Annotated in this window: 62 protein-coding genes (2 of these 62 only partly in view); 25 read left to right on the top strand and 37 right to left on the bottom strand. The window is 38.0% G+C overall.

All coding sequences use genetic code 11. The features are described 5' to 3' along the window. On the top strand, nt 1-516 hold the 3' portion of the coding sequence (locus tag C9J29_RS16750; protein ID WP_008178169.1) for an MgtC/SapB family protein. 207 nt of this gene lie to the left of the window's left edge; the window shows 516 of its 723 coding nt (coding positions 208-723); its start codon lies beyond the left edge, outside the window; the stop codon is at nt 514-516. Between the two features lie 13 nt (nt 517-529). Further along, nucleotides 530-1,513 carry a cation diffusion facilitator family transporter gene (locus tag C9J29_RS16745; RefSeq protein WP_008178167.1) on the top strand — a complete coding sequence of 328 codons (984 nt, stop codon included), beginning with the start codon at nt 530-532 and terminating at the stop codon, nt 1,511-1,513. A gap of 98 nt (nt 1,514-1,611) precedes the next feature. Here the strand turns inward: C9J29_RS16745 and C9J29_RS16740 are convergent, their stop codons facing one another. From C9J29_RS16740 to pruA, 5 genes are all read right to left on the bottom strand, one after another. Further along, nucleotides 1,612-2,343 carry a hypothetical protein gene (locus C9J29_RS16740; RefSeq protein ID WP_008178166.1) on the bottom strand — a complete coding sequence of 244 codons (732 nt, stop codon included), beginning with the start codon at nt 2,341-2,343 and terminating at the stop codon, nt 1,612-1,614. Between the two features lie 355 nt (nt 2,344-2,698). Next, the gene (locus C9J29_RS16735; protein ID WP_089986785.1) at nt 2,699-3,862 is read right to left on the bottom strand and encodes an iron-containing alcohol dehydrogenase; all 1,164 of its coding nucleotides are present in this window, start codon (nt 3,860-3,862) and stop codon (nt 2,699-2,701) included. A 218-nt stretch (nt 3,863-4,080) separates the two neighbouring features. Continuing rightward, nucleotides 4,081-5,325 carry a Glu/Leu/Phe/Val family dehydrogenase gene (locus C9J29_RS16730; protein ID WP_107922475.1) on the bottom strand — a complete coding sequence of 415 codons (1,245 nt, stop codon included), beginning with the start codon at nt 5,323-5,325 and terminating at the stop codon, nt 4,081-4,083. Nucleotides 5,326-5,409: 84 nt separating this feature from the next. Continuing rightward, nucleotides 5,410-6,603, bottom strand: a complete 1,194-nt coding sequence (locus C9J29_RS16725; protein WP_008178160.1) for an ornithine--oxo-acid transaminase — start codon at nt 6,601-6,603, stop codon at nt 5,410-5,412. 245 nt (nt 6,604-6,848) lie between these two features. After that, a complete protein-coding gene (pruA, locus tag C9J29_RS16720) occupies nt 6,849-8,393 on the bottom strand; it encodes an L-glutamate gamma-semialdehyde dehydrogenase (protein ID WP_036119850.1) in 1,545 nt (514 codons plus the stop codon). Nucleotides 8,394-8,538: 145 nt separating this feature from the next. On the opposite strand from pruA, the gene C9J29_RS16715 reads away from it, so the two are divergent. Beyond that, entirely contained in the window at nt 8,539-9,846 is a 1,308-nt protein-coding gene (locus C9J29_RS16715) for a sigma-54-dependent Fis family transcriptional regulator (RefSeq protein ID WP_008178156.1), read from the top strand. 43 nt (nt 9,847-9,889) lie between these two features. Here C9J29_RS16715 and yugI read toward each other — a convergent pair whose 3' ends face one another. The 3 genes from yugI to C9J29_RS16700 all read right to left on the bottom strand — a co-directional run bounded on the left by yugI (nt 9,890) and on the right by C9J29_RS16700 (nt 12,530). Then, nucleotides 9,890-10,267, bottom strand: coding sequence for a S1 domain-containing post-transcriptional regulator GSP13 (yugI, locus tag C9J29_RS16710; RefSeq protein ID WP_008178152.1), 378 nt, complete (start codon nt 10,265-10,267; stop codon nt 9,890-9,892). Between the two features lie 84 nt (nt 10,268-10,351). Further along, nucleotides 10,352-11,989 (bottom strand): hypothetical protein, encoded by a 1,638-nt coding sequence (locus C9J29_RS16705; RefSeq protein ID WP_107922474.1) that lies wholly within the window; start codon nt 11,987-11,989, stop codon nt 10,352-10,354. Next, complete coding sequence (locus C9J29_RS16700; RefSeq protein WP_008178147.1) at nt 11,982-12,530, bottom strand: RNA polymerase sigma factor; 549 nt, start codon at nt 12,528-12,530, stop codon at nt 11,982-11,984. Before C9J29_RS16700 ends, C9J29_RS16705 begins: the two co-directional genes overlap by 8 nt. Before the next feature lie 222 nt (nt 12,531-12,752). Between C9J29_RS16700 and C9J29_RS16695 the strand changes: the two genes are divergently transcribed. After that, entirely contained in the window at nt 12,753-14,093 is a 1,341-nt protein-coding gene (locus C9J29_RS16695) for a sodium-dependent transporter (protein WP_008178145.1), read from the top strand. Between the two features lie 83 nt (nt 14,094-14,176). Here C9J29_RS16695 and C9J29_RS16690 read toward each other — a convergent pair whose 3' ends face one another. Then, nucleotides 14,177-14,437: a DUF1871 family protein gene (locus tag C9J29_RS16690; protein ID WP_008178143.1), complete on the bottom strand. Its 261-nt coding sequence runs from the start codon at nt 14,435-14,437 to the stop codon at nt 14,177-14,179. Nucleotides 14,438-14,509: 72 nt separating this feature from the next. On the opposite strand from C9J29_RS16690, the gene C9J29_RS16685 reads away from it, so the two are divergent. Both C9J29_RS16685 and C9J29_RS16680 read left to right on the top strand, forming a co-directional pair. Beyond that, nucleotides 14,510-15,685, top strand: a complete 1,176-nt coding sequence (locus tag C9J29_RS16685) for a MalY/PatB family protein (protein WP_008178141.1) — start codon at nt 14,510-14,512, stop codon at nt 15,683-15,685. Nucleotides 15,686-15,795: 110 nt separating this feature from the next. Then, nucleotides 15,796-17,217, top strand: coding sequence for a magnesium transporter CorA family protein (locus tag C9J29_RS16680; protein WP_089986173.1), 1,422 nt, complete (start codon nt 15,796-15,798; stop codon nt 17,215-17,217). A gap of 40 nt (nt 17,218-17,257) precedes the next feature. Here C9J29_RS16680 and C9J29_RS16675 read toward each other — a convergent pair whose 3' ends face one another. Beyond that, entirely contained in the window at nt 17,258-17,470 is a 213-nt protein-coding gene (locus C9J29_RS16675; protein ID WP_008178137.1) for a hypothetical protein, read from the bottom strand. 22 nt (nt 17,471-17,492) lie between these two features. After that, nucleotides 17,493-18,080, bottom strand: a complete 588-nt coding sequence (locus C9J29_RS16670; RefSeq protein WP_012292385.1) for a peptidylprolyl isomerase — start codon at nt 18,078-18,080, stop codon at nt 17,493-17,495. A gap of 237 nt (nt 18,081-18,317) precedes the next feature. On the opposite strand from C9J29_RS16670, the gene C9J29_RS16665 reads away from it, so the two are divergent. Then, nucleotides 18,318-20,168: a transglycosylase domain-containing protein gene (locus C9J29_RS16665; RefSeq protein WP_107922473.1), complete on the top strand. Its 1,851-nt coding sequence runs from the start codon at nt 18,318-18,320 to the stop codon at nt 20,166-20,168. 413 nt (nt 20,169-20,581) lie between these two features. Here the strand turns inward: C9J29_RS16665 and C9J29_RS16660 are convergent, their stop codons facing one another. Continuing rightward, nucleotides 20,582-21,145, bottom strand: coding sequence for a DUF5366 family protein (locus C9J29_RS16660; protein WP_008178131.1), 564 nt, complete (start codon nt 21,143-21,145; stop codon nt 20,582-20,584). Nucleotides 21,146-21,299: 154 nt separating this feature from the next. On the opposite strand from C9J29_RS16660, the gene C9J29_RS16655 reads away from it, so the two are divergent. From C9J29_RS16655 to mnhG, 7 genes are read left to right on the top strand one after another with little or no spacing between them, the layout of a single operon-like run. Then, a complete protein-coding gene (locus C9J29_RS16655) occupies nt 21,300-23,711 on the top strand; it encodes a Na+/H+ antiporter subunit A (RefSeq protein ID WP_107922472.1) in 2,412 nt (803 codons plus the stop codon). Next, on the top strand, nt 23,698-24,120 hold the full coding sequence (locus C9J29_RS16650) for a Na(+)/H(+) antiporter subunit B (RefSeq protein WP_008178127.1): 423 nt from the start codon (nt 23,698-23,700) through the stop codon (nt 24,118-24,120). Before C9J29_RS16655 ends, C9J29_RS16650 begins: the two co-directional genes overlap by 14 nt. Beyond that, nucleotides 24,120-24,461, top strand: coding sequence for a Na(+)/H(+) antiporter subunit C (locus C9J29_RS16645; RefSeq protein ID WP_008178124.1), 342 nt, complete (start codon nt 24,120-24,122; stop codon nt 24,459-24,461). The genes C9J29_RS16650 and C9J29_RS16645 overlap by 1 nt, the downstream gene beginning before the upstream one ends. Next, nucleotides 24,454-25,941 carry a Na+/H+ antiporter subunit D gene (locus tag C9J29_RS16640; protein ID WP_008178123.1) on the top strand — a complete coding sequence of 496 codons (1,488 nt, stop codon included), beginning with the start codon at nt 24,454-24,456 and terminating at the stop codon, nt 25,939-25,941. The genes C9J29_RS16645 and C9J29_RS16640 overlap by 8 nt, the downstream gene beginning before the upstream one ends. 4 nt (nt 25,942-25,945) lie before the next feature. Continuing rightward, nucleotides 25,946-26,425, top strand: a complete 480-nt coding sequence (locus C9J29_RS16635; RefSeq protein ID WP_008178121.1) for a Na+/H+ antiporter subunit E — start codon at nt 25,946-25,948, stop codon at nt 26,423-26,425. Next, a complete protein-coding gene (locus tag C9J29_RS16630; RefSeq protein WP_008178119.1) occupies nt 26,422-26,703 on the top strand; it encodes a Na(+)/H(+) antiporter subunit F1 in 282 nt (93 codons plus the stop codon). Before C9J29_RS16635 ends, C9J29_RS16630 begins: the two co-directional genes overlap by 4 nt. Then, nucleotides 26,687-27,055, top strand: a complete 369-nt coding sequence (gene mnhG / locus C9J29_RS16625) for a monovalent cation/H(+) antiporter subunit G (RefSeq protein WP_008178118.1) — start codon at nt 26,687-26,689, stop codon at nt 27,053-27,055. The genes C9J29_RS16630 and mnhG overlap by 17 nt, the downstream gene beginning before the upstream one ends. A 56-nt stretch (nt 27,056-27,111) precedes the next feature. On the opposite strand, the gene cysC is transcribed toward mnhG, so the two are convergent. The 4 genes from cysC to C9J29_RS16605 all read right to left on the bottom strand — a co-directional run bounded on the left by cysC (nt 27,112) and on the right by C9J29_RS16605 (nt 30,704). Then, nucleotides 27,112-27,705 carry an adenylyl-sulfate kinase gene (gene cysC, locus C9J29_RS16620; protein ID WP_008178117.1) on the bottom strand — a complete coding sequence of 198 codons (594 nt, stop codon included), beginning with the start codon at nt 27,703-27,705 and terminating at the stop codon, nt 27,112-27,114. Then, on the bottom strand, nt 27,702-28,841 hold the full coding sequence (gene sat, locus C9J29_RS16615) for a sulfate adenylyltransferase (RefSeq protein ID WP_008178115.1): 1,140 nt from the start codon (nt 28,839-28,841) through the stop codon (nt 27,702-27,704). The genes cysC and sat overlap by 4 nt, the downstream gene beginning before the upstream one ends. Before the next feature lie 84 nt (nt 28,842-28,925). Next, nucleotides 28,926-29,990, bottom strand: a complete 1,065-nt coding sequence (locus C9J29_RS16610; protein ID WP_089986177.1) for an inorganic phosphate transporter — start codon at nt 29,988-29,990, stop codon at nt 28,926-28,928. 12 nt (nt 29,991-30,002) lie between these two features. Beyond that, on the bottom strand, nt 30,003-30,704 hold the full coding sequence (locus C9J29_RS16605) for a phosphoadenylyl-sulfate reductase (protein WP_008178112.1): 702 nt from the start codon (nt 30,702-30,704) through the stop codon (nt 30,003-30,005). 444 nt (nt 30,705-31,148) lie between these two features. Here C9J29_RS16605 and C9J29_RS16600 point away from each other — a divergent pair, with 444 nt between their 5' ends. From C9J29_RS16600 to C9J29_RS16585, 4 genes are read left to right on the top strand one after another with little or no spacing between them, the layout of a single operon-like run. Further along, nucleotides 31,149-32,192 carry a sulfate ABC transporter substrate-binding protein gene (locus C9J29_RS16600; protein ID WP_107922471.1) on the top strand — a complete coding sequence of 348 codons (1,044 nt, stop codon included), beginning with the start codon at nt 31,149-31,151 and terminating at the stop codon, nt 32,190-32,192. 11 nt (nt 32,193-32,203) lie between these two features. Then, nucleotides 32,204-33,037 carry a sulfate ABC transporter permease subunit CysT gene (cysT, locus tag C9J29_RS16595; protein WP_107922470.1) on the top strand — a complete coding sequence of 278 codons (834 nt, stop codon included), beginning with the start codon at nt 32,204-32,206 and terminating at the stop codon, nt 33,035-33,037. Nucleotides 33,038-33,047: 10 nt separating this feature from the next. Further along, nucleotides 33,048-33,920, top strand: coding sequence for a sulfate ABC transporter permease subunit CysW (gene cysW, locus C9J29_RS16590; protein WP_089986179.1), 873 nt, complete (start codon nt 33,048-33,050; stop codon nt 33,918-33,920). 15 nt (nt 33,921-33,935) lie between these two features. Then, entirely contained in the window at nt 33,936-35,006 is a 1,071-nt protein-coding gene (locus C9J29_RS16585; RefSeq protein WP_090003344.1) for a sulfate/molybdate ABC transporter ATP-binding protein, read from the top strand. Nucleotides 35,007-35,050: 44 nt separating this feature from the next. Here the strand turns inward: C9J29_RS16585 and cysI are convergent, their stop codons facing one another. The 7 genes from cysI to C9J29_RS16550 all read right to left on the bottom strand — a co-directional run bounded on the left by cysI (nt 35,051) and on the right by C9J29_RS16550 (nt 42,600). After that, on the bottom strand, nt 35,051-36,769 hold the full coding sequence (gene cysI, locus C9J29_RS16580) for an assimilatory sulfite reductase (NADPH) hemoprotein subunit (RefSeq protein ID WP_107922469.1): 1,719 nt from the start codon (nt 36,767-36,769) through the stop codon (nt 35,051-35,053). An 87-nt stretch (nt 36,770-36,856) separates the two neighbouring features. Beyond that, the gene (locus tag C9J29_RS16575) at nt 36,857-38,638 is read right to left on the bottom strand and encodes an assimilatory sulfite reductase (NADPH) flavoprotein subunit (RefSeq protein WP_107922468.1); all 1,782 of its coding nucleotides are present in this window, start codon (nt 38,636-38,638) and stop codon (nt 36,857-36,859) included. A 46-nt stretch (nt 38,639-38,684) separates the two neighbouring features. Continuing rightward, the gene (locus C9J29_RS16570) at nt 38,685-38,834 is read right to left on the bottom strand and encodes a YezD family protein (protein WP_008178096.1); all 150 of its coding nucleotides are present in this window, start codon (nt 38,832-38,834) and stop codon (nt 38,685-38,687) included. Further along, nucleotides 38,834-39,574, bottom strand: a complete 741-nt coding sequence (locus tag C9J29_RS16565) for a sirohydrochlorin chelatase (protein WP_008178094.1) — start codon at nt 39,572-39,574, stop codon at nt 38,834-38,836. Before C9J29_RS16565 ends, C9J29_RS16570 begins: the two co-directional genes overlap by 1 nt. Nucleotides 39,575-39,586: 12 nt before the next feature. Further along, complete coding sequence (cobA, locus tag C9J29_RS16560; RefSeq protein WP_107922467.1) at nt 39,587-40,360, bottom strand: uroporphyrinogen-III C-methyltransferase; 774 nt, start codon at nt 40,358-40,360, stop codon at nt 39,587-39,589. 393 nt (nt 40,361-40,753) lie between these two features. After that, complete coding sequence (locus C9J29_RS16555; protein ID WP_008178090.1) at nt 40,754-40,957, bottom strand: hypothetical protein; 204 nt, start codon at nt 40,955-40,957, stop codon at nt 40,754-40,756. A gap of 134 nt (nt 40,958-41,091) precedes the next feature. After that, nucleotides 41,092-42,600: a leucyl aminopeptidase gene (locus tag C9J29_RS16550; RefSeq protein WP_008178088.1), complete on the bottom strand. Its 1,509-nt coding sequence runs from the start codon at nt 42,598-42,600 to the stop codon at nt 41,092-41,094. Between the two features lie 123 nt (nt 42,601-42,723). On the opposite strand from C9J29_RS16550, the gene C9J29_RS16545 reads away from it, so the two are divergent. After that, complete coding sequence (locus C9J29_RS16545) at nt 42,724-43,206, top strand: divergent PAP2 family protein (RefSeq protein ID WP_008178086.1); 483 nt, start codon at nt 42,724-42,726, stop codon at nt 43,204-43,206. Nucleotides 43,207-43,303: 97 nt separating this feature from the next. Here C9J29_RS16545 and C9J29_RS16540 read toward each other — a convergent pair whose 3' ends face one another. From C9J29_RS16540 to C9J29_RS16520, 5 genes are all read right to left on the bottom strand, one after another. After that, nucleotides 43,304-43,633 (bottom strand): YuiB family protein, encoded by a 330-nt coding sequence (locus tag C9J29_RS16540; protein ID WP_004228336.1) that lies wholly within the window; start codon nt 43,631-43,633, stop codon nt 43,304-43,306. 201 nt (nt 43,634-43,834) lie between these two features. Then, a complete protein-coding gene (locus tag C9J29_RS16535) occupies nt 43,835-45,628 on the bottom strand; it encodes a carbon starvation CstA family protein (RefSeq protein ID WP_008178083.1) in 1,794 nt (597 codons plus the stop codon). A gap of 118 nt (nt 45,629-45,746) precedes the next feature. Continuing rightward, nucleotides 45,747-46,490 carry a LytR/AlgR family response regulator transcription factor gene (locus C9J29_RS16530; protein ID WP_008178082.1) on the bottom strand — a complete coding sequence of 248 codons (744 nt, stop codon included), beginning with the start codon at nt 46,488-46,490 and terminating at the stop codon, nt 45,747-45,749. A 6-nt stretch (nt 46,491-46,496) separates the two neighbouring features. Further along, on the bottom strand, nt 46,497-48,248 hold the full coding sequence (locus C9J29_RS16525; RefSeq protein ID WP_043990438.1) for a sensor histidine kinase: 1,752 nt from the start codon (nt 48,246-48,248) through the stop codon (nt 46,497-46,499). A gap of 24 nt (nt 48,249-48,272) precedes the next feature. After that, a complete protein-coding gene (locus C9J29_RS16520) occupies nt 48,273-48,770 on the bottom strand; it encodes an NUDIX hydrolase (protein ID WP_008178080.1) in 498 nt (165 codons plus the stop codon). Nucleotides 48,771-48,937: 167 nt separating this feature from the next. On the opposite strand from C9J29_RS16520, the gene C9J29_RS16515 reads away from it, so the two are divergent. Together C9J29_RS16515 and C9J29_RS16510 are read left to right on the top strand one after the other, a co-directional pair. Beyond that, nucleotides 48,938-49,489, top strand: coding sequence for a hypothetical protein (locus C9J29_RS16515; RefSeq protein ID WP_090003321.1), 552 nt, complete (start codon nt 48,938-48,940; stop codon nt 49,487-49,489). 159 nt (nt 49,490-49,648) lie between these two features. Further along, the gene (locus C9J29_RS16510; protein ID WP_008178077.1) at nt 49,649-50,170 is read left to right on the top strand and encodes a GNAT family N-acetyltransferase; all 522 of its coding nucleotides are present in this window, start codon (nt 49,649-49,651) and stop codon (nt 50,168-50,170) included. 183 nt (nt 50,171-50,353) lie between these two features. Here C9J29_RS16510 and C9J29_RS16505 read toward each other — a convergent pair whose 3' ends face one another. Further along, complete coding sequence (locus C9J29_RS16505; protein ID WP_036127329.1) at nt 50,354-50,728, bottom strand: HesB/IscA family protein; 375 nt, start codon at nt 50,726-50,728, stop codon at nt 50,354-50,356. 186 nt (nt 50,729-50,914) lie between these two features. Between C9J29_RS16505 and C9J29_RS16500 the strand changes: the two genes are divergently transcribed. Continuing rightward, nucleotides 50,915-51,607 (top strand): DUF2225 domain-containing protein, encoded by a 693-nt coding sequence (locus C9J29_RS16500; RefSeq protein WP_089986182.1) that lies wholly within the window; start codon nt 50,915-50,917, stop codon nt 51,605-51,607. 47 nt (nt 51,608-51,654) lie between these two features. On the opposite strand, the gene C9J29_RS16495 is transcribed toward C9J29_RS16500, so the two are convergent. After that, complete coding sequence (locus C9J29_RS16495) at nt 51,655-51,891, bottom strand: NifU family protein (RefSeq protein ID WP_004228295.1); 237 nt, start codon at nt 51,889-51,891, stop codon at nt 51,655-51,657. 84 nt (nt 51,892-51,975) lie between these two features. Between C9J29_RS16495 and C9J29_RS16490 the strand changes: the two genes are divergently transcribed. After that, nucleotides 51,976-52,311: a YuzD family protein gene (locus C9J29_RS16490; RefSeq protein WP_008178069.1), complete on the top strand. Its 336-nt coding sequence runs from the start codon at nt 51,976-51,978 to the stop codon at nt 52,309-52,311. Between the two features lie 46 nt (nt 52,312-52,357). Here the strand turns inward: C9J29_RS16490 and C9J29_RS16485 are convergent, their stop codons facing one another. Continuing rightward, nucleotides 52,358-53,422: an NAD(P)/FAD-dependent oxidoreductase gene (locus C9J29_RS16485; RefSeq protein WP_008178067.1), complete on the bottom strand. Its 1,065-nt coding sequence runs from the start codon at nt 53,420-53,422 to the stop codon at nt 52,358-52,360. A gap of 269 nt (nt 53,423-53,691) precedes the next feature. Here C9J29_RS16485 and C9J29_RS16480 point away from each other — a divergent pair, with 269 nt between their 5' ends. After that, nucleotides 53,692-53,928, top strand: coding sequence for a YuzB family protein (locus C9J29_RS16480; RefSeq protein ID WP_008178065.1), 237 nt, complete (start codon nt 53,692-53,694; stop codon nt 53,926-53,928). 80 nt (nt 53,929-54,008) lie between these two features. On the opposite strand, the gene C9J29_RS16475 is transcribed toward C9J29_RS16480, so the two are convergent. Both C9J29_RS16475 and C9J29_RS16470 read right to left on the bottom strand, forming a co-directional pair. Further along, nucleotides 54,009-54,761, bottom strand: a complete 753-nt coding sequence (locus C9J29_RS16475) for a TIGR01457 family HAD-type hydrolase (protein ID WP_008178063.1) — start codon at nt 54,759-54,761, stop codon at nt 54,009-54,011. Beyond that, nucleotides 54,758-55,210 carry a DUF86 domain-containing protein gene (locus tag C9J29_RS16470; RefSeq protein WP_036119960.1) on the bottom strand — a complete coding sequence of 151 codons (453 nt, stop codon included), beginning with the start codon at nt 55,208-55,210 and terminating at the stop codon, nt 54,758-54,760. The genes C9J29_RS16475 and C9J29_RS16470 overlap by 4 nt, the downstream gene beginning before the upstream one ends. Before the next feature lie 88 nt (nt 55,211-55,298). On the opposite strand from C9J29_RS16470, the gene C9J29_RS16465 reads away from it, so the two are divergent. Then, a complete protein-coding gene (locus C9J29_RS16465; RefSeq protein ID WP_008178058.1) occupies nt 55,299-55,565 on the top strand; it encodes a DUF3055 domain-containing protein in 267 nt (88 codons plus the stop codon). 123 nt (nt 55,566-55,688) lie between these two features. Here the strand turns inward: C9J29_RS16465 and C9J29_RS16460 are convergent, their stop codons facing one another. The 4 genes from C9J29_RS16460 to lipA all read right to left on the bottom strand — a co-directional run. Next, the gene (locus C9J29_RS16460) at nt 55,689-55,871 is read right to left on the bottom strand and encodes a hypothetical protein (RefSeq protein ID WP_174804721.1); all 183 of its coding nucleotides are present in this window, start codon (nt 55,869-55,871) and stop codon (nt 55,689-55,691) included. Nucleotides 55,872-55,933: 62 nt separating this feature from the next. Continuing rightward, nucleotides 55,934-56,461, bottom strand: coding sequence for a D-glycero-alpha-D-manno-heptose-1,7-bisphosphate 7-phosphatase (locus C9J29_RS16455; RefSeq protein WP_107922466.1), 528 nt, complete (start codon nt 56,459-56,461; stop codon nt 55,934-55,936). 110 nt (nt 56,462-56,571) lie between these two features. Continuing rightward, a complete protein-coding gene (locus C9J29_RS16450; protein ID WP_008178052.1) occupies nt 56,572-56,922 on the bottom strand; it encodes a YutD family protein in 351 nt (116 codons plus the stop codon). Between the two features lie 32 nt (nt 56,923-56,954). Next, nucleotides 56,955-57,671, bottom strand: the 3' portion of a protein-coding gene (lipA, locus tag C9J29_RS16445; protein ID WP_043990437.1) for a lipoyl synthase. The gene runs 201 nt beyond the window's last position; the window shows 717 of its 918 coding nt (coding positions 202-918); its start codon lies beyond the right edge, outside the window; it ends in the stop codon at nt 56,955-56,957.

Raw genomic sequence — 57,671 nt, 5'->3', positions numbered from 1 at the left:
ATAAATATTACAATGGATCCCCTTCGCTTAGCAGCCCAAATTGTCAGTGGGATTGGATTTCTAGGAGCAGGCGTAATTTTAAGACGTGGCAATGATAGCATCTCTGGTTTAACGACTGCGGCCATGATATGGGGAGCTGCCGGCATCGGAATCGCTGTAGGGGCTGGTTTTTATATGGATGCAACGTTAGCTGTCATTATCATCGTTTTCGGAATTGAAATTCTCTCTCCTTTCCTAATGAAAATTGGACCAAAACGTATTCGCATGAGAGAGATTTTACTAAAGGTTCAAATTGATGATGACAAACATACGGAATCCTTTCTATTATTCCTTAAGAACAACAATATCATCATCGAAAACATCCGTATTAAAGATGTACCTTTAAAAAATGATAATGTTTTACATGAGTTGGATTTACGTTTGTCCTTAATTGTTTCTGATAATTTACTGTCGTTTTACCGTTCATTAAGAACATTATCATATATTGAAAAAATCGAAATGGAAATTTTAAACTAGTTGGAGGATTTTTATGGCAGAATTATTTAAACTACTAAAGGATGGTAACAAACCTTCCCTGATGGCGGCTTGTGTCAATGCCTTTTTAGGTATTATTAAAGGCATTGCCTTTTTCTTAACAGGTAATGTGGCTATGTTCGCAGAAATGATGCATTCACTTGGAGATGCAGCTAACCAATTGTTCGTGTATATAGGCTCCGCTCTATCGAAAAAAGCACCTACAAAGAAATTCCCTAGCGGCTTCGGTCGTATTGTCAATTTAGTATGCTTATTTGCAGTTATTATCGTAGCAATTCTTTCTTATGAAACAATCAAAGAAGGATGGCATCATTTTATCCACCCTACTGGTGAATCAAGTGGGGTACTCATCGCACTTGGAGTTTTATTTATAGGTATTGTTTTAGAGGGTACAGTACTTGCTAAAGCAGCAGTAGAAGTATTACATGAAGCTGGGCAAGAAAAAGCAGGTATAACATCCATCCCAAAAGCTTTCAATTATTTAAACCGCGCCAAGCCTGCGACTAAATTAGTGTTTATGGAAGATTTAGTCGCTACAAGCGGAAATATTTTAGCCTTCATTGCTATTGTTATCGCTCATTTTACAGGGTGGACTAGAATAGAAGGTCTTGTTTCCATGATTATTGGGGCAATGATGTTTTATGTTGTTGGTAAAGTATTCTTAGACAATGCTCGGGGTGTAATCGGTGAGACAGATGAAGAAATGTTAAATCATATCGCCCATCTTGTGATGGATGATCCAAATATTAAAGATATTGTACGCCTTGAAGTCATTAAAGAAGGGGAGTTTTTACATGTTGAATTAGTGGCAGAAGCTGACCCTAAACTATCCTTAGCTTTTTTAGATGATGTTCGAGATCATTTGACAGAAGTTATTTTAAGTCAGAAAGGTGTATCGAAGGTCGCCATTTTATTTGATGAAGATGACGGAAAAGCTAGCTGGATACATCTTGGCGACAGACCTAATCATGAATTGTAGAAGCTAAAAAGCCAATTGCCTTGTTTTGATCTCACCCCAAAAAGTTAGACATCAATCTAACTTTACAGGGCAGTTCATTTCAGGCAGTTGGCTTTTTGTTAAACTGATATTAATTGATCCCGATCAAAATTTGTTTCCCTTAGATTGTCAGGGATGGACTCGTAGCTTACAAAGACTTGATTGGTTATCATAAATGTTAGGAATTGATTACTAACAACGGTCTTCTTAGTACCATTTTGTTGAATGACTATTTCTGAAAACATTAAAGTAGCTTGTCGATTGGCTAAAGCATATTCTTGGGCATTTAGAATATCCCTACCGTCCACATGACAGCCTAAAACAAAATGACCAGCAAAAGAATCTTTTAATACGTTAGGATGCATGGATCGGTAATGCACTTCAGAAATTGAATCTTCACGTTTCATGAATTGATGGGCTACCAAATAATGCTTTAAAGCACCTTTTAAATCAATTGCGATAACTGTATCTGCTAATATTGTTCGAAAATAAACCGGAACAATTTCAGCATCTCCTAAATATGGTTTTACCTCTACCACAATTTCCCCAGAAGGACGGACAAATAAATGTCCACTTGCCTTATTTACACCATTCGAAAAAGTAATGTTCGTTTGCCCAAAATGTAAACTTTTAAAGAAAATACTTTGATCAGCCATGTAACCCGTAACAATGTTATCATTTTCAATTTGTATCGATTTTGTTTCAATCCCCAAAACTTCTACACAATTTTGCATTTTATAAACATGCCGCTGAAATGGTATCTCTTTACAACTTAATGTAACCACACGATCCTTAAGCAATTGCTTCAACATTCGATCCCTCTCCCCTTTGTTTAAGTCATTATTTTAATAAAGGTGGCTAAACAGTTTCTGAACAACCCTACATTAATGGAGCTATTGCGACAAATACCATCATTCTCTAGCAATCACAAAGTCTAATATGTATTAAAATATCCAATTTTAGTTAAATATTTTGATTAAAATCATGACTTTTTTCACTTCTCTTAATAAAATTAACTATTACACCCCTTTGAATACCTAACTATTTCATTATATTGTAGGTCTTAAGAAACTTCTACGACAAAATTCAACAAGATTCGTTAATTTTTCTTAACCTTCAATAAAAAAGTGTGAGGCTAACTACATAGCCTCACACGCAATCATTATTTTAAAGGGAATTTTGTAAGATAGTACGTACATCTTTTTCTTGTAACTGATGGAAGTTTCCAAATGGACCATTTTGCATTGCATGCTCTACAATCTGCTGGAATTTCGAATCATCAATATTATAATCGGCTAAACGATTTGGTGCCCCTAATGATGACCAAAATGCTGATAAGCGATCGATCCCTTCATAAGCAACCTCTTCTACCGTTTTGTCTGTTGCATCCACCCCGAATACTCGTGTTGCTATACCCGCAAAGCGCTCAGGATTCACTGGTACACTTAAACGCATCCAATGAGGCTGAAGAATAGCTAAACCACCTGCATGCGGAATATCATATACTGCCGATACAGCATGCTCAATATTATGAGATGCCCAATCCCCACGAGATCCGATTGATAAGAATCCATTTAATCCAATTGTTCCTGCTAATAGAATTGTTTCACGTAACTGTGTATTCTCTAGATCCTCTAATAATTGAGGTGCTGTCGTAATAACCGTACGTAATACACCTTCACACATTTCATCAGTGATTGGTGTATTCGTTGTATTATGGAAATACTGTTCGAATACATGTGACATCATATCAACGATTCCATAAACCGTATGATTTTTAGGTACAGACACCGTATACGCAGGATTTAAGATTGAGAATTTCGGGAATGCCGCAGGGCTACCCCAGCCTAATTTTTCTTCTGTAGCGGCATTAGTAATAACTGACCCAGAGTTCATTTCAGAGCCTGTAGCGGCCAAGGTTAAGACAGTTCCTAATGGTAAAGCTTGTTCTACAAATACCTTGCGTTTAACGATATCCCAAGCATCCCCATCATATTTTGCACCAGCAACAATTAGTTTGGAGCAATCAATAACAGAACCGCCACCAACTGCAAGAACTAAGTCAATTCCCTCTGTTTTACAAATTTCAATACCACGTCTAGCTGTTTCCACGCGTGGATTAGGTTCTACACCACTTAATTCAAAAATTGTTTTATCTGCTTGCTGTAATTTGTCAATAACAGCGTCGTAGACACCATTCGTCTTGATGCTACCGCCACCATATACAACCAATACTTTTTTTCCATACTGCTCTAATTCCTTCGGTAACTTTTCCAGTGCATCTTCACCAAAATGAAGTTTCACTGGGTTAAAAAATGTAAATGAATCCATTTAATTCGCCCCTTTCTAGTTGGATTTTCTCATATTTCTGTTCTAGAAAGCAAAGATAAACGTTCGGCATACCTGTTTAATTAGATTCCGTTTGGACGATTTATTAAAGGGTTTTATAAGGGGAATGCATTCTAACATTTCTTCAAATTTGTAAAGAGACGCAAAAAAACGAGTCCTCCCATTAAATATAGGAGAAACTCGTTGTAAATTGAATATTCTTAAACCCATCCGCGGAAGCGTGAAGCTTCTGCAGTGCGGCGAACACCAACCATATAAGCTGCTAAGCGCATGTTAATGTTACGTGTTGTAGCTGTTGTATAAACATTATCAAATGCTTCAACCATTTTTTTGTATAGACGTTCTTCAACTTCTTCTTCTGTCCAATAATAACCTTGGTTATTTTGTACCCATTCAAAGTAAGAAACTGTAACTCCACCAGCAGATGCTAATACGTCTGGTACAAGTAAAATGCCACGTTCTGTCAAAATTTTAGTTGCTTCAGCAGTTGTTGGACCATTTGCTGCTTCTACTACGATATTAGCTTTAATATTGTGTGCATTGTCAGCAGTAATTTGGTTCTCAATTGCAGCAGGTACTAAAATATCACAATCAAGTTCTAATAATTCTTTATTTGAAATCGTGTTTTCAAATAAAGTTGTTACAGTACCAAAGCTATCACGACGATCTAATAAATAGTCGATATCTAAACCTTCTGGATCATGAAGTGCACCATAAGCATCCGAAATACCGATTACCTTTGCACCTAAATCATGCATAAATTTCGCAAGGAAGCTACCTGCGTTACCAAATCCTTGAATAACAATGCGCGCACCTTTAATATCAATACCGCGTTTTTTCGCTGCTTCTTCGATTACAATTGTAACACCTTGTGCAGTCGCACGGTCGCGACCTTGTGAACCACCAAGAACTAGTGGCTTACCTGTGATAAAGCCTGGAGAGTTGAATTCATCCATACGGCTATATTCATCCATCATCCATGCCATAATTTGTGCATTTGTAAATACGTCTGGCGCAGGAATATCTTTTGTTGGCCCTACGATTTGACTTATAGCACGTACATAACCACGGCTTAAGCGCTCGATTTCGCCCATAGACATTTGACGAGGATCACAGATGACACCGCCTTTACCACCACCATATGGTAGATCGACAATACCACATTTCAATGTCATCCACATTGAAAGCGCTTTAACTTCCTCCTCAGACACTTGTGGGTGGAAACGAACCCCACCTTTAGTTGGTCCTACAGCATCGTTATGTTGTGCACGGTAACCAGTAAATACTTTTGTTGTACCATCATCCATTTTCACCGGGATACGTACTTGTAGCATGCGAAGCGGTTCCTTTAGTAATTCATACATTGCTTCATCATAGCCAAGTTTGTTTAGAGCATCTTGAATGACATCTTGTGTTGATGTGAAAAGATTTAAGTTTTCAGACATTATTAAATCGCCTCTTTGTTTTATTTAATGATAGTATATCGGCATCATTGTAACATACTTCCGAATTAAAATGTGAACATTTTGTTAAAGATTAAATACTTTTTCAATTTGTTCGATTGACCAATCTAAATCCTCTTGTGAAATAACAAGTGGTGGAGCAAAACGAATAACTGTATCATGTGTTTCTTTACATAATAAACCTAATTCTTTTAGTTTTTCACAGTATGGACGAGCTGCCTCTGTTAATTCCATACCAATAAATAAACCACGACCACGTACCTCTTTAATAACTGGGTTATTAATTTCTCTTAACTTACCTTTGAAGTATTCACCAAGTTCATGTGAACGTTCAGCTAATTTTTCATCTAATAATACTTTAATAGATGCAATTGAAACTGCACAAGCTAAAGGATTTCCACCGAAAGTTGATCCGTGTGAGCCTGGGTTGAATACACCTAGAATATTACGGTTCGCAGCTACACAAGAAATTGGGAATACACCGCCACCTAATGCTTTACCTAAGATGTACATATCTGGTTCTACTTCTTCCCAATCACAAGCAAACATTTTACCAGTACGTGCTAAACCTGCTTGGATTTCGTCAGCAATGAATAATACGTTGTTTTCACGGCAAAGTTCGCGAGCTGCTTTTAGGAAGCCCTCTGTTGGGATAACAATACCAGCTTCACCTTGAATTGGTTCAATTAAGAATGCTGCTGTGTTTGGTGTAATAGCTGCTTTTAATGCTTCAAGATTACCGTAGTCTACTAATTTAACGTTTGGTAACATTGGACCGAAACCACGACGGTATTCCTCATCAGAAGAAAGAGATACAGCAAGCATTGTACGACCATGGAAGTTACCATTACATGCAATCACTTCTGCCTTGCCTTCTTCTACGCCTTTTACATCATATGCCCAACGACGAGCTGCTTTAAATGCAGTCTCTACTGCTTCAGCACCAGTATTCATTGGTAATACCATTTCTTTATTTGTTAACTTTCCTACTAGCTCATACCATTCACCAAGGTTTTCACTGTAAAATGCACGTGAAGTCAATGTTACTTTATCAGCTTGCTCTTTTAAAGCAGCGATAATTTTTGGGTGACGATGTCCTTGGTTTACAGCTGAATAAGCTGATAACATATCTAAATATTTGTTACCTTCTGGATCTTTAACCCAAGCACCCTCAGCCTCTGAAATTACGATTGGCAGTGGATGATAGTTTGCTGCACCATAATTTTGTGTTTGTTCAATAACTTGTTGAGTTTTTGTCATATTCTATTCTCTCCTTACTAAATGATGATAAAAAATCTATGCAAGAAAGGACTATGTATTTCTGTAAGTAGAATAATTAAGAATTTAGCAACAATTCAAACGGTCAATTTGCAAACTCTCCCCAAGTAACTACATAATTGGCTACGATATTAGCCAACGGTCGTATTACTTGGAGAAGTTCCACAAATTCTGTCACAATGCTTCATTTACTACTTAATTAAAATAGCCCTAACGTCAATGTAAAATTAAAGCATTTCTGAAGTTGTTTTTGCTTGCATGTGAAGTTGTAGGTAGTCAGGGCCACCAGCTTTTGAGTCTGTACCTGACATGTTGAAACCACCAAATGGTTGGTAGCCAACAATCGCACCTGTACAGCCACGGTTGAAGTAAAGGTTTCCAACATGGAATTCTTCACGTGCTTTTTCTAAGTTTACGCGGTTTGTCGTAATGACAGCACCTGTTAAACCGTATTCTGTATCGTTAGCAATTTCAATCGCTTGATCGAAATCTTTTGCTTTTGCGATCGCTACTACTGGTCCGAAGATTTCTTCTTTCATAATACGTGCAGAAGGCTCTACGTCAGCGAATACGGTTGGTTGTACGAAATAACCTACTGAATCGTCAGCTGTACCACCAGCTACTAAACGACCTTCGCCTTTACCGATTTCGATGTATTCCGTAATTTTATTGAATGCTGCTTGGTCAATAACCGTTGCCATGAAGTTGCTGAAATCTGTTGGATCTCCAACTGTTAAAGCGTTTGTTAACTCTTCTACACGGTTCACCACTTGGTCATACACATCTTCTACGATGACAGCACGAGAACATGCTGAACATTTTTGACCAGAGAAACCAAAGGCTGATTTCACGATCGATTGTGCAGCTAATTCAAGATCTGCTTCTTTATCGACAACGATTGTATCTTTACCGCCCATTTCAGCGATTACGCGTTTGATCCAAATTTGACCATCATTTAGGACAGATGCACGTTGGTTAATACGTAAGCCAACATCACGTGAACCTGTGAAGCTGATAAAACGAGTTTTTGGATGATCAACTAAATAATCCCCCACTTCAGCACCAGAACCTGGTACAAAGTTAACAGCTCCTGCTGGAAGACCTGCTTCTTCTAATACTTCGATAAATTTATACGCTACTACTGGTGTTGTAGAAGCTGGTTTTAGTAATACTGTATTACCTGTTACTAAAGCAGCTACTGTTGTACCAGCCATGATCGCAAATGGGAAGTTCCAAGGTGAGATGACGATACCAATTCCTAGTGGAATATAGTCATAACGGTTGTATTCACCTGGACGGCTTTCTACTGGTTGACCGTTTTTAATACGTAGCATTTGGCGACCATAGTATTCTAAGAAGTCGATTGCTTCTGCTGTATCTGCATCAGCCTCTGCCCATGGTTTCCCTGCTTCTTTTGTTAATAATGCTGAGAATTCGTGTTTACGACGACGAATAATAGCGGCTGCTTTGAAAAGAACATCAGCACGAATAGCTGGATCAACCTTTTTCCAAGTTTTGAATGTTTCATCTGCTGCTTGCATAGCTTTTTCAGCTAAATCTTTGCTCGCTTTTGACACACGGCCAATAACTTCTGTTTTCTTTGCAGGATTGTACGAAACGATTTTATCTTCAGTTGTAATACGCTCGCCACCGATAATAAGTGGGTAGTCTTGCCCTAAGTAACCTTCAACTTTATTTAAAGCCTCTACATAAGCATTGTAGTTTGCCTCTTGTGAAAAATCTGTGAATGGTTCGTGTTTGTATGGAATCATACTTAATCCTCCCTTGTGAGATATATTTGGGTATGCAAAAAACATTGACGCAAAATATCTTTGCGTATAAAATATTCTTACACTTATTATAATGCAAAATTTCGTTGCATATTTCAAGTAAAAAATTTTTGAGGTGCACATTTTTATGAAAAATTCTGAACCTTTACTACCTTTTTATGAGTTTATTGCAACAAATGTATCCGTTGGTATTCATGCAGTAGACCTATCCGGCAAGACGATTATTTATAATACAAAAATGAAAGAAATTGAAGGATTCCATTTTGATGAGCTAGCGGATCGTTCGATTATTGAAATGTTTTCCTTCCGTCAGCACGAAAGTACCTTAATGCGTGTATTACAAACTGGAAAGAAAGAAATTAATGTCAAACAATCCTATTGGAATAAAAATGGGCATGAAATTACAACCATTAATGATACTTTTCCACTTATTGTAGATGGAAAACTGATTGGGGCAATAGAATTTGCGCGTGATATTACATCATTAGAAAAGCTTGTTTATCAACCCCTTCGTCGATATGATGAGCCTTTGACGTTCGACATGATAAAAGCTGAATCTGAAGCAATGAAGCAGGTCATCGAAAATGCTAAAAAAGCAGCGGCTGTAAAATTACCAGTATTATTAATTGGGGAATCTGGCACAGGCAAGGATTTAGTGGCTGAAGGTATTCACCACGCTGCTTCACCAGATCCTGAAGCCTTTATGACTCTTGTTAGTCGTCGTTCCGCTCAATCAGTGCTTGATAAATTAAATCAGCTTTTAGAAGAAGATAAAGACTATACCTTTTTCTTTGAGCGCATTGATTTTTTAAGCTTAGATATTCAAGAGCAATTATTAGATATACTCCAGTCCCTACCGCAGTCCAAGTACATGTTAATTGGCAGTGTAGGTAGCGACCCAATTACATTAATTGCTGAAAAAAAGCTGTCCAAATCACTTTATTATTTCTTTGCAACGATGGCTATTACTATTCCCCATTTAACTGATCGAAAAGAAGATATTCTCCCATTTGTGGATGATTATTTTAGCCGACATCGAGAACGATTTGCTTCACAGGTTACAGAGCTAGCACCAGATGTACAGGAATTATTCTTACAATATGATTGGCCTGGCAATTTAAAGGAACTCGAGTTACTATTGGATGAAATTGTTTCATTTATGACAATAGAGTCTACGGTAACCTCCGATTTATTGCCGCTGCATTTCCGCTTCAAGGTACAGCAGCAAGATACCAACAATCGAGAACCTGAATTCTTTATGTTCCATCAAAATCATGATGTCATGCCATTAGATGCTTATTTGCGCGAAGCCGAATCATATTATGTGCAAAATGTCTTAAATTTATATGAGGGCAATATTACAAAAGCCGCGAATGCACTTGGGATGAGTAGACAAAACCTTCAATACCGAATCCGAAAAATAAAAAAGCAATAACATAAAAACAAGGATACCTTCACGTTGAAAGTATCCTCGTTTTTTATTGTCCAGATTGCTCAATCCAGTCCTGTAATTTATCTTTTAAGGAATTAAAACCATTCGCATCCGATTCATCTACACGGTCCTGCAATGATTTGCGTGGTGGTGCTTCTTTTTTTCTAACTGTTGCAGGGCGTTCCTGTAGCGCTCTCATCGATAAACTAATTTTTTCGGCCTCTTCATCGATTTCAAGTATCTTGACCTCTACTTCTTGCCCAACAGCTAAAAATTCACTAACATCCTTCACAAAGCCGTATGTTATTTCCGAAATATGCACAAGGCCTTGCGTATTGTCATCTAATGCAACAAATGCACCGTATGGTTGAATACCTGTAACTTTTCCAGTCAACACGTCTCCTAATTCATATTTTTTTACCATAACCTTTGCCCACTTTCTTTTGGTTTGCTACGTATATATCGGTTAAATTATAACATACGTGTAAAATCGGGGCAAAAAATCTCCTTATTCAGAAATGGCTGTAATGATGCAACGTTTTTCACCTTTTCCTATAGTCTCTGTACCTAATTGGAAGGTTAAGCGTTGGCCAATCAGTTGAACTGATTCTGATTTCACGTCTACTTTTATCGTTGTTTGGGATGTATCAGTTGCATAAAGAACTGTAAAATGTTCCATACCATCATATTGAACCACTTTTTTCACATCTACATCTTGAGAAACTAACTGTTTAATGGTTTCTTGATCGCCTTTTCCTTGTGCATATAAGAATAAGCTAACGACGTTCATTGGATTTAATGAATCTAGGATGGTATCATCTTTGCTTGATATATAAGCATTGTATAAACCTTCAGTTTGGATAATCCAACGGTAATCAATTTGTAAGCTCGTCGAACCATCTGTTGATTCAATATAGACTTCATTACTTAAATATGAAAGCTCCATTCCAATATCATGTCTTGTAAGATTATCAATTGTTTTGGATGTTCCTTTTTCTTTAAATTCTTCATGGATAAATTGTGCAGTTAATCGCATCGATTCTCCATACTTTCCATTTGCAGCGGCATTTAAAAACTCAATATGTTCGGGCGAATATCTACTCATGTCATCCATACCTTTTAGAAGTAAAAGCCACGTATTTTCGAAATCTTTCTTTAAATCCCGTAATAGGAAATCAAGTCCTCCTATTGATAGGTCCGATACTAATGTTCTTTCATATAATTTTAAAATTCGAGCAGTTTCTTCTGTAGAAAACCGTAAATTTTCACCTTCCAATAATGAGCCAGTAGCCCAATATTTAAACAGACCTAATATGTCAGAGTGAAGACGATCAGTATATGCTGGTGCATTTTTCTGAAAAATGGGATCTGCTCTAAAGCTAAAGTTATTCCCATCATTAGACAACTCAAAATACTGTTTTTTAGCCGTAGCGATTAATTGTTTTAGTTCTTTGGGATAATTCCCCTCTTTTTGTGATAGTACACTACTATAAGGAGAAAGTTGATTAGTATAATATTGCAAAACATCTTTCGTTGAATAAAAATAATTGCTAAAAAAATATCGAGATTCTTCATATGACATAGAGCTTTCAAATGAGTTGATTTGCTCTATTAACTCCCGAGGTGTTTGCAAATTATCTAGTATTTCTTGCTCCAACTCCGCTAAATATTTTGGATTATCCATCATTCTATTAACAACTAATTTTTTATTTCTAGCTTTATCATTGTATTTATTATCAGCGATTCCAATAAACGATAGTTTCCTAAAGTCTTGTTCGGGTATATGGAGCTCCTGGCGTGTTTTTTCGCGTTTTTCCTGATACCTTTTTTGTAAGCTTGAGAACCATTCTTCATAGCTACTCTCTATCTTTTCTTCATTTGAATGCACGGGTGTTGACGGATGGAACATATATGACGACATTAAAATTCCAACTAATAACACACTGGCGATGCTCGCAATCCAAACAGCAGGCTTTTGCCATTTTGTTGAAGGCTTTGGAGCCGTTTTATTGATTTCTTGAAATTCCCTTTTGGCATCCTCATTTTCAATTTGCTGAAGAACATGCTGTGGTTCTAGCTTTGATTCCATTCGCTCATAGGATTTTTTCAGTAGTGCCATACGTTGATTAAATTGTTTATCATCCATTTTCAACACTCCCCTCTTGCATTAATGCTGCCTTCAACTTTTCTTTCGCACGTAATAACCGTACCTTAACCGTTGATAATGAAATATTTAAAACCTCTGCGATTTCTTCATATTTTAGCTCGTGGAAATAATACAGTACGATAGGGTACCGATATTTTTCATCTAAGGCTTGAATAGCATTGTGTAAGAGTTTATCTTCTTCAAATAATAGAACATCGTCTTCAGCAGAGAGGAAAATGGTTTGCCTTTGCGCATTAAGCTTGTCCTCTTTTGCCAGCTCTCTCTGTTCCTTACGATAATAATCACGTGTAGCATTCAATGTAATTTTATAAAGCCACGTCGTAAATCGATCCTGTTTAAATTGATGTAAAAAGCGATACAGTTTAACAAATACCTCCTGTGAAACATCTGCTAAATCATTGCTATGTACGCCACACTGAAAGGCAAACTTTTCAACTGTTTGTTGATGAATTCGAATAAGATCGATATAGGCTTCTTTGTCCCCTTGCTGTGCCCTAACTATTAATTCAGCCTCCTCCAAGGCAATCCCCTCCTTTTGTTTATGGAACGACAGAACCTCCCTAATTGTTACATATTAAGGATGTTATTTACTCTTAAAGGAGGAACCTTACTAAAACGCCATCACACGCTATATAAATTGGCTCTTAATGGAGAAATCGCCCCCATCAATATTCTGATATTTGCTTGTGTTATGAAAATATTGGGGTAAAATAAAACTTTAGTACAAGGAGGCTTTATTTTTGTGTCATCGAGAGATCAATTTACAACTAAAATTGGGTTTATTTTAGCTGCTGCCGGAAGTGCTATAGGGCTAGGAGCCATTTGGAAATTCCCTTATATGGCTGGTACTAATGGTGGTAGTGTCTTCATCTTATTATTCATTTTATGTACATTCTTTATCGGCTTACCAGTACTCATTGCAGAGTTTATGATTGGTCGTCGTGGACAAAAGGATGCTGTCACATCCTTTAAAGAACAAGCACCAGGAAAGCCTTGGTATTTAATTGGTTGGGGTGGTATGGTCATTGCGGGCCTTATCTTATCTTTCTATAGTGTTGTAGGTGGGTGGATTTTAAGCTATTTGGGCCGTGCCTTTACGTTTAAGCTAACGAATGCAGGTTCTAACATCAACTACGCAGATTTATTTGACCATATAATATCGAGTCCATTTGAAGCAGTGCTTGTGCAAGGGCTATTTATGTTATTGACAGTAGTCATTGTATCAGCCGGCATTAAAGGTGGCATTGAGAAAGCCAGCACATGGATGATGCCGCTCTTATTTATTTTCTTCATTATATTAGTCATACGCTCTTTAACATTGGATGGTGCAATGGAAGGCGTTAAATTTATGTTTGTGCCTGATTGGTCTTACTTGAATGCTGAAACATTTTTAATGGCATTAGGACAAGCATTTTTCTCATTAAGTGTTGGTATTGCTGTGATGATTACCTATGCTTCATATCTATCAAAAACCGAGAAAATTGGTAACTCAGCAATCAATGTAGCGTCCATGAACATAATCATCTCTTTACTTGCTGGTCTTGTTATTTTCCCAGCAGTATTCGCACTTGGCTATACACCTGATCAAGGACCCGGCCTCGTATTTATTATTTTGCCAGCTGTTTTCGAGCAACTGCCTCTCGGTGGTCTATTCTTAACCATCTTCTTTATATTATTACTATTTGCCACAGTTACATCTTCCATTTCCATGTTAGAAATTGTCGTGGCAATTGCAATTGGAGATAAACCAGAAAAAAGAAAAAAAATTGCCTGGATTGGTGGCATCATTATCTTTATTGTTGGTATTCCTAGTGCGCTGTCATTTGGTATACTATCAGATGTGAAGATGTTAGACCGTTCTATTTTTGATTTTGTTGATTTTATGACCAACAATATTGGAATGCCTATTGGCGCTCTGCTAATATCAATTTTTGCAGGTTATTATTATACAAAAGATATTTCTCGTAAAGAGCTAGCCGCATCTAATTGGATGTTTACAATTTGGTACATGTTAATTCGCTATGTGTCCCCAATTGCTATATTAATTATTTTCATTCAAGGTATTTTACCAATATTTAAATAAGGAACTAGAGCCTCTATCATGTCAATGCAAAAAGAGGTTGTCGTAGGACAACCCCTTTTTTTATAGGAAATATGCAAAATATTTTAAATAATACATTTTGCTTCAAATTTAATAGCAATCAGTTTGTAAGAGATGGCTACACAATCCTCAAAAGGAATCCATTGCTCAAACGAATGCTCATATGTTTCTTGAATTACTTTTGCAAGCGTAGATGGATCATCGATTCCTTGCAATGCCGCTACAACATCTGCTGTTTCCGTATCATAATGGTCTGGACCTAAGTGGAATGGATCCCACTCCTCTAGCAGATGGACAGCTGCTTGATTCATTTTTACATTTTCCAAAATACTCACCTGTTATCCTTTGATCATAATCGTATGATACCATAGTAAATAAAAAAGAAAAGAGTGATTTGCTTGTCTATTTTTGATCAAACTATCAAACGTCGTTGTACAAACTCCGTAAAATGGGACGCAATGAAAATGGTTTATGGACTAAACGATGCGTCCGATATCTTGCCAATGTGGGTAGCTGATATGGATTTTGCTGCTCCAACAGCCGTTTCAAAAGCATTGCAGAAACATGCTGAACGCACTATTTTTGGTTATAGCTTTATTAGTGAGGAAGCAATACAGTCAATCGTGGACTGGCAAAGTACTCGTCATGATTGGCAAATTGACAAGGATTCCATCGTATTCTGTAATGGTGTTGTGGCTGCCTTAGCAAATAGCATTGTTGCCTTTACTAATCCGGGAGATAAAGTCCTTATTTCCACACCTGTTTATCCACCATTTTTTAACATACCAAAAAGCAATGGGCGCGAAGTGGTAAGCTGCCAACTAGTTGAAAAAAATGATGGTACATTTATCGTTGATTTTGAAGCTTTTGAACAGGCACTAGCTCAAAATGTCAAAGCCTACATATTATGCAATCCTCACAATCCTGGCGGTTATGTATGGGACGAAGCTACTTTAAAGGAAATTGTACGACTCTGTGCTCAATACGATGTCGTTATTATTTCAGATGAAATTCATGCTGATTTAATGATAAATGGTGAAAAACATATTCCTATTGCCAAAGTAGCAGGCGATGAAATCAATCGTATTGTAACGTGTATGGCTCCTACTAAAACATTTAATTTAGCAGGTATTCAGGTTTCCTATATGATTGTGCCAGATAAGAACAAACGTCTACAGCTTGAAGCCGTGAATATGGCAAGTGGACAAGGTTCATTAAATACTTTTGCCTCTGTAGCATTGCAGGCTGCGTATACGGAAGGTTCCCCTTGGCTAGATGAATTGCTGCCGTATGTTTCAGCAAATATGGATTATGTCAAAGAAGAGTTAGAGCAGATTCCAGGCATTCGCATCATTAAACCACAATCCACTTATTTAATATGGATTGATTATAGAGAGCTTAAGCTTGAAGAAAAAGATATTATGAACCGACTATTAGAAATTGGTAAACTGGCATTAGAGCCAGGGACAAAATACGGTGAAGAGGGTCAAGGCTTCTTACGTATGAATGTAGCTTGTTCATTTGAAACAGTACGAGACGGCGTAGAGCGCTTTAAAAAAGCGTTTGAACAATAAAAGCAAGAGAAGGAATCCCGATTATTTAGGATTCCTTCTTTTTAGATGTTTAAAATCCTTAATATGTGGAAAAGTTTCTTAACAATCGGATGGAAAAAGGGGTGTTTTCAATGGACTTAGTTCCTTTAATAATTCAGCGTGCCTATATGACATTCTTGTTTCCCTTCGCCTACCAAACAAAAGATCGGCAAAAGATTGGTAATATCCTTTTAGAAGAAGGGTTTTCTTTTTTTGAATTGAACAATATTACTCTTGAAAATACCTTTTATGGAGACATAACAATCATACATGAAGAGCTTGCCCAATTTTTTTATCCCTTTCTTGAAGACAAATTATTCCCAAACAAAATGGATAGCCCAGACTTTCTTCGTTTCTCAAAAGCATTTTATACACAAGGGGCCTTACACCATCAAGAAAATTGTATAAACTATGAGCTTATGAGCATCGATGTAACGCTATGCCCTTTCGGCAATGGCATCGTCACTGTACGAACAAGCATTGACACCCCTTATGACATTAGTGATATTTTAAATTTCATTCATTACTTTAGGGTGCTGGAGGCAAAATTGCGAGAGGAAAAGGGAGCAAGTCACCATTTCTCGTTCGGTCATTGTGATTCTACGAGTGAGCTATTATTTAACTATTTTATCCCCTTCTTAAAGCCTTTTTTACAGCACCACCAAGATCATAGGTATGAAGGATTGCCCTTTTTTGAAGATGAACGAATGTTTTCCTCAGCCTATTTAATGTGTGATGAACAAGCAGAACTTTTACCTGAGCATCTTTTTCGATTAGGGCAAGTAGATGGAAGAACACCTGATGGCAAACCCTTTATTTCAAGCACAAATTCTCAATATATTTCAAACTATGTACAGGAACACGCCCATACACGCTGGGCACCCAATAGTTATATTATCTCTTCAGCGCAGGCGCAAATGACACTTACAAATAAGCCATTTAAACATTGTTCACATAGCATTCAGGAGTTTATGGGTACTCACTATTATAATTTGTTCATTCATTATTTTTATAAAATGATGCTCTTAAAGCTATCCTACGAATACAGTGAAATAAAGTGGGGAAAAGATAAACAAATTGTCAATGAATTAATCGAACTAATCACAAAGTTTTCTGCACGTTATTATTTCGAAGAAGTCGTTGTTCGGACTGAAGGTCGGGAAATTTCTCAAATGCTACGAAAGCATTTCCGTATCAATGAACATTATGTAGAAACAAAAGCGACATTGAACAGCTTATATCGAACACAAGAAGATCAGTCTGATAATCGAAGTAATAATTTACTATTTATTTTAACTGTATTTACGGTTATATCCGGTATATACGGAATGAATTTAGTCATTGAAGAATGGAAGGACAGTAGTGATTTAGATAGTGTTTGGAGCTATACGCCGTTCGAATGGGTTGCCTTTATTACCGCCATGAGCGGGATTGGCCTATCCATTGTACTCGTTTGCTTCAATGCCTTCAAAACACTACAAAACATCGTTCGTCGTTCTAAAAGAAAAATTTAAATAAAAGAATCTGTCTCCATTGGAGGCAGATTCTTTTTAATTAGACATTTTGTTGGTTGTTTGTACTTTTCTTTTCTGCTAGTATACGTGCTTCAATTTCTTTTGATTTAATTTCCTGTTTCTTAGAAATTTTACGGAAAAGCGTAAACACGACTACACACAAAATAAGCATGATTAAAAATTCAAATGCTGCTGGAATATATCCTGATTTATCTTCAGGGAAATATAAAAATTGATACATTAAGTTTTCCATGCTCTACACGTCCTTATAATTATTATTCAAAGACTGTAATTGACTCAATTTTCACATCTTCTAATGGCTTATCACGGGGATCTTTTTCTACATCCGCAATTTTATCCACAATATCCATTCCTTCTACAACATGACCGAATACAGTATGTTTATGGTCTAACCAAGGTGTACCGCCATTTTGTGCATAAGCTTCGATAATTTCCTCTGGGAAGCCTGCTCCCTGTAATTGACGAAGCATATCGCTTGGAAGATGTTTCATTTGAACGATAAAGAATTGAGAACCATTTGTGTTTGGACCAGCATTAGCCATTGATAGCGCACCGCGTAGGTTAAACAATTTATCTGAGAATTCATCTTCAAAAGAATCTCCCCAAATTGATTCTCCGCCCATACCTGTTCCAGTTGGGTCCCCACCTTGAATCATAAAGTCTTGAATAACTCGATGGAAAATGATGCCGTTATAATAACCTGATTTAGCATGACCCAAAAAGTTTTCAACAGTTTTTGGTGCAAACTCTGGGAACAATTTAATTTTAACTGCCCCTAATGTTGTGTTCATTTCTACAAGCACTTCGCCTGCTTGTACGTCTGTTGTTAATTGTGGAAACATGGAAGTCTCTCCTTTAATGATAATTTTCAGTTTCAATGAAAAAGATGACAATTCATCCTTCTTGACCTCATTTTAGTCTAACATACTTCCGATTGGTTTTCTTCATCAAAGTATTGACGATTTATGCACTTTTAACTTCCTCTCTCAAAACAAAGGAAATAGGTCTGACCGAGTATTTGGAATCAATCCAAAATATGTTATTCTGTTGAAGGATTCATAGAAAGAGTGGAGGCACACATGAAAAAGGCTTTTGGTTTTTTTATTATACTTCTTTCCTTACCTGTTCTATGGTGGATTAGCACAAACATACGAACAGAAATCAATACCGCACAAGCACATGAGGAACAAATTACACAGGCTATTCATTTACCTGAAGTACAACCTCAGCTTCCTGTAACACTTACGGACCAAAATGGGCAAACATTTAGTGAGGAATATGTCGAATGGCGGCAGCCACTAACATTACAAGAAATTCCACAAATTGCCCAGGAAATATTCATTGCAAGTGAGGATGCCGACTTCTACGAACACATCGGCTTTGATTTAAGTGCTATTATGCGTGCAGTAGTCGCCAATTCAAATACGAGTGCTAGCTCACAGGGTGGCAGTACGATTACACAGCAGCTTGTTCGAATGCGTTATTTATCTGATGAAAAAACATATGAACGAAAATTAACCGAACTTTTTTATGCTTATGAATTAGAAAAAGAGTTCGATAAAGAAGCAATTTTAACGATGTATCTTAACGAGTCCTATTTTAGCAATCAAGTTTACGGAATTGGTGGAGCAGCCACTTATTATTTTCAAAAGCCACTCCAGCAATTATCAATAGCTGAAATTGCTTTTATTGCAGCAATTCCTAACAACCCGTCACTTTATAACCCTTTAAAAAACTTTGATCAAACTAAAGCACGTCAAGAACGCTTATTAGATACACTTGCCGTGAAAGGTAGCATTACTAAGGAAGATGCGACGACTTATAAGGGAGAACCTATTACATTGCATATTAAGGATAAAATACAAAGCTATCCTATGTATGGCACTTACGTTCTTCAAGAATTAAAATGGTTAGTTGCAGAAAAAGAAGGCTATGCGGATCGACTTAACAATACAGACAATGAGGAAGAAAAGAAAAAAATTAAGACACAATTAGACAATCGACTTGATACATTATTTCAAAATGGACTCATAATTAACACTGCATTGGATCCACAAAAACAGCAGCATGATGAGCAACAAATGACCGCTACCTTAGGTGCCGGTTCATTGCAAGCAGCAGGTGCTGTTATTCACAACCAATCCAGAGAGATCGTTAGCTTATATGCAGGAAAAAACTATGAAAAGTTTGATTATCATCGCGCATTTCAAGGAACACGTCAGCCAGGTTCCGCCTTTAAGCCACTGGCCGTCTATGCTCCTTTCTTTGAAACAACCACACATACACCGGATTCAATTGTAAATGGTGGTAGTTATTGTGTCGGATCCTTCTGCCCTCAAAACTATGGGGGGTACAAGTATGGGGATGTGTCGCTACGCACTGCGTTTCGACATAGCTATAATACATCGGCACTGCGACTCTTCCAGACAGTTGGCGTTGATACAGCATTTCAATATTTAGATCGCTTCCATTTCCGCTCCATTGTAGAAAAGGACTATAATTATGCCGCTTCCTTGGGCGGGCTTACTTATGGTGTAACAGCATTAGAACTAGCAGATGCCTATACAAGCTTTATTGATGGATCTTATGTTCTAGCCCATAGCATTCGTAAAGTTACAGCTTTAGATGGAACAGAGCTCTATAGTTGGGATACACAGCGTGATCAAATTTGGTCTCCTAAAACAGTAAAATACATGCGTGAGTTACTTGCCGATGTTGTGATGAACGGTACGGGACAGGGAGTCTACAGTAATAGCAGCTATGTTGGTGCCAAAACAGGGACAACGAATGACTATCGAGACTATTGGCTTGCCGGACTTAATGATACCTATACAGCTGCCGTATGGATTGGATATGATAAGCCTCAATCCATGCAAAAATTAGAAGAATACAAAATTCATCATCAATTATTTAATGTTTTACTTGAGTAAGATAAGTGGTTTGGATGTAATGATCACAAAAGGGAGCAGAAAGAGATTTTCTGCTCCCTTCAGACTGTAGACAAACTCGAAAAATTGGAGTGTTTGCCTACAATCTTTTTTTCTTTTACATTCAAATAAAAGAAAGCCTTTGATTTCCACTACGGATGGGGTCGAGCTGCTTCCTACGCTTTCGCACAGAAAACATCTGCTCAGTCCAGAATCTCGACTTCCCCCATTCCCCGCAGAAGTCACAGCCCTTCATTCGAATCAACTTACCCATTAATGTAAAGCTTGGACGTGCCATGCAAAATAAGAAGTTGCCTATGCTCGAACAACATGTAGTCATTCACCAAATAGTCACTTGAACATAAGAAAAACCATCGAGATTGAGCCTCTCGATAGTTTTTGCCTACGGTATGCATTTATTGGGCAAATGGTAGACTTGCTAAAATACCATTATATAGTTTCAATACAACATACACGATGAATGTTAATAGAATTGTCCACATAAAAAGTTCAAAGATTAATAGACCGATTGTGCCGCCCATTGACATAAAATGACTCATTTTGTAAATAAGATAAATGAAATATGTAAAAACAGTGAGGACAAAAATTCCTATTAACACATAAATAAATTGGATTGCAAATGCTGAACACATAGCACCAATAAACAAAATGATATAGCCGCCTCGCGCTTGGCTAACAGTTGCACCATCGTTGTCTTTTGAAAAAAAGAGCATTCCTAACTCATGGATGGTTTCTCCTACTAGTTTGAGTGCTGAAAATAGCATAAAAAAAACAACAGCAAACACTATGAGTAAGAATACACGTAATTCAACATCAGATAAAAACTCTCTCATTCCTGAATATACACCGATCGCTCGAAAAATCTGTAAAGATTCTCCAACTGCATACATACCAAATGTCAAACTAAACAATAAAATTGTAATTAATGGTAAATAACCGTAGATATATGGATTCTTCATAAAAATTTTTTTCCTCTATTTTTCTTGATAACTTCCTATTTATAATATAACGAAAATTCTTCCACTACCGCAAGCTAAATCCCAATAGTACGTATGCATTCCCAATTAAAGTACGTTATAATTGATTTACTTACCTGCATAAAGGAGGGTTTTTTTGTTACAAGTACTTTATATTTTCATTCCAATGCTTGCTGCAATCTTCGTACCATTTTTATATAAAAGCATAAAAAATATTCATACTGGCTGGTTTGTTCTCGCTGTTCCAGCTACGCTCGTAGTTATTTATGCATCCTATATTGCACAAGTAGCTAAAGGTGGAGTTTTTACCGCTAAACTTCCTTGGATTCCATCGCTTGATATTTCCTTCGTCTCCTATTTGGATGGCCTTAGCTTATTATTCTCGCTATTAATTACTGGAATCGGATCTTTAGTTGTCCTCTACTCCATTTTTTATTTAGATAAACATAAAGAAAAATTACATAATTTTTATGTTTACTTACTGTTATTTATGTCTGCCATGCTTGGAGTAGTACAGTCAGATCATTTAATTACACTGTATTTCTTTTGGGAATTAACGTCCATTTCATCATTCCTGCTCATTGGTTATTGGTATAACCGTGATGCATCACGCCTTGGCGCACTAAAATCAATGATGATAACAGTCGGCGGCGGCTTAATGATGCTAGGTGGATTTGTGCTTCTCTACTTAATGGGTGGAACTTATTCCATTCGAGAGCTAATTATTATGGCACCGAATCTAGTTGATCAACCTTTATTTACATGGTCGCTTGTTTTATTACTTCTAGGAGCATTTACAAAATCTGCACAATTCCCATTCTATATTTGGCTACCAGATGCAATGGAAGCACCTACACCAGTCAGTGCATACCTACATTCTGCCACGATGGTCAAAGCAGGTATTTATTTAGTAGCACGCTTTACCCCAATATTTGCGGCCTCTGAGCTCTGGGTATGGCTTGTAACAGGTATAGGTATTTTAACTTTATTCTGGGGTTCCTTCTTTGCAGTCAAGCAAACGGACTTAAAAGGAATTCTAGCCTTCTCGACAGTTAGTCAACTTGGACTTATTATGTCACTACTTGGGGCAAGCGCAGTGGCGTTTCATGCGAATGAATCAGTAGATACCATTAAATTCGCGGCATTTGCTGCGATCTTCCATCTCATTAATCACGCAACATTTAAAGGTAGCCTATTCATGATTGCTGGGATTATCGATCATGAAACAGGAACGCGTGATATTCGAAAATTGGGTGGGTTAATGAGTATTATGCCTATCAGTTTTACAGTTGCGGCGATAGGAAGCTTATCGATGGCTGGTCTTCCACCATTTAATGGCTTCTTAAGTAAAGAAATGTTTTTAACAGCCATGCTCTCCCTTCAAAAGTTTGAGCTCTTTGGCTTTGATACATGGGGAGTGCTCTTCCCAATCATCGCTTGGATTGCTAGTATTTTCACATTTATTTATAGCTTTTATTTTGTTTTCCGGACATTTAATGGCAACTACAAACCAGAGCAATTACCTCATAAACCACATGAGGCACCTATTGGAATGCTAGTTTCTCCAATGCTTTTAGCGGGATTAGTTGTGTTCATATTCTTTATCCCGAATTTTATTGGTGATACATTTGTCAAACCGGCTGTTCTAGCGATTCAGCCATTTTTATACGAAACACCACAAGATATTGACATACATGTAGCAGCTTGGCATGGGGTCAACCCAGAACTTCTCATGACGATAGGAATTATCATTATTGGGGTACTGCTATTTGTTTCACTACCGAAATGGCAAGGAATGTATCAGCGATTCCCAAGGGCTTTCACTTTGAATAATGCTTATGACAAAATTATGCAGGGGTTAGATGTTGGCTTAAATCGCCTCTCTCGACTCTATATGACGGGCTCAATGCGTCATTATTTACTCTATATGTTTAGTGGTATTGCTGTTATCGTCATTGGTTCGCTTTTTGTGAAAAATGCCTTTAGTCTTTCATTCCAAGGGACCGCTCCGATAAGACCCTATGAAATTATTTTAGTCGTGGTTTTATTAATTGGAACAGCTATCACCATACTAGCTAAATCGCGGTTAACCGCCATTATAGGTCTTGGCTCTGTTGGATATACGGTAGCATTATTCTTTGTTATTTTTAATGCACCAGATTTAGCCTTAACACAGCTTGTTATTGAGACCATATCTGTTGCCCTCTTCTTATTGGCATTCTACCATTTGCCAAAGCTTGGTAAACGAGAAGAGCGTATGAGATTTCAATTAAATCGAGCTGTTATATCCATTGCAGTAGGTGTCATGGTAACACTTGTCGCACTATCTGCTCATTCGCAAAAACTCATTCCTACTATTTCTAAGTACTATGAGGAAACCGTTTACTCTTTAGCGGGCGGAGGAAATATTGTCAACGTAATTTTAGTAGACTATCGTGGCTTTGATACATTGTTTGAAATTACAGTACTCGCTATTGCTGGAATGGCTATCTTTGCAATGATTAAATTGCGTATGAATAGAAAGGAGAAAACACATGAAAACAAATGATGTGATAATACAATTTACGGCTAAAATTGTATTCTTCATTATTTTCTTCTTCTCCATTCATATTTTTTTAGCAGGTCATTACACGCCGGGTGGTGGCTTTGTTGGAGGGCTTTTAACCTCCAGTGCCATCGTGCTATTAGTGTTAGCGTTTGATATCCGTACTGTACGCCATATTTTACCTATTAATTACACGTATTTAACGGCTATTGGTTTATTATTAGCCCTTGCTACTGCAGCATTCCCTATGTTTGTGGGCGAACCTTTTTTTACTCATTTCTTTGATTATTTTGATTTACCGCTTCTAGGCAAACAGTCTTTACACACGGCTATGCTTTTTGATAGCGGTGTCTATCTGGTTGTTGTCGGTGTTACGATGACCATTATTCAAACGATTGGAGAGGATGAATAATGGAAATAATTATGGCCTTTGTCATTGGCTTCCTCTTTATGGCAGCTGTCTATTTAATTTTATCAAAAAGTTTATTACGAATTATTATTGGTACAGGACTTTTAAGTCATGGTGCTCATCTACTTATATTAACGATGGGTGGTCTTGGTGGTGAGGCTCCACCCGTGTTAAACGAAGGAGCCAAAACTTTTGCAGATCCATTACCTCAGGCACTGATCTTAACTGCTATTGTAATTAGCTTTGGCGTCACGGCGTTTTTCCTAGTGCTGGCATATCGTTCCTATCAGGAGCTGCAAACTGATGATATTAGCTTAATGAGAGGAAGTGATGAGGATGAATAACTTCCTACTGCTGCCTATCATCATTCCGTTTTTCTTCGGTATGATTTTAATGTTTGGGCAAAAAAATTTAATGTATCAACGAACATTTTCATTACTTGGAATCGGGATCTCCTTGATCACTGCCGTTTCACTTCTAATGAAAGTGAAACATGATGGTATCCAAAAGGTCACTTTCGGAGATTGGCCAGTTCCTTATGGCATTACAATGGTTTCTGATATGGTATCCGCATTGCTCGTGACAACGACATTGTTAATTGCCTTTTTTGTTGTTTGGTATGGCTTTGGTTCTATTACGAAGGAACGTGAACGATTCTTTTATTACCCTGGAATCATGTTTATTTTAACTGGGGTTAATGGGGCCTTTACTACAGGTGATATTTTTAACTTATTCGTTTTCTTCGAAGTATTATTAATGGCTTCTTATTTACTGATCGTCCTAGGTGGCGAGAAAGGGCAACTGAAAGGATCGATTAAATATATTTTAATTAATGTTATTTCGTCTGCCCTATTTGTCATTACTGTAGCCTTTTTATACTCGGTTGTAGGAACATTGAATATGGCTGATATTGCCGTTAAAATAGCTGAAATCAATCAACCAGGTATCATTACCGTTATAGCTGTACTCTTTTTAATGGTATTTGGATTAAAAGCAGCCATTTTCCCATTGTATTTTTGGCTTCCTACTTCGTATGCAGCGGCGCCTATACCTGTACTAACATTATTCGGTGCACTGCTCACAAAGGTAGGTGTCTATGCGATTACACGTACCTATACATTATTCTTTGTACACGATCTATCCTATACTCATGATCTATTGATGGTACTTGCCATTGCTACAATTGTGGCTGGATGCATCGGGGCACTCGCTTACTTTGATGTCAAACTTATTATTATCTACAATATTGTCATCGCCGTAGGGGTTATTTTATTTGGTGTCTCACAAATGAATGAAGCTTCCTTAAAGGGAGCAATGTTTTATTTAGTACACGATATGCTCATAAAGGCAGCACTCTTTATGTTAATCGGTATAATCATCTACATTACAGGTACATCTGATTTGCGGAAGATGGGTGGTCTGATGAAAAAATACCCGGCACTTGGTTGGTGTTATTTAATTGCAGCATTTGGCTTAGCCGGAATTCCACCACTTAGCGGATTTGTTGGCAAACTATTGATTGTACAAGGTGGCTTTGAAGCGGGTAATATGTGGAGTAGTATTTTCATATTAGCGTCCTCGTTGCTCGTTCTACTATCCGTAATTCGTATCTTCATCTATGCCTTTTGGGGCGAGGAAAAAGAAACGAAGGGCATCGTTGACAAATCTATCTACAAAATGCTGTTTATGCCCTCAGCCCTTTTAGTACTTATTTCTGTCGCATATGGTGTTGGTTCCGAATGGATGACGCCATTTATGGACGATGCAGCAAAACTTTTAAATGATCCATCTATCTATATAGATGCTGTGATGAAGGGGGATTAACGCTGTGGCATTTCAAATGATTTTAAACTTTGTACTTGCCTTCGTATGGATGTTCCTATCCTCTAATTACACAGCAACCGGCTTTATTATTGGGTTCTTAATGGGCATCATTTTACTCATAATAATGCGAAGATTTTTTAGATCTCGTCTTTATGTCTACCGCCTATGGGCCCTTTTAAAATTAACTTTGCTGTTCTTTAAAGAATTAGTATTAGCGAATGTGCAAGTCCTGAAGGTAGTATTAAAGCCTAAATTGGACATGCAGCCTGCCTTTTTTGCTTATCCTACTGTATTAACAGAAGACTGGGAAATCACATTATTATCCAGTCTTATCACTTTAACGCCAGGAACTGTAGTCGTACATGTATCGGATGATGCTAAAACACTATATGTACATGCTATTGATATTAATGATGTGGATGAGGCTGTTGCTTCCATTCGAGATTCATTTGAGAAAGCGATTTTGGAGGTGAGTAAATCATGACAACATTTATTATAACGGTCATTGTAGTGATTTGCTTATCGATGATTGCGGTCATTTATCGGATGATCAAAGGACCTTCTGCATCTGACCGTGTAGTCGCTTTAGATTCACTTGGTGTCTCTCTTATTTCCTTGATTGGATTATTTTCGATTTTAGTGGAAACAAGCTTCTTCCTTGAGATTATTTTATTGCTAGCGATTTTATCATTTATCGGTACAGTTGCTTTCTCTAAATTCATAGAGAAAGGAGATATCATTAAACGTGACAATTCTCGCTAATAGTTTAGTTATCTTTTTCATTTCTATTGGAGTACTTTTTATTGTCGTCACAGCTATTGGGCTTATCCGCCTACCTGATTTATATACACGAGCACATGCTGCCTCAAAAAGTGCTACACTTGGTGTCATGTGTGTACTAATTGGTGTATTCTTTCACTTTTGGCTAATCGAAGATCATTTTAATCCACGTATATTACTAGGAATACTATTCCTCTTCATCACTGGCCCTGTTGGAGGACATATTATGACTCGCTCCTCTTATATTGCTGGTGTCAAGCCTTGGAAAGGGACAGTACGTGATGAATTAGGCCCTGAAATTGACAGAATGAAAAAAGAACAGGACACACAATAAGACATATAAAAAATCTGCTCAATCGTTCTGAACGAGCAGATTTTTTTATTTGTTTATTATATATACCCTTTGGAAGTTAAAATACTAGTCAACTGTTGCACACATTCTTCTATCGTATGATGTTCAGTATCTAAAATAATTTCAGGGTTTTCTGGTTCCTCATAAGGGGCGCTAACACCAGTGAAATTAGCAATTTCTGCTTTTCTCGCTTTTTTATATAGGCCTTTGGGATCCCGTTTTTCACATGTTTCTACTGAACACTTTACAAAGACCTCGATAAATTCACCATCTTCAACAAGTGCACGGACCACCTGACGATCTTCTCGATAAGGAGAAATAAATGCCGTTAATACAATTTGACCACTTTCTATAAAAAGCTTCGAAACTTCCCCTATACGACGAATATTTTCTTTTCGTCCTGCCTCCTCAAAACCTAAATCCTTGTTTAGGCCATGACGGACATTATCGCCATCCAATACAAAGGCTTGGTTGCCCCTTTCATATAATTGGCGGGCAAACGCATTGGCTATAGATGATTTTCCTGAAGCAGACAAGCCCGTAAACCATAAAATAAAGCTTTGATGTTTATTTTGGGATCGACGCTCCTCTTTTGTAACGGAGGCTTCATGCCAAACAATATTCGAACTCATTTGACTACCTCCTTTTGCATGCCTTTTATTAATACATCTACTACCTCTTTACGGCTAAATGTACTTGGTGGTACTTCCCCATTACGTAGCATCTCTCGTACTTTTGTTCCTGATAAAATAATATGGGCAGAGCTATCGTGTGGACAAGTTTTTGTTGTAGCCATTCCTTCACATTGCTGACAATAAAAACTATGCTCGAACTTTAATGGAACAATCCCTAATTCATCTTCCGTAAACTGTTCAAAGATTTTTTGTGCATCGTACGTGCCATAGTAATCCCCTACACCGGCATGATCTCGACCGACGATAAAATGTGTACAGCCATAATTTTTTCTTACAAGTGCATGGAAAATGGCCTCTCTTGGTCCTGCGTAACGCATAGCAGCCGGAAACACTCCTAATTGCACACGATTTTCAGGATAGTAATTTTTTAATAGAATCTTATAGCTCTCCATGCGGATAGCCGCAGACACATCATCCGACTTTGTTTCACCAACAAGAGGGTTTAAAAATAAACCATCAATCGTTTCAAGTGCTGCCTTTTGGATATATTCATGCGCTCGATGCACCGGGTTACGCGTTTGAAAGCCAACAATGGTTTGCCAACCCTTTGAAGCAAATAGTTGACGGGTTTCCACCGGATCAAATGAATAGGTAGGAAACTTTTGTGCCAGACGTTTGATTAGAGTAATTTTCCCTCCGACATATATGGCAGGACGTTCATGTAGCTTGTGAACGCCAGGATGTGCGAGATCCTCAGTACCATATACGAGTAATGCCTCTGTTCGCTTATTCGGCTCAAAAATATCAGCTACCTGAATAACGCCATAAGTTTCACCTTGGTAGACTAATTTTACCTCTTCGCCAGGTTGTAATGTTGCTGCCTTCTCTTTCGTCACAGGGAGGGTAATTGGAATACTCCATACTATACCTGATGCTAATCGACTTTTTTCCACTACAGATTCATAATCTGCTTGTGTTAAAAAGCCTTCGATAGGGCTGTAGCCACCTATGGCAATTAACTCTAAATCACTCAAAGAAATGGCATCCAGCTCAATCTCCTTATGAATAGATGTCATCTCCTTTTCGGGATGGAAAGCTTGCACAAGAAACCCTCCATGTGGTTGTAAACTCATATAATCTCCTCCTAATTCTAGTTAAATACTAAGTTTAATAGTTGAAATGTATGAAAGATCAATGATGTTGTAACACTAGTGTAATTAAATACCCTCTCCTGCATCATATATGGATTGCTCTTCCTCTCGCATTGTACGCATTAAACTAATAACTCCAAGCGTTCCAACAATAATGCTGCCATTCAAAATAATTGCATAAAGATCTTTTTCTAAAAATAACTGCACTAAAAAATAAGAAATGGCTAATGAAAAAATTGGGGATACAACCCATATACGAATAATCTTTTTCACAATATGCTTATGGAAAATTTGTTTTCCGTTCTTCGCCATACCCATTCCGATAATAGAGGAAGATGTTACTTGCGTTAGTGGCACTGGAAGTCCAAAAATGGAGCTTATACCAACAAGGAGCGCACCCGTACTTGAAATTAAAATACCCTCTGCCTTTTGAAACCGCATAATTTTTTTTCCGTTTGTTTCAAGAACTCGTTTTCCAAGTAGGATGGCTCCTATAGCGACAAAGGCACCCCCAAGCATAATGCCGATAGTAACATCCATCATGCCAGCACCTACTAGCGGTCCAACTGCATTCGCAACATTATTCATACCTGCCGAAAAGGCTTCAAAAAATCCTGCTAATACGAGTAGAACCGTTAAAATTGGATGATCTTTTAGTAGCCCCCTATGCTGTAATTTATATAACAACTTTCCACATATAAGGGCTATAACAAAAGCTATAAGTGGGACGATAACCCAAAAGGACATGATGACAAGTAAAGATTGAACGAATAGCACTTTATAAGCCATTCCCACACCAACGACTGCACCGACGGTCACCTCACTCGTAGATAAGGGGATGCCTAGAAGGTTGGAAAAAAATAAACTGCTCGTTGCAGAAATTAAAATAATGATGACAATTTTCACCGTAATATATTCCTGAGGCATAATGCCCGAGCTAATCGTTTTGACTACTTCTCCTCCGCCTAAAACCGCTCCACTATAAACGCCTATGGCGCATAACAATAATGCTTGCCAAGCCTTTTTAATAGCTCCGGCCCCATAAGCAACTCCCATTGAAGCCGCTGCTCCACTTGCACCTATATTCATTGCAAAAAATAAACTAATAGCTATGGCGAAATATTCTAGCATGGCATTACTCCTTTATTCATGTAACCCACATTCCGTCTTGCCTGAGCCTTGCCATCTACCTGAACGTAAATCATCCATCGTAAACGCCGGCTTCGTACAATGCTCACAGCCGATACTTGGATAGCCTTGATCGTGCAAAGGATTGTATGGCAAATTATGTTTTGAGACATATCGCCAAACATCCTTCCATGTCCAATGGATAAGTGGGCAAACTTTAATCGACTTAAATTTATCATCACGATTAAGAAAATTTGTCTGTTGACGTGATGGCGATTGTTCACGACGTAAACCGGATATCCAAGCCTTTGTACCTGAAAGGGCTTCATGTAAAGGCTTAATCTTGCGTATAGCACAGCATTGATTTGGATCTGACTTCCATAGTTCATCACCATATTGGGCCGCTTGTTGTTCAAGTGTAAGTGAAGGCTTTTTCATCACAATGTTTAATGGTGGATATTTTTCCTTTACTCGCTGGATCGTTTCATAGGTCTCTTTAAAATGGACATCTGTATCTAAAAAGACAATGGTTGCATCTGGTCTTACCTTTGAAATGAGATCAATTAAAACTATGCCCTCTATCCCAAAGCTACAGGCATAGACAATTTCATTCCCATACTCTTGATAGCTCCACTGTAAAACCTCTAATGCTCCCTTATACGTTTCATCAACCTGAAAATTAATGTTTGGTTCTTGCCAATTTGCATGTGTTAACATTGAATCCCCCTCATAGCGAAAAAAGGCGTTCTAACAAAAGACACCCAAAAACATGTCTTTGTTAAAACGCCTCTAGTTTGACTAGCCAGCTCATTATTCAACGATTTTTCACTAGTAATTGCTACCTCGTTCTATAATCGTTTTTTCTTATTACCAAATATATACTAAAGTACACCAAGCAGTCAACTAGGTTTTTGAAATATCTTATGCAATAAACCCATTTTTGACACTCTTAGTTGCATAAGATAAATGATAGCTAGGTAAATCACCCTTATTTTCAACATTCCACAATTCCTTGTTGACTAATAGGAAATATATGTTTAATGTATTATCTACAAATACCAAAATGCTGATCAGAGGATCTGAAGGCCATCTACCAATGACGAATTATCGTTATAGGGGATGGCTTTTTGCATTCTTTAGCCAGAAAGGGAGCGAAATGGAATGAAGAAAAGGAACAATGTCTTTCAATCTTTGGCACTGCTTGCTGTATTAACTTTATCTGTAACAGGATGTAGTAGTGCTAACTCAAATGAAGATACAGGTGGCCAAAAATCAGTAGAGCTATTAAATGTATCCTATGACCCAACACGCGAGCTTTACGATGAGTTCAATCAAGATTTTATAAAAAAATGGAAGGATGAAACAGGGCAGGATGTCACGATTAAACAATCTCATGGAGGCTCAGGAAAACAAGGTAGAGCAGTGATTGATGGCCTCGAAGCAGACGTTGTCACGCTTGCTCTCGCCTATGATATTGATGAAATTGCCGAAACTCGTGAACTGCTAAATAAAGATTGGCAAACAGAATTTGACCATAACTCTACTCCCTATACATCCACTATTGTCTTTTTAGTACGCAAGGGCAACCCGAAAAATATACAAGATTGGGATGATCTCATCAAAAAAGACGTATCCGTCATTACCCCTAACCCTAAAACATCTGGTGGTGCACGGTGGAACTACCTAGCTGCTTGGGGATATGCGGGAAAGTTATATAACAACGATGAAACAAAAATAAAAGAATTTATGAAATCACTATACAGCAATGTTGAAGTACTAGATTCCGGTGCCCGAGGTGCTACCACAACTTTTGTGGAACGAAAAATTGGGGATGTCTTAATTGCATGGGAAAATGAAGCTTACTTATCACTTCATGAATTAGGGAAGGATGAATTCGAGATTATTACCCCATCATTAAGTATTTTAGCGGAGCCACCAGTGGCGGTTGTTGACAAAATCGTTGATAAAAAAGGAACACGCGAAGTGGCAGAGGCATATTTACAGCATTTATATAGCGATACAGGTCAAGAAATTGCTGCCAAAAACTATTACCGACCTCGCAATGAAGCTGTTCTATCTAAATATAAAGACCAATTCCCTCAGCTTGAACTTGTTTCTATCGATGATTTTGGTGGCTGGACAAAAGCACAAGCAACTCACTTTAAAGACGGTGGTACCTTTGATGAAATCTACTTGCCACAATAAGGAGTGTTTTGATGAGTAGTTTAACCCTGACGAAAAAATCACGTCGTATTATTCCAGGCTTTTACCTATCTCTTGGATATACGATGTTATATGTTAGTTTACTAGTGTTATTACCACTTTCTATGATATTTTTCCATACGATGTCCTTAAGCTGGGCTGCGTTTTTCGATATTATCACTGATCCTCGTGCTGTTGCTTCCTATAAAGTGAGCTTCAGCACAGCCCTCATTGCAGGTCTATTAAATGTACTTTTCGGTACAATTATCGCTTGGGTTCTGGTTCGCTACCAGTTTCCTTTTAAAAGAATGATTGATGGATTAGTAGATTTACCCTTTGCTTTACCTACTGCTGTAGCAGGAATTGCTTTAACATCGCTCTATGCCCCCAATGGTTGGATTGGCCAATTTTTTGATTTTAAAATTGCCTTTACGCCCCTTGGTATTATAATTGCCTTAACTTTTATTGGTCTCCCTTTCGTTGTACGGACAGTACAGCCAGTATTGCAAAATATTAGTACTGAAGTCGAGGAGGCTTCAGCTAGCCTTGGAGCCAATCGTTTACAAACCTTTCGTAAGGTGATTTTACCAGAGTTGCTACCAGCCATATTAACGGGCTTTTCATTAGCCTTTGCCCGTGCTCTAGGAGAGTATGGCTCGGTTGTTTTCATCGCTGGAAATATGCCGATGAAAACCGAAATTACCCCTTTAGTTATTATGACTAAACTTGAGCAATACGATTATGCTGGTGCCACTGCAATTGCAGTAGTAATGCTTGTTACTTCATTTATTTTATTATTAACCATTAACGTCATACAATGGCTAGCCAATCGTCGGTTTGTACATTAGGAGGAGCTATATGGAACAATCAACATTTATTCAACAGGCTAGTACTGAAAAAAATAAGGTGTCTAAGTCTGCCGCCTTACAGGAGCCTCGTGTTATTCGCTATGCGCTTACATTTATTGCATTAGCCTTTTTAGCTTTTTTTATCGTCCTGCCATTAGCTTCAATTTTTATTACAGCCTTTCAAAAAGGTGTTGATGTTTACTTGGCAGCTATCACACATCCAGATGCATTAGCTGCTATTAAACTCACTTTAACAGTTGTAGCGATTGCCGTACCTCTAAATGTAATCTTTGGCGTAATGGCTGCATGGACCCTTACAAAATTTAATTTTAAGGGGAAAAATCTTTTACTAACCATTATTGATTTACCTTTTGCGGTCTCCCCTGTTATCGCAGGTTTGGTATTTATTTTACTATTTGGATCGCAGGGATTATTTGGTGATTGGTTATTCACCAATGATATTAAAATTGTTTTTGCCCTACCTGGAATTGTGCTTGCGACTATATTTGTCACACTGCCCTTTGTTGCTCGTGAGCTAATACCTCTAATGCAAGCACAGGGTACGTCTGAGGAGGAGGCGTCGATTTCACTTGGTGCAAGTGGCTTTAAGACATTTTGGTATGTCACCTTACCCAATATTAAATGGGGTTTATTCTATGGTCTAATCTTGTGTAACGCACGAGCAATAGGAGAATTTGGTGCTGTTTCAGTTGTATCTGGCCATATACGAGGCATGACAAATACAATGCCCCTTCATATTGAAATTCTCTATAATGAATATCAATTTTCAGCCGCCTTTGCTGTTGCATCCTTAATGAGTGTCATAGCTATCTTTACATTAATTTTAAAAGACATCATTGCATGGAAGTCCAAATCTAGTTAAAAGGAGATGATCAACATGAGTATACAAATTCAAAATGTCTCGAAAATATACGGATCTTTTCAAGCATTAGAGGATATTTCTATTCATATTCAGTCAGGGGAGCTTGTTGCATTGCTTGGCCCCTCTGGATCAGGAAAAACCTCTCTATTACGTGTCATTGCAGGGCTGGAAACCGCCGATACGGGTGATATTTTTTTTGATGGACATTCCATGACGGATCGGCATCCAAAGGAACGTAATGTAGGCTTTGTGTTTCAGCATTATGCCCTATTTCGTCATATGACAGTCTTTGAAAATGTCGCCTATGGCCTAAAGGTTCGCCCTCGGAAAACTAGACCTACTAAGCAAGAGATACGAGACAAAGTGATAGAATTGCTACAATTAGTTAAACTCGAAAATTTCTCTGACCGCTATCCTACACAGCTTTCAGGTGGTCAAAGACAGCGTGTGGCACTTGCAAGAGCACTTGCAGTAGAGCCGAAAGTTCTTCTGCTAGATGAGCCATTTGGGGCACTTGATGCAAAAGTTCGCAAGGAGTTGCGTCGCTGGCTACGAAAGTTACATGATGAATTTCATATTACAAGTATATTTGTTACGCATGATCAAGAGGAGGCATTGGATGTGGCAGATCGTATTGTTGTCATGAACAATGGCAAAATCGAGCAAATTGGGAGTCCAGATGAAGTGTATACACATCCCAAAAGTCCATTTGTCTATGATTTTTTAGGGAACGTTAATCTTTTTAAAGGACGCTTACATAACGGTAAGCTGATGCATGGAGAAGTTGCACTGGATGTACCTGATGTACAATCACATACAAAAGATAATGTGATTGGTTATGTACGCCCCCATGATATACAAATAGAAAAGGTAAGTATTCCAGGAACGGTTCCCGTCAAAATCAATCATATCCATCTGTTGGGGCCTATTGTTCAAATTGAGCTACGCCGTGAAGATTTAGATGAATTTTTAGAGGCAGAATTATCAAAAGAACAGTTCCTTCACCTTCAGCTTGAAGTGGGCGATCATGTATTTGTTAGGCCGAAGCAATTAAAGGTCTTTATCCCCGAAGATTACTCCATTTAAAAAACCATGTAGCAAAGAAATTTGCTACATGGTTTTTATATTTATTATATGTGAAATTCTTTACCATCGTATATAGCCGTCACATATCCAGCACGAATGACAAAATCACCAAAATGCTCACCGTCTAAACGTTCCTTCGCATAATGTACAAGAATTGGTCGTAGCTCCGCTAGTATCTCTTCCTCACCTATATTTTCACGATAGATTTTATTCAATCGATTACCAGTAAAACTTGCTCCAAGATATAAATTGTATTTCCCAGGACCTTTACCGATAAAGCCTATTTCAGCCATCGCTGCACGGGAGCAACCATTTGGACAGCCTGACATCCGAATAACAATTTCTGTATCATTTAACCCTGTTTCATCAATGATTGTTTCCATTTTTGTAATAAGAGATGGCAAATAACGTTCCGCCTCCGCCATGGCTAAACCACAGGTTGGTAAGGAGACACAGGCAATGGAATTACGACGCAATGCAGAATAATGCGCACCATCCGTCAGCTTATATTGCTCTATAATAGCATCAATCTTTTTCTTTTTCTGTGGTGTTACATTACTAATCATTAAATTCTGGTTAGGAGTTAAACGGAAATCACCTGTATGCACCTTAGCTATTTCACGTAACCCTGTTAACAGCTCATAATCTTGAAAATCTTTAATGCGACCGTTTTGAATAAATAGCGTATAATGCCACTTACCCTCTGCCCCTTTAATCCAACCGAACTCATCTCCTGTACGTTCAAATGTATAAGGGCGCGCTTCTTGAATACTCCAACCCAAACGTCGCGTTAATTCTTCGTTAAACCATTCTAGTCCTCTTGCATCAATCGTATATTTGAAACGTGCATTTTTACGAACTGAGCGATTCCCATAATCCCGCTGAATTGTTATAATTTTTTCTGCTGTTTCCAGTAGTTTATCCGGTGTAATAAAGCCAATTTCACGCGCAAGCTGTGGATAGGTAGCATGATCGCCATGCGTCATCCCCATTCCTCCACCAACAGCTACATTAAAGCCAATAAGCTTTTGATCTTTTACGATCGCGATTAGTCCGATATCTTGTGAAAACACATCGACATCATTACTTGGGGGAATCGCAATGCCAATTTTAAATTTACGCGGCAAATATTGTTCTCCATAAATCGGTTCAATTTCTTCATCCTGACTGTCTATTACCTTTTCTCCATCTAACCATAATTCATGGTATGCACGTGTACGAGGTAGTAAATGCTCACTTAGTTTAGCAGACCAGTTATAAACTTCTTCATGTAATGCTGATTGATTTGGGTTTACATTACACATAACATTACGGTTTACATCCCCACAAGCAGCAAGAGAGTCCAATAACACGTCATTAATTTCTTGCATATATTTTTTGACATTCCATTTTAAAATACCGTGCACCTGAAACGCTTGACGTGTAGTTAGTTTTAAGGAGCCATTGCCATACTTTCTAGCCATTTCATCCATTACAAGCCATTGCTCTGGGGTAGCCGCTCCTCCAGGTGTTCGTACGCGTACCATGAATTGATAGGCAGGCTCTAGTTTTTGTCGTTGTCTTTCAGTGCGAAGGTCTCGGTCATCCTGTAGGTAACTACCATGGAATTTCATTAAACGATTGTCATCCTCAGGAATACCAGAACTTAATGGATCATTCATAGTCCGTTCGAGTGTCCCACGAAGATAATTACTTTCCGTCTTAATACGCTCTACATCACTTGGTTTCCCTGACTGTGGAGGCAAAACAATTTTCTCTGTCATTCTTTATCGCTCCTTTAATCCATTACACCTCTCCAGAGGCTTTGCTTGCTAGCAAATAGTCATCGTCCTACGAGGAAGAGTTTTTTCTTAATAAACATCCCGTTGGTATCGTTTTTGTTGCTTTAGTTCTTGCACAAGGGCTTTTGCTTGCTCAGGCGTTTTCTGCCCCTGCTGCTCTATAATACGGTGAATGGTTGCATCCACATCAGCTGCCATTGATTTCTCATCACCACATACATAAATGACAGCACCTTGCTCAAGCCATTCATAAAAATTAGCTGCATTCTCTTCCAATTTGTGTTGAACATAGATTTTTTTATCGGTATCACGTGAAAAGGCTATGTGCATTTGGCTTAATGTGCCAGAAGCTAGCCAGCGTTGCCAATCTGTTTGATAGAGGAAGTCTGTGACAAAATGCTGATCACCAAAAATGAGCCAAGCTTTCCCCTCTACCCCTAACTCTTCTCTTTCCTCTAGGAAAGCTCGATACGGTGCTATACCTGTGCCCGCGCCAATCATAATTATGGGCGTTTCCTTCTGCTCAGGTAATCTGAAATTTGGATTTTTATGAACATAGATTGGTAATGTAGCGCCAATTTGAAGTTCTGCCACACTACCTGAACATACTCCCAGACGTTGTCGACCATTCGTCTCATAGCTTACCTTGCTAATCGTTAAATGCACCTCATCATGATTCGCCAATTGGCTACTTGCAATGGAATACAGTCTTGATGGAATTTTTCGCAGAATGTCCACGAATTGTTGCGCACTCCATGTGAAAGGAGCAAAATCCTCTACTACATCAAGTAAATCCCTTCCCTTGGCATAATCCTTCCATGCATTAGGTTCTTCTAATAACGATGAAAACTCATTATGTTCTGTGTAAGCTTTAATTTTTTCAAGAACTGGCTTAGATAACACTGTAATTTCCAATTTTTTTTGTAAGGCATTCTTTAAGGACACTGTTTCATCTAACACAGTCACTTCAGTAGCTGGATCAAATTGTAGTACTCCCAGTAATGCATCGACTAATGGTTCACTATTTTCCGGTTGAATCCCAATACTGTCTCCTGGCTCAAATTGAAAATTAGCACCTTCAATGGATAACTCTAGATGACGTGTCTCTTTATTGGAGCCGCGACCATTTAGATTAATATTTTCTAACACTTCAGCGTAAAATGGATTTTTTCTTGAATATGTAGTAGCTCCTTGTATTTCATCGCTCTGTGTTGAAGTAACCGATATTGTAGTAGCCTGTTTGAGAAATTCTTGTTGAACAGCTGAGAACCATTGTGCAGCAGCGTCATCATAATCCACATCACAATCAGTACGAGGAACAATTCTTGTTGCACCTAGTTTGGCAAATTGCTCATCAAAGTCTTTACCTGTTTTACAGAAAAATTCATAGGAGCTATCCCCTAATGCAAGTACCGCATATTGAAGATGCTCTAGTTTTGGTGCTCGTTTACTTTGCAAAAATTCATAGAACTGGATCGCCTGATCAGGTGGATCACCCTCACCATGTGTACTCACAATAAGTAATAGATTGGTGATTTTCTTTAAGTTACTTGCTTTAAATTTCCCTAATGATGAGACAGTAACGTCTACGTTTTGAGCCTTTAATAGAGAGGCATATTTTTCAGCTAGCCCTTGACTATTACCTGTTTGGGAACCATATAAAATCGTCATGGTTTTCGTAATAGGGGCTGCTGCAGGGATCGTCTCAACTACGGCCTCCTGAGTAGCTTGTGGTGCACTTAAATAACCGTTTAACCAAATTTTTTGCTCCAGTGTTAATTGAGGTAAAAGTTCGTTTAATAATTTTACCTGCTCTTCATTAAATGGACTGTTTATAACTTGCAGTTTCAATCTTTGCCACCTCGCGAATCGTTATCATTTCATCCTCTAAAAAGAATTATCGGAGTCTTATTTTTTCTTTCTTTTCGATTTGAACCACATAAGAGTTTTGAACAATCAATGTAATCGAACCATGGTTCACAGTATTTAGCATTTGGCGGACATTATCTAATGCTAGATTTACATTTTCAAGCCTTTTATCTGCCATTATGAAACACCTTCCTCTTTGAAATGTAGTAATTCATCAATACGTTCCACTAACACTTTTTTTACATTGACGTCATAACCTAAGCTTTCACATAACATCATGTTGTTGTTAGATAGTCCTTGTAATCGCTTTGTTATGCTTTGCCGTAAGATACCTGTAAATAAGAGATACGGCACAATAAAAACTTGATGCTGCCTCTCTTTTTCATGCTGGAGCCAGTCATCAAAACTCGGACCCATCCCATATAAGAAGCAAGTATCTACTGTTTGATAGTTGTATTTCATTCGCAATCTTGTTGCAATTTCAGCTAAATCTCTCTTTACGGTTGGATCACTACTGCCACGTCCTATTAGTAAAACACTTGCTTCGCAGTTAGGCTGCTGCTTTTCTAAAATCCTAGCCTGCAACGTGTCAATGATTCGTTCATGAATGCCTAATGGTTCACCGTAGGAAAATTGGATATGCGGATAGAGCTTTTGAGCTTCGGCAATTTCTCTTGGAATATCTTGCTTCGCATGCTGTGCAGCTAGCAATAGAATAGGCATAACAGCAATCATAGTTGCCCCTTGTCTAACACAGTTGGCAATCCCCTCTGCAATGGTAGGTGTTGCAAGCTCCAAAAAGCATATTTCCTGAATAGATACATGAACCTCTTGTTGAACGCCTTGTAGAAAAGCTACAGCTTGATCTGTACCTGCCTTAACACGACTACCATGAGCAATATATAAAATAGCCTGCATAAAGTCACATCCTTACCCCGTAACTTGGATTGGTTGTGGATTGTTATGCTCGAACCAATGTATCGTTTCTCTTAATGCCACAACCTCTCCAACTAAAATGATACTCGGATTCTGAATATTTTCTGTTTGAACGATTTCTTCAATTGTTGCTAAAGTACCCGTAACCGTTTTTTGCTTATCAGCAAAAGTTCCCCAATGAATAACGGCTACAGGTGTTCCTTCCTCACGTCCATATTTGAGAAGTTGCTGTCGGATGTACGGCAGATTACCTACTCCCATATAAATAGCAATCGTATCGATTCCTTTTGCAAGACTTTCCCAACGTATTGCATCATCTTTTCCTTCCTGCATATGTCCCGTAACCATGGCAAAACTTGAGCTTAGATCCCGATGTGTCACAGGAATTCCTGCATAAGCCGGGGCTGCTATACCTGAAGTAATCCCTGGTACAATTTCAAATGGAATATGATGTTTGGCTAGCACTTCAGCCTCCTCTGCCCCTCTTCCGAAGACAAATGGGTCACCTCCCTTTAATCTTGTAACGATTAACCCTTGCTGTGCATAACTGACAAGCGTTTGGTTAATATGCTCCTGAATCATGGCATGTTGTTGTGGCAGTTTTCCGCAAAATATTAATTGAGCGTCTTGTCGAGCATAGTTTAATAGCTCTTTATTTATGAGTCTGTCATATAAAATGACATCTGCACATTCAATACAACGTAAACCCTTGACCGTAATAAGATCCACATCCCCAGGACCAGCACCAACGATATATACTTTCCCCATTCCATTTCACTCCTTCTATCCGTTGCGCCTTCGCGTCATGGTGTCCTGTTTTTAGTTGACGGAGTAGCAACCGTCACGCCCTTTGACATCCACAAGCGGTTGTGTCTCCAAATGGTGGCGTTTGAACAAATTTTTGATTCTCCCTATAGAGGAAAAAGATTGATGTCATCAAGGTAAAGAAAAAAGGCTAATATTATCCCTAGGCACAAAAATGCCTATGAACAATAAAAGCCTCTAGTTTGCTAGTCAGCTACTTTTTAATTCTTAGTAATATAATAAGAATAATAAATAATTTAGTATATTCTGTCAACCCAAAATTTGATACTTCCTCAACACAACAAAAAAACCAGTTGCCGTTTTTGACTAGGCAACTGGATTATTTATTTTATGTTCTTACCAGCGTCTACGATACCGTGGTTCTGGTCGGAAAAATGGACCAGGCGGATATGGCCGATAGTTTGGATAATATGGATTGTAAGGATATTGATTAAATTGAGAACCTAGGAAACTTCCTAAAAAGCCACCGAAAAACGGTGCACCGAATGGCCAAATACCTCCTCCAAATCCTCCTCCTGGGTAACCTCCGAAATTACGCATATGCTACCTCCCTTTTTATTCTATCGTATGAAGGAAGTTGCATCTATCATATGTACATTGCCTAATCTATCGGGATAAGTGCTGCAAATACAAAAAATCAGCGGAAAGACAATCCCGCTGATCAAAATATTCTATTATTTTTCTTCACCTAAACGTTGGACAAAATTAGCAAGTGTACGTACCATCACACCTGTACCACCTTTAGGACCTAGATCATGGACAGCTACTGCATCGGATGTTCCGGCAATATCAAGGTGAATCCAAGGTGTTTCACCAACAAATTCTCCGACAAAGCCCCCACCAAAAATCATATGTCCATCACGACCAGGTGAGTTGTTTAAATCTGCCACATCAGATTTACGAATTCTCTTTTTATCATTCTCTGTCAAAGGCATACGCCAAACAAATTCATCCGTTTCCTCTGCTGCTTCCATAAATGCTGCAAAAAATTCATCATCATTAGAAAGAGCACCTGTTTTATCCATACCTAGCGCAGTAATGACGCCTCCTGTTAAAGTGGCGACATCAATTAGCGATGCAGCCCCTTGCTGCTTCGCATATGTAGTTGCATCTGCCAGAACTAAACGTCCTTCTGCATCCGTATTTAATACTTCCACTGTTTTGCCACTATACGTTGTGATGACATCATCTGGTTTAAATGCTGTGTCAGATACCATATTATCTGTAGATCCGATAACCGCCACTACATTTTTATTTGGACGTAATTCACCGATAATTTTCATGGCACCAAGCACTGCTGCTGCACCGCCCATATCGCCTTTCATCCCAACCATTGAGTCTTTTGGTTTTAAGGAATAGCCACCTGTATCATATGTTACACCTTTACCAACGAGACCAATTGGATTTTCAAAATCATCAGACGCTTTATATTTTAATGTGATTAATCGAGGTTCTTCGAAAGAGCCTTGGTTGACACTTAAAATGCCGCCCATTCCCAATTCTTCTAATTGCGCTTTACCTAGAATTTCTACTTCAAAGTCATATTCACTTGCCAAAGATTCCGCATAGTTTGCTAAATCAGTTGCCGTTAGTAAATTCGGTGGTAAATTAATTAAGCTACGTGCCTCATTCACTGCATCCGCATAAATGACACCGACCTCAAAGCCAGCTACAACTTCGTCTAAATCCCCTGCTGTCGTCACTAGATGAACAGCATCAATACGTTTATCCACTTCGTTTGAAGTTGTTTTGTAATGAGGAATAGAATAATAGCCTAGACCAGTTCCTTCACCCGCTAAGAAGGCTACATCAGTCACTGAAATTGTTTCTGTTGTAAATGATTCAAGCCAGATGGAATACTCTTTTACTTTTAAGGCTCTTAGCTCTTTCCCAACTAAACCAAAGGCTGCTCGAATATCCCCTTCTGTTAGGTTTTTACGCTCATCTAGCCCTACAAATAAAATACGTTTTAAATTGGCATGATCCTTCACAAATGGCAGCTTCGTTAGCTTCTTAAGCTCAGTTGAAACGTCTCCCGCGCTAACCCACATATCAAGTGATTCACCATAAAAAGATGAAAAGCTTGCCCAATCCTGCATTTGCTCACGGTGTTTAGTGACACCCACCACTAATAATTCAGTAGAAATTGTTTCAAATGTCTTTGCTTCTTTTACAATATTCATGTAAATTCCTCCATTCCATCTACTATTATAACGAAGTTTCTGAAAAGCGCGTAATATTTGCCTATATCTTCTTTTAGAAAATAATGAATGTTATAATAAAAGCAATTATTTGCGAAGGTTGTGATGAATTTGAGTTTACTTCAAAATACCCCATTACTGATTGCCCTCTTTTCGGTTATCTTTGCTCAGTTTGTCAAGATTCCCATCCATTTTCTAATGACCAGACAGGTGAAATGGAGCCTCTTTACTTCTACAGGCGGAATGCCTAGCTCTCACTCCGCTTCTGTTACTGGACTGGCAACCTCTATTGCTTATGAGACGGGTTTAGCATCCCCTATTTTTGCCGTAGCCGCAATGTTTTCCATTATTGTTATGTACGACGCAAGTGGTGTACGTTACCAAGCTGGGCAACATGCTGTGATTTTAAATCAATTGCGTAAGGATTTCCAAACACTGCTTCATGATTTTAAAAAATGGCCTCAGATGGATGGGCAAGAGAAAATGGAGGAATTAAAAACGTTATTAGGACACAAACGAAGTGAAGTATTTTTTGGGGCGCTCACAGGTATTTTTATCGCCATCATAACCTACGAATTTTTCATATGATAGCTAAGACACATCCTTTTATGATGGAGGATGTGTTTTTTATCGAATAAAAAAAGTACTCTTCTTTCATGCAATAGAAAGAAGAATACTAAGTAAATTAGAACATGCGATATCCACTTTTTCGTAAATAAATCATCACAATGCCTGCCACGATGGAGCCTGCAAAGCCGCCTGATAAAATAGCAATATCTACAAACTGAAGGGCTTGTAATTTATCGATTAACGCTGGAAATGCAGAACCTGGCTTGAAAATATAATCTAAGAAGCTTACTTCATCCACGATAAAGATCACAACAATTGGATATACAATCGCCATTAACCACGTCATACGTAACAGCATGTTTAATAAGAATCCGATACCAAAGAACATGACGAAAAATAACAAAATAGAAATGATTAACTGTACTAATGAAACTGGACCATCCATGTATGTATAACCTCCGTTTTCCTCTCATTAGTTTACATGATTACGACAACGCTTTCAATGAACATATCCTTGTTTTCGCTTGTTCGACATATTTATGAAATCATTTACGGTGATTGTGATTGATCATGGATATTTTATCCTAGCAAATACCAAAAAACTATTGAAGACCATTTCTTATCTCCAATAGTTTCTTCTATTACATTATGAAGTTGATTGAGTTAATACGAACTTTGGAGATTTCCATAGCTGTGCCCATTTCTTAAACGCTGAAATAACGATGAGTAGTCCTAGCATCAGCATGATAACGGATAAGATGCCGTTTAACATATTAAAGCCGGCAGCTGCTGGATTCCAATAAACGTTTTTAATCATCCAATAACCAGCCACATTCACAGTGATGTATAAATAAGTTAATGGGATAAAACAAGTTAGTGCATAGATTCGTTTATCTGCCACCTTCAGTACCATCGTCACTCCACATACTAAACCAATTGCCGCCATTAGCTGATTGGATACACCAAATAATACCCAAATGGAGCTAATATCCCCTGAATACAATAAATAACCCCACATAAAGCAAGCAAGTGCACTAGCGAAAATTGTTCCTGGTATCCAATTAGTACGCTTTAATGGCTTATAAACATTGCCCCCAAAGTCTTGAATTAAATAGCGTGCCACCCGTGTTCCTGCGTCTATCGCTGTTAGAATAAAGACAGCCTCAAACATAATGACAAATTGATAGAAATAGGAGGATAACTCCGCAAACCAAGGAATACCTGTAAAAATATCCGTCATTCCGACGGCTAATGTCACGGCTCCTCCTGTTCGTCCCTCTAAGTCCATTCCAATACTTTGAGATAATGCTTGTAAATGAACAGGCTCCATTCCTAATGAAGCAAAAACTGCTGGCGCTGAGTTAATGGCAAAATAGTCTGCTGGATGAAGGGCTGTAGCTGCAATTAACGCCATCACACCTACTAACGACTCAACTAACATTGCTCCAAAGCCAACGATTCGAATATCTTCCCAACGGTCAATCATTTTAGGTGTCGTTCCTGAGCCTACAAAGGCATGGAAGCCGGAAATAGCCCCACAGGCAATCGTAATGGATACAAATGGCCACACAGGACCTGCAATTACCGGACCTCCACCATGAATAAACTCTGTAAATGGTGGGAACTGAATAGCTGGGTTAACGAAAAAGACACCGATAATTAAAGCGATGAACACCCCAATTTTCATGAAACTACTTAAATAATCACGTGGAGCTAATAATAGCCACACAGGTAATGCCGCTGCAAAAAATGCATAGATAGGTAAAATAATTGCTAATGTATCACGGTCAAATGTTAAAAAATCACCAAATGCAGTTCCTTGAATAAGCGGCCCAATAAATACGCCTATCATTAATAAAACAAACCCAACTGCAGACGTAACAAGTAAATTGCCTGTTTTACGATAAGCAATACCCACAAGCATAGCAATTGGAATGGTGATCCCTACTGCAAACGTCCCCCATGGATTGCGTTCTAAAGCTCCTAAAACTACCATAGAAAGACCTGCCATTGTAATTGTAATAATAAACAGCATAGCAAGGCCTGTACAGAAGCCAGCAATCGGACCGAGCTCTTCCTTCATCACTTCGGATAAAGACTTACCACCATGGCGCATAGAAGCAAATAACACGACTGCATCATGGACAGCTCCCCCAATGACAGCCCCTATTAATAACCATAGAAGGCCAGGTAAATAACCAAACTGTGCAGCTAAAATCGGTCCTACTAATGGCCCCGCAGCAGCGATGGCTGCAAAGTGATGCCCAAAGGTTACCCATTTATTCGTCGGAACATAGTCTTTACCATCTTCCAAAGCGTGGGCGGGCGTGGGCGTATCATCCTTTATTTTCAGTACCTTTTTTGTAAAAAATATGCCATACAAACGATAGCTAATCACTAAAATACAAATAGAGCCTATCACAATTGTAATCGCATTCATGCAAACACCCCTTTTACTTTTTCCACATCATAGCAAAGGAATGTCCACGATATTCATAAAATTAACTGAAATGTCAGAATTAAAAGTTGAAACGTAGGTTTCTACCGCTGAAATGCAACTACCTCGACAGGTCAAAAATTTTCCGCACATCCTTCATATAGAGCCTACTGACAGGAATGGAATGTCTGTTATCCAAAATTAAATTATATTTAGAACTACTCCAAGGCTCTAGCTCCACAATATGCTCTAAATTTACGATAAACGCACGATGGACACGCACAAATCCTTTTAATGTTAGCTTCTTTTCTAATGCTGCCAATGACTCCGAAGCAAAGAACCTTCCTTGCTCTGTGACAACCACCGTTTTACTGTCCTCCGATGTACAATATAAAATATCCTGTATTTTCATTAATAGAATTCGATCGTTGACATAAACCGTTAATTTATCAAGCTTGTCCAGCTGTGAAATCTTTATTTCTTCCATCGTTTTCGCCTGTGCGGCTCTTTTTTTAGCTACTAGCTTTTCTACAGCAGCTTGTACTCGTTGTGCTTCAAAAGGTTTCAGAATATAATCAAAGGCATTCACCTCAAATGCCTGTAATGCGTATTCATCAAAGGCAGTAGCAAAGATAATTTCGGGTCTTTTTGTATGCAACAGTAATTGTTTTGCTAAATCAAGTCCATTATTCATGCCTAACTCAATATCTAAAAATACACAATCAACCTGTTCATACTGTGTCGTGTTGTAAAAATCCTTAAGACTTTCAGATTCACCACAAACATTTACTAACGCTGTTTGCTCTAATAAATAGCGCAATTCAGCGCGTGCCAACGGTTCATCATCCACAATGTATACATTCAATCTCTTTTACTCCCATCTAGTCGCCTTTAACGGCAGTTGAATCATTATTTTTGTTCCTACATCCAATGTACTCACTATATGAAAATCAGCGTCTGAGCCATAAATTTCATGAATACGCTGATAAATATTCCACAACGCCGTTCCAGTCCCTTGCTCCGATTGCATAATCCGTTTACCGAGCTGCTTTACCTGCTCTTTTCTCATGCCACAGCCGTTATCTTCAGTTAGCAAAACTAGCTTATCGTTCACTCGTTGTACTTTGACAAAAATCTTGCCTTCCTTACGATTTTTAAACGCATGATAAATAGCATTTTCAACAAGAGGCTGCAATGTAAATGGTGGAATCTGCACATCGAAAAGTGATTCATCCATAATAAACTCAACTTCGTAACGATTAGGAAATCTTGTTTGCTCAATGGATAAATAAGCCTCAACATGGTCAATTTCATTTTTCAATGGAATAAGCATTTGCCGTGCACCTTGTAAATTGCTTCTAAAAAATGTACTAAGCTTGATCAATAATGCTCTTGCCTCATCTGCATCTGTACGGATCAAGCTTGATATCGTATTAAGGCTGTTAAAGAAGAAATGAGGATGAACCTGTGCCTGTAACGCTTTAATTTCAGCATCCTTTAATAACTTTCTCTGTTGTTCAATTTCAGCATATTCCAGCTGTGAAGAGAATAGTCTACTTAAGCCCTCCGCAAGCTCCTTCTTCACCCCTGTTAATGAATCTGCCTTCGTGAAATACAGCTTTAGGCTTCCAACCGTGCGATGCTGTACCATTAAAGGCAAAACAATGGCGGCGCTTAAAGGACAATCATCATGTGGACATTGAATTTCCTTTGCCGAAGTAGCCATTAAAATTTCCCCTTCCTCTAGTACTCGCTTCGTCAAAGCCGTCATAATTTCCCGATGAATTAAATGATGGTCTTCCCCAACGCCAACATGGGCTAATACACCGTTTTTATCCGTAATGGCGACCGCCTCTACACTAATTTCTCTTTTAATAATTTCAGCCACCGTCTGACAGGATTCCTCATTCAAGCCTTTTCGGAAATGCTCAATCGTTTGTTGAGCAATTGAAAATGCTTGATGTGTTTGCAATGCCTTTGTTCGTTCTTCTTCATCAATAAATGTTTTTATAATCATAAAAAATAAGAAGATTCCAAAGGCATTCATCAAGATCATTGGCATGGCAATTAATGTTACTAGCTGCAAAGCCTGCTCGAATGGCTTCGCAACTACTAAAATCACCAACATCTGTATCGTCTCTGCACAAATTCCAATGATAACAGCTTTCTTATAGGAAAAAGTTTGACGTATTTTGAAACGGTTACTTAATCCACCGGTCATAAAGCCTGCTAAAATCGTCGAAATGCCACAGGCGATCGCTGTAAAGCCCCCTAGTGTCATACGGTGAATCCCTGCTATAATCCCAACACATACACCAACAAGGGGTCCACCGAAAATGCCTGCAATCGCTACACCAATTAATCTCGTATTGGCAATAGCCTCCTCAGCATTAATCGTACTATGTATCATCTGATTTAACGGGTGTATCGTACCGCTTTCAATTTTAATCCCTGTATAACTACTAATAATACATAAACTACTAAAGACAATGATGAGCCATATTTTCTCCTTCGATCCTTGCTCCTGAAACAGCTTCTCTCGAAACAGCCTCCACCTTGACATTAAAAAGGCAAACACAATGATCAGCCCAACGCGCTCTAACATAAATAAAAATAGCTCCATCATAGGTCCCCTCCCAAAGTCATATCATTTTTTAAAGAACAGTCGATACGAGGTATACCCAAAAATATCGCCAGGATTAATCCCCTCTATCGCATCTAGCTGATGGTTTTCGAATTGATTGGATGCCATTTCTTTTAACATAACGGAGGTAGTTTCATCTTGTGCGAGCTCCTGTGGATACAACCATTTGGCCTCCAGTATTTCTTTTTCCTGAATGCATACCTGCTGCTGTTCATCTAGCATACGACAATAAAAAATCGCCATATTATCACTGATATCATCACGGATAACGCCTGTACGAAATCCAATTAAGCCTGATACACTGCAATCTATTCCTGTTTCTTCTTTTATTTCACGGATGACCGCCTCATCCACGGTTTCACCAGCGTTAACAAATCCTGCCGGCAATGACCAACGCCCTTTCAATCCGCTATACGCTTTTTTCACAACTAACCATTGCCCAAGCTCATTCACTGTAACACCCGATACGCCCAGCCATATTTTCCCTCGATCTTTTCTCATAACCTTCACCTCTATATTTCTATTATACCTGCTTGCTTTCAGTGGAATGAAGCTTTTATTCAGAATTTTAAGACCAATTTTAATAATTCAAAAGAATGCATAGACAATCCTTATTTGTAAATATGTTACACTTAGTGTACCAATCATTTTATAAGAAAGGAGATTGTATGTTACATGCACTATCAGTACGAGCAAAGTACTTTATAGCAGCCCTTATCGTAGCGATACTCACACCCTTTTTAGCCTTCTTTACGCCTCTAACCATATCGCAGACATTCTATGCTCATAGAGAGGATGTCGTCCTGATGACACCACCTAGCAACTTTATTATGCTATTAATAGCTTTAGGCTTGATCTTCGTAGTTTTCATTGTACTCGGATTAAAAAGGAATCCAAACATCTACACCCTTGCATGCGTCATCATCATAAGTAGTATCGTATTAGGTTATTATTCTTTATTAAGCTATAGCGCCATACAAAAGGATCAAATCGTTTTTCAACAGTATCACCATCAAACTATTTATAAATGGCAAGATTTAAATGAGGTTATCTATGAATATGAAGTAGGTACGTTTGGAACCTATTACTTTCAAACTAAAAGCAATGAACAATTTATCATTGAGGAAAATGGACAATTTGGTCTTGATGAAAAGAGGGCTATCTATAAGCTAGCAGTTTTAAACGGAGTACGGTTTATGGAGCGTGAAAAGTCTGATTAACTCCATGCTAAAAGGCTTCTTTCATCACCAGCGAAAGAAGCACTTTTCTTATTTTCACTTTGTTTCAATCTCCAGCAATCAGGAGAGAAGGATATCGGTTTTCATAAAATAAAAGCCATCCACCCGACCACATGGTTGAATACAGAAAGGGAGAGTAAAATGATCATTAAAATGACTCCGTCTACTATGAAGGATTTTAATAAATCAAACGATGGTTTTATAGTCTCGGGGAAAATTATACCGACATACAAAGATAAAGTTTGGACATTTACAGAGGAAATATGTTCTGTGCCTTACTTCAAAAAATATGAAGAGGATGAAATTGATCTTAGCTATATAGAAGATATCGAGAAAGCTGTATTTTTTTATTATATTGACAACAGCTGTGTAGGGCAGATTAAGATGTGCTCTAACTGGAACGGATATGCACTTATTGAAGATATCGCTGTCGCAAAAGATTATAGAAAAAACGGCGTTGGTACTGCCTTACTAAATAAAGCCATTGAGTGGGCCAAAGAAAGGAACTGCTGTGGTCTCATGCTTGAAACACAAGATATCAATGTTTCAGCTTGTCATTTTTATGCTAAAAATCAATTTGTAATAGGTGCAGTGGATACGATGCTATATTCAAACTTTCCAACAGCAAATGAACTAGCAATTTTTTGGTATTATAAATTTTAAATTATTAGAGTGCCTTGTTTATGATCTAAACAAGGCTTTCCTTTTAGACTTCAAAACACAGTAAAAGCCTCTTCCATTTGTTGTTTTCAAAACATACAAATCGAAAAGGCTTGTATTCACAACCTAATTCAGATTATGTTTACATTCCATCAGGATTGTCTTCTACATTTATATCACGTTTAATTATTCACAAATCTCAGGTGTACCTTCACGCTTTGCTGTTTTGAAAGATGTACCGCAGCCACATGAAGCAATGGCATTTGGATTATCGATTGTGAAGCCACCGCCCATTAGCGATTGTTTATAGTCAATTTTTGTTCCCATCAAAATCGGCGCATCTTCACGGGAAACAAGAATTGTTAAACCATGTTGTACATCTACAAAGTCTTCCTCTTTTTTCTCTTGATCAAAATGCATACCATAGGATAGCCCACTACAGCCGCCACCGTTTACTACTACACGTAAAAAAGAACCTTGCTCTTCATTATGCTCCATCATTTCATTAATATGAAAGCCGGCAGCCTGTGTAATTTCAATAACTTGCTTTGTACTTGTCATCCCCATCACCTTCCTTCTTACCTAATATCATATCAATTTTGACCATTGTATGACAAACATTCAGCTTCAAGGTAAATTTTAGTGAGAGTTCTCATATTTTTCACATGTTTAGGAATTTTTATTCATGTTTCTACTAGCACCATTGGTATAATAGTTACAACGACTTCTATGTAGGGGGTAATATATATGGATATTTCACCGTATTATGAAAAACAAATTCAATGTTTGAATTGTAAAAAGGATTTTCCGACGTTAAAAGTTCGTTCCAAATTTATTAAAGTAGAGCATACCGAAACCGATTTCCACCCTATTTATACGGATGATGTGAATGCGCTTTATTACAATGTCTTCGTTTGCGAGCATTGTGGGTTTTCATTTACAGAGGACTTTACAAAATATTTTGCACCAGGTATTCAAGATGAGATTCACACACAAATAACAAAAAAATGGGTGCATCATGATTTTAAGGGAGAACGTACTGTTTTTCAGGCGATACAAGCGTATAAATTGGCTTTCCTCTGCGGCACGATAAAAAAAGAAAAACATGTCGCTATTGCTGGTTTAGCTTTGCGTCTTGCTTGGCTCTACCGTTCTCTTAAAAATAGTGGGCAAGAGGAGCGCTTTATGAAACTGGCGCGTGATCATTATATGGAATCGTATTCAACAGAAGATTACAGTTCTACACAAATGTCTGCTGTACGTATTATGTATATGATTGCCGAATTATCAAGAAGAATCGGAGACATTGAAAATGCGACACGCTTCTTCTCTAGAGTAATTGAAAAACAAAGCAGCGGTGGCGAGGCAAAAATTGTGGACATGGCAAAAGAGCAATGGGCTGTCATCCGCGAAGGAAAAGAGCATACGCGACACCTATAAATAAAAAAAGTTCTAGTCTGAGATTCAGCTAGAACTTTTTAAATGTCTTAGAATACTTGCTCTACTTCCACAATACCTGGTACTTCTTCTAATAATGCGCGTTCGATACCAGCTTTCAATGTAATAGTAGAACTTGGGCAACTGCCACAAGCCCCTAATAAACGTAATTTTACAACGCCATCCTCAACATCTACTAATTCACAGTCTCCACCGTCACGTAGTAAGAACGGACGTAATTTATCTAATACCTCTTGAACTTGGTCGTTAATTGTTGCTTCAGCCATTTTATCTCGACTCCTTTCCTTATAATGATTATAATGTTAGCAACAGAAAAAATCCAATATTGAATCACAAGGAGAGAAAATACGATGCAACCAACTAAACCTATGATTGAAATTTATGGAACAGCTGTAATTTGCGCTAGCTGTGTCAATGCTCCATCTTCCAAAGATACATATGAGTGGTTACAAGCAGCTATCGATCGAAAATATCCAGATCAACCATATGATATTCGTTATATCGATATCGAAGGTCCAATTGAGAATGAACGTGATCAAGACTATGCGACACGTATTCAGGAAGATGAATTTTTCTACCCTCTTGTCCTCATTAATAATGAAGTCGTTGGTGAAGGCTATGTACAGTTGAAACCGGTTTTCACTGCACTTGAAGGTTTAGGATTTGTTCCAGACATAACAGTTTAATTAAAGCCAAGGGATTGTTTCAAATAGAAACAATCCCTTTTACTAACTAATCATTTTGACGTTTGTAATACCATAATAATCCGGATTTCATTAATCGAGCGATACGACCTGTAACTGTTGTATCTGCCAAATAGACAAAGCCTTGTTTTTTACCAAGGGCACCCATGAAACCTTTTAATTTAATATCTGGCATTTTTTCAGGTAAATGTTCGCCCTTCCAGCGCATACGAAGTACTTTAACAATTAGCTCTGCTTGTTCCTCTGCTAACTGTGCTGTTGGAGGTAAATCTGAGGAAGCACAATCTCCAACAATATATACATGTTCATCGTCAAGTACATTAAAGTACTGTGTTACTAGTGGACGACCCTGTTTATCCTTCTCCACATCCATATCACGTACGATTTTGACAGGCTGTACGCCAGCTGTCCATACGACCTTGTCGAGTAAAATTTCATCTTCATGATTGAAAATTTTACCTGGCTCCACTTTAGTAATATTGGAATTGGCAATAACATCAACGTTATGCTTCACGAACCAATCATTTACATATTTACTTAGTTTCTCAGGGAAATCCTTTAGAATACGTGGACCTCGGTCAAATAGCTTAATTTTTAAATCAGATCGACTTTCACGTAGCTCACTTGCAAGTTCGATACCACTTAAGCCAGCTCCTACAATTCCGACTGTAGACCCAGCTGGTAAACCACATAGCGCTTGAAGTGTAGCACGTGATTGTCCCATCGTTTGAATGCTATAAGTGTACTCCTCTGCACCTGGTACACCATGATATTTATCTTCGCAACCAAGACCAACGACTAAATCATCATATTCAATACGTTGTCCATCTTCTAAAATGACAACTTTTTCCGCACGATTAATTTCAGTGATTTCTCCATATACAGGCGTTAAACGTTCATGCTCAGGGAAGCTTACACGAATTTCTTTATCTGTAGCAGTTCCAGCGGCTAACGCATAAAACTCAGTTTTTAAACTATGGAAAGGGGCTCTATCTATTATGACTACCTCTCTGTCTAATGGCAGACTATTTAATAGACGAAGCATGACACGCATATTGCCATAGCCGCCACCTAAAAGTACTAATTTACCCATAATATTCTCCTTTAATATCTCTTTTAATAATTGTTCACAAAGTATCCACAAACGAGTATAACCGATTGTGAGAAGTTTCACAATATCAGAATGAAAATTTGTGAAGGATTTCACAAAATAAATGAAAAGATGTTCATTTCCATAGATTTTTAAGCAATTAATAACGGTTTTCCCTTAAAGTTTTATATAAAAACACTTCTTTACCTTCAATTTAAATAATTGACGAAATTCGTAAAACCGAGTAGCATTACTTTGGTGAGGTGACATGGATGAATCCAATGGTTGAATTTTGTATTAGTAATTTAGCAAATGGCTCTCAAGCAACTTATGAAGTACTCGAACGCGATCCGAATATCGACGTTTTGGAATATGGCTGCCTCAGTTATTGTACAAAGTGCTCAGAATCTTTTTATGCTATTGTCAATGGTGAATTAGTAGAAGCTGATTCTCCAGAAGCGTTAACGAAAGCCATTTATCAGTTTATTGAAGAAAACCCTTTATGGTAGTTTGCTAAAACGCCTATATGAATAAATTTGAACAAAAAAAATGGATGTTATGCTAAAAAATCTGCATAACATCCTTTTATTTATTGTAACGCATCCACTATATATGTAGGTTGAAGTTCTTTCTCTTGTACAACCTTTGTGGGTGTAACGCCCGTATTCACATGGATTGTATCACAGCCAAAATTAATTCCGCACATGATGTCCGTATCATAATTATCACCAATCATAACCATGTCTTCTTTAGAAAAATGATGTTCTGTCGCAATTACTTCTAGGATAGCAGGTGATGGCTTCCCTATATAAATAGGATCAACGCCCGCAACCTCTCCTACTAAACGAGCAAAAGAACCATTTCCTGGTAAGAAACCATATTCTGTCGGGAACTTAATGTCCTGATTTGTGGCAATAAAGACTGCTCCTTTTTGAACAAATATTGTCGCTCTAGCAAGTGCCATATAATCAAGTGTTCGATCAATTCCCATGACAAATACATCTGCTTCATCTTCAACAGGCACAATATTTTCATCAAGTAATGCCTGACGAATACCATCAGACCCCATCATAGCTACTTTTTTACCTGTATAATGGAGTGCCACATACTTCGCTGTGACGGACGCACTTGAATAAATATGTTCTAATGGTGCACTAATCCCTATAGACATTAAAGCATCTTGCAGTTGTTCACGTGTTTTAGAAGAGTTATTTGTGACATAAAATGGCTCGATCCCTGCTTGTTGTAAGCGATGAATAAAAGCAACAGCAGAAGAAATCCCTTCCTTTCCACGATAAACAGTGCCGTCTAAATCAAAGCAATAGGCCTTATAATCTCTCATTGATGATCCTCTGGTAAAAAGGCAGAAACTGGACCTAGCTCATTTGTTAAATAACTATGGACTGCAGGCGAAAATTGCTTTAATGCCGATAAATTGGCTGTAAGTACGTGGACAACTTCATCGATATCTACCTCTATAAACTCGCGTACTAGCATTTTACGCAAGCCAACAACTGCTTTATATGGTGCCTCCATTTCAGCAACTACGACTTTTTCATCGACTAATATATCAATAATATCCTCGTAGCTTCCTGGGTCGCGCATTATGAAACCGTCAATCATTAAATTTCCTACATCCATCATTGACTCCATAATGTTGTGACCAATTCGCTCGATAGCTAATTTCTTTATATCATTTTGAGACCAGTTATTCTCTGTCTCCAAAATGGCTAATAGCCCATCTAAGTACTGTAAATTTTTTGTGATTTTATTACGATCTACAAAATACACAAGGAAAGCCCCCATTCAAATCTTTAAAAGTTGATAGTCTTTTCTCTTCTATAGTACCATAACTATAGGACTGGAAGGAGATTAAAAGATGGAACGTTTTTTTTTATATGATGATGTAGAAGATACAAAAACTCGCTTTGTTAGCTTTGCAGGAAAAAAACTGCGCTATGATTTAGCGATATTACAATCTGGCCGCTTCTTTGGGAAAGTGCTTGTCATGGATATACAATTTGGTCGATTTGCGATTATTGGCCCTGATGATGTAGAAGAGCCTGGCTACTTAGAACATGTATACAATCGTACAGAGGACGAAACCGAGGAACTTCGAGAATATTTACGTGAGCTATTGAACTAACACCCTTTTTACAGGGTGTTTTTTTGTAGGACATTATTATATTGCACGAGCATTTTTTGTGAATCAATCAAGATAAAAAAATTCCGCTCACCAGTTGGCTTTTGCGAAATCTTTTAAGATCGATTATTTATTGAGCGTGGATGGATTATCTTTATTATGTGGCTTGTCTTTATTTTCATTATTATTTTGCTTTTTCGCTTCGTTATTTTGACCAATCACGCCTAAATCATCTACACTAATATCAAAACCATATCCATATTCTTCACGATCTAGGGGCTTTTTATTGCGCTTATCCTTCGTCAACATCATCACCTCCACTCATAAATTATCCTTTTTTCAACGTTTTATACTTCTTGTAGCTTCTTTTCTCAAGCTGTTGCATCCTTTATTATCCACCGAGCAGCGCTCATCAAATCAGGAAAAATTGCATCTGCTAACGGGTCATCCTCGCCTAAAAACACGCCCTTTGTACCTGCTTGTTTTCCCGCTATAATATCTGTATCCGTATCACCCACCATATAGGATTTCGATAAATCAATATTATATTTTTTTCCTAAATCAATAATTAGTTTACTATTAGGTTTTCTACAGGCACAGCCTGACTTAGGCTTATGTGGACAATAAACTACTTCATGAATAATGGCACCGTTTTTCTTTAGCACCTTGACCATATGCTCATGTATTTTTTGCAAGCCTCTTTCACTCATAAAGCCTAAACCAACACCCCCTTGATTTGTCACAACAAAAATATAGTCAAAGTGTTTATTTAATTTGCGAATGGCTTCTGAAACTTGTGGTAAAAAGTATAAATCTCTAGGCTTATTAACAAATTTAACGCGTGTTGTTAATACTTCATTGATTACACCATCACGGTCTAAAAAGACGGCTCTTTTCATTTGTATCTCACCTTTAATTAGCTGTTTTGAGCTTTATTATTCCCCAATCATACAAAAGCTAATAAAAAAAAGAAAAAAACTTGATGCATATCGCATCAAGTTTCTTCCCTTTATTCTGCCAATGGTTCTTGGTCGTTTGGTTGCGCTGTTACTTCATTCGCATCCAACACCTCTGGCGGTTTCATAACTTTTCCTGTTTTACGTAAAACAAAATAAGCGCAGCCAAAATTGCAATACTCGTATAAATAATCTTGAAGCGTACTTATTTTCGTATCAAAAGTCGACTTTTGATTTTTATCATCAAAAAAGCCCTTTAAACGTAATTGGTTATAGCCCCAATCACCTACTATATAATCATATCTAGCCAATATATCGGAATACCTTTCCTGAAAAACTTCTTCCTGAAAGGCTTCACGAAAATCTTTTAATAGTTCATATTCCAATCCTTCAACTATGATCAAAGTGACACCACCCTCTTGTTCATCCTTGACGCTTAAAGCTCTGCTTGTAACTGACGTTCTTTTGTTGCAGCATTTACTTGTTCGTCAGCATGGTAACTACTACGTACAAGTGGGCCAGCTTCACAATGTTTAAAGCCTTTTTCCATAGCAATTTTTCGCAGTTTCCCAAACTCTATTGGTGAATAATATTTTTTAACTGCTAAATGCTTTTTCGTAGGCTGTAAATATTGACCAATCGTCATGATATCCACATTATTTGCTCGTAAATCATCCATTACCTCTAAAATTTCTTCATGAGTTTCTCCTAAACCAATCATTAAAGATGATTTCGTCGGAATATCTGGTTGCATTTCTTTAGCTAGACGAAGGAACTCCAAAGATCGCTCGTATTTTGCACGAGCACGTACTCTTGGTGTTAAACGACGCACGGTTTCAATATTATGATTTAGAATATCTGGCTTCGCATCCATTAACATTTGAAGATTTTCCTTCATACCACCTAAATCGGATGGTAATACTTCAACAGATGTGAAAGGACTTTTACGGCGAATAGCACGGACTGTTTCTGCTAATACTTCCGCTCCGCCATCTTTTAAATCGTCACGCGCTACCATAGTAATGACAACGTGCTTTAGGTTCATAATTGCTACTGAATCTGCAACACGTTCTGGCTCTGCCAAGTCTAATTCATTGGGTAACCCTGTTTTTACTGCACAAAATCGACAAGCACGTGTACAAACCGAACCAAG

It is taken from the genome of Lysinibacillus fusiformis (assembly GCF_003049525.1).
GTDB lineage: Bacteria > Bacillota > Bacilli > Bacillales_A > Planococcaceae > Lysinibacillus > Lysinibacillus fusiformis.
The sequence above is the reverse complement of the archived record's forward strand: the minus strand, read 5'-3'. Positions and strand labels throughout refer to the sequence as shown.

Bases quoted from the DNA above. Each gene is read 5' to 3' on its own strand.
- C9J29_RS16520 (WP_008178080.1), bottom strand. From the start codon at position 48,770: ATGAGAAAAGATCGAGGGAAAATATGGCTGGGCGTATCGGGTGTTACA.
- C9J29_RS16475 (WP_008178063.1), bottom strand. From the start codon at position 54,761: ATGAGAGATTATAAGGCCTATTGCTTTGATTTAGACGGCACTGTTTAT.
- C9J29_RS16670 (WP_012292385.1), bottom strand. From the start codon at position 18,080: ATGTTTCCACAATTAACAACAGACGTACAAGCAGGCGAAGTGCTTGTA.
- C9J29_RS16525 (WP_043990438.1), bottom strand. From the start codon at position 48,248: ATGGAGCTATTTTTATTTATGTTAGAGCGCGTTGGGCTGATCATTGTG.
- pruA (WP_036119850.1), bottom strand. From the start codon at position 8,393: ATGATTCCATACAAACACGAACCATTCACAGATTTTTCACAAGAGGCA.
- C9J29_RS16555 (WP_008178090.1), bottom strand. From the start codon at position 40,957: ATGCGTAATTTCGGAGGTTACCCAGGAGGAGGATTTGGAGGAGGTATT.
- sat (WP_008178115.1), bottom strand. From the start codon at position 28,841: ATGAGTTTACAACCACATGGAGGGTTTCTTGTGCAAGCTTTCCATCCC.
- C9J29_RS16480 (WP_008178065.1), top strand. From the start codon at position 53,692: ATGAATCCAATGGTTGAATTTTGTATTAGTAATTTAGCAAATGGCTCT.
- C9J29_RS16740 (WP_008178166.1), bottom strand. From the start codon at position 2,343: ATGTTGAAGCAATTGCTTAAGGATCGTGTGGTTACATTAAGTTGTAAA.
- C9J29_RS16725 (WP_008178160.1), bottom strand. From the start codon at position 6,603: ATGACAAAAACTCAACAAGTTATTGAACAAACACAAAATTATGGTGCA.
- C9J29_RS16705 (WP_107922474.1), bottom strand. From the start codon at position 11,989: ATGGATGATAAACAATTTAATCAACGTATGGCACTACTGAAAAAATCC.
- C9J29_RS16460 (WP_174804721.1), bottom strand. From the start codon at position 55,871: ATGTTGACGAAGGATAAGCGCAATAAAAAGCCCCTAGATCGTGAAGAA.
- yugI (WP_008178152.1), bottom strand. From the start codon at position 10,267: ATGGTAAAAAAATATGAATTAGGAGACGTGTTGACTGGAAAAGTTACA.
- C9J29_RS16490 (WP_008178069.1), top strand. From the start codon at position 51,976: ATGCAACCAACTAAACCTATGATTGAAATTTATGGAACAGCTGTAATT.
- C9J29_RS16745 (WP_008178167.1), top strand. From the start codon at position 530: ATGGCAGAATTATTTAAACTACTAAAGGATGGTAACAAACCTTCCCTG.
- C9J29_RS16650 (WP_008178127.1), top strand. From the start codon at position 23,698: ATGAAAACAAATGATGTGATAATACAATTTACGGCTAAAATTGTATTC.
- C9J29_RS16730 (WP_107922475.1), bottom strand. From the start codon at position 5,325: ATGTCTGAAAACTTAAATCTTTTCACATCAACACAAGATGTCATTCAA.
- cysC (WP_008178117.1), bottom strand. From the start codon at position 27,705: ATGAGTTCGAATATTGTTTGGCATGAAGCCTCCGTTACAAAAGAGGAG.
- C9J29_RS16455 (WP_107922466.1), bottom strand. From the start codon at position 56,461: ATGAAAAGAGCCGTCTTTTTAGACCGTGATGGTGTAATCAATGAAGTA.
- C9J29_RS16645 (WP_008178124.1), top strand. From the start codon at position 24,120: ATGGAAATAATTATGGCCTTTGTCATTGGCTTCCTCTTTATGGCAGCT.
- C9J29_RS16500 (WP_089986182.1), top strand. From the start codon at position 50,915: ATGGATATTTCACCGTATTATGAAAAACAAATTCAATGTTTGAATTGT.
- C9J29_RS16665 (WP_107922473.1), top strand. From the start codon at position 18,318: ATGAAAAAGGCTTTTGGTTTTTTTATTATACTTCTTTCCTTACCTGTT.
- C9J29_RS16565 (WP_008178094.1), bottom strand. From the start codon at position 39,574: ATGCAGGCTATTTTATATATTGCTCATGGTAGTCGTGTTAAGGCAGGT.
- C9J29_RS16630 (WP_008178119.1), top strand. From the start codon at position 26,422: ATGACAACATTTATTATAACGGTCATTGTAGTGATTTGCTTATCGATG.
- C9J29_RS16570 (WP_008178096.1), bottom strand. From the start codon at position 38,834: ATGGCAGATAAAAGGCTTGAAAATGTAAATCTAGCATTAGATAATGTC.
- C9J29_RS16495 (WP_004228295.1), bottom strand. From the start codon at position 51,891: ATGGCTGAAGCAACAATTAACGACCAAGTTCAAGAGGTATTAGATAAA.
- C9J29_RS16585 (WP_090003344.1), top strand. From the start codon at position 33,936: ATGAGTATACAAATTCAAAATGTCTCGAAAATATACGGATCTTTTCAA.
- C9J29_RS16640 (WP_008178123.1), top strand. From the start codon at position 24,454: ATGAATAACTTCCTACTGCTGCCTATCATCATTCCGTTTTTCTTCGGT.
- C9J29_RS16505 (WP_036127329.1), bottom strand. From the start codon at position 50,728: ATGACAAGTACAAAGCAAGTTATTGAAATTACACAGGCTGCCGGCTTT.
- C9J29_RS16535 (WP_008178083.1), bottom strand. From the start codon at position 45,628: ATGAATGCGATTACAATTGTGATAGGCTCTATTTGTATTTTAGTGATT.
- C9J29_RS16540 (WP_004228336.1), bottom strand. From the start codon at position 43,633: ATGGATGGTCCAGTTTCATTAGTACAGTTAATCATTTCTATTTTGTTA.
- C9J29_RS16610 (WP_089986177.1), bottom strand. From the start codon at position 29,990: ATGCTAGAATATTTCGCCATAGCTATTAGTTTATTTTTTGCAATGAAT.
- C9J29_RS16680 (WP_089986173.1), top strand. From the start codon at position 15,796: ATGGACTTAGTTCCTTTAATAATTCAGCGTGCCTATATGACATTCTTG.
- C9J29_RS16600 (WP_107922471.1), top strand. From the start codon at position 31,149: ATGAAGAAAAGGAACAATGTCTTTCAATCTTTGGCACTGCTTGCTGTA.
- cobA (WP_107922467.1), bottom strand. From the start codon at position 40,360: ATGGGGAAAGTATATATCGTTGGTGCTGGTCCTGGGGATGTGGATCTT.
- C9J29_RS16485 (WP_008178067.1), bottom strand. From the start codon at position 53,422: ATGGGTAAATTAGTACTTTTAGGTGGCGGCTATGGCAATATGCGTGTC.
- C9J29_RS16550 (WP_008178088.1), bottom strand. From the start codon at position 42,600: ATGAATATTGTAAAAGAAGCAAAGACATTTGAAACAATTTCTACTGAA.
- cysW (WP_089986179.1), top strand. From the start codon at position 33,048: ATGGAACAATCAACATTTATTCAACAGGCTAGTACTGAAAAAAATAAG.
- C9J29_RS16545 (WP_008178086.1), top strand. From the start codon at position 42,724: ATGAATTTGAGTTTACTTCAAAATACCCCATTACTGATTGCCCTCTTT.
- cysT (WP_107922470.1), top strand. From the start codon at position 32,204: ATGAGTAGTTTAACCCTGACGAAAAAATCACGTCGTATTATTCCAGGC.
- C9J29_RS16510 (WP_008178077.1), top strand. From the start codon at position 49,649: ATGATCATTAAAATGACTCCGTCTACTATGAAGGATTTTAATAAATCA.
- C9J29_RS16735 (WP_089986785.1), bottom strand. From the start codon at position 3,862: ATGGATTCATTTACATTTTTTAACCCAGTGAAACTTCATTTTGGTGAA.
- cysI (WP_107922469.1), bottom strand. From the start codon at position 36,769: ATGACAGAGAAAATTGTTTTGCCTCCACAGTCAGGGAAACCAAGTGAT.
- C9J29_RS16675 (WP_008178137.1), bottom strand. From the start codon at position 17,470: ATGGAAAACTTAATGTATCAATTTTTATATTTCCCTGAAGATAAATCA.
- C9J29_RS16605 (WP_008178112.1), bottom strand. From the start codon at position 30,704: ATGTTAACACATGCAAATTGGCAAGAACCAAACATTAATTTTCAGGTT.
- C9J29_RS16515 (WP_090003321.1), top strand. From the start codon at position 48,938: ATGTTACATGCACTATCAGTACGAGCAAAGTACTTTATAGCAGCCCTT.
- C9J29_RS16715 (WP_008178156.1), top strand. From the start codon at position 8,539: ATGAAAAATTCTGAACCTTTACTACCTTTTTATGAGTTTATTGCAACA.
- C9J29_RS16465 (WP_008178058.1), top strand. From the start codon at position 55,299: ATGGAACGTTTTTTTTTATATGATGATGTAGAAGATACAAAAACTCGC.
- C9J29_RS16660 (WP_008178131.1), bottom strand. From the start codon at position 21,145: ATGAAGAATCCATATATCTACGGTTATTTACCATTAATTACAATTTTA.